Below are 41,022 nucleotides of genomic sequence, written 5' to 3' on the forward strand. Positions count from 1 at the left end.
CAGGCCCGCGGCCTCGGCCATCTCGCGCATGGCCTCGGTCTCATAGGCGTTCAGGCGGCAGCCCAAGGTGGAAAAGACCGGCGCGCTCATGCCAGCCACGCAGGCGTCAGGCGCCCCTCGAAGACGATGGCGGTCGGCCCCTCCATCCAGACGCCATCCTCGCGCCAGTCGATCAAAAGCTGTCCGCCGGGCACGTCCACCCGGACGCGCCGATCCGTCAGACCGCGCCGTGCCGCGGCCACAACCGCCGCGCAGGAGCACGAGCCCGAGGCCAGCGTCGGCCCCGTCCCGCGTTCCCAGATGCGCAGCCGGATCGCGTCGCGTGACAGGACCTGCACGACCTCCACATTGGTGCGTTCGGGATAAAGCGGGTGATGCTCATGCTCCGGCCCGAAACGGTCCAGATCGACGGCATCGGCGTCATCCACGAAGAAGGTCACATGCGGATTGCCCATGCCGGTCGCTACCGGATCACCCGCGATGGGCAGATGATCTATGTCCACGTCCCGCGCCAAGGGGATCGCGCGCCAGTCCAGGACCGGCGGCCCCATGTTCACACGGGTCAGCCCGCCGCCCGCGTCCTCGGCAAGCAGCATGCCGTGATCGGTCCGCAGGCGCAGCGACGCTGCCCCGGTCTGGTCCATCAGCCAGCGCGCGATGCAGCGCGTCGCATTGCCGCAGGCGGACGACAGCGACCCGTCCGCGTTCCAGAACACCAGACGCGCATCCGCATCACCGCAATTTTCGACCCCGGCCAGCTGGTCGAAGCCCACGCCGCGATGGCGGTCCGCGATGCGCGCGACAAGGCCCGCGTCCGGCCGGGCCAACCCGCCGCGCAGATCCAGTACCACGAAGTCGTTGCCCAGCCCGTGCATCTTGAGGAAGGGCAGCCCGGTCGAATGAGAATGCGTCATGGCCGCGATATAGGCCGCACGGACGGATTCCGCCAGATGGGTTGATTTTTCTGCTTGACGCCACCGGCCACCCCCCCTAGGAACCGCCTCGTGATGGGCCCATAGCTCAGTTGGTAGAGCAACTGACTTTTAATCAGTGGGTCACAGGTTCGAATCCTGTTGGGCTCACCACTGTATCCTCCGATCTGCAGATCACCGGCCGCCCGCGGCGATCGCCGTGGCGGATGCCGGGGATTTCACTCGCGCGCGACATCCGGGGCACTGGTCCTCGCGGCGCGCAGCGACTACATCTTGGGCATGCGCAAGATCACCCTTCCCGAACGCCCCGACCTGGCCGCCAAGGCCGCCGATGTCGGCTTCACCTTCGCCCATATGCATGGCGAGCCCTATTGGGACGAAACCACCGCCTATCAGTTCACGCTGGCCCAGATCGAAGACGACCTGGAAGGCCCCGCGACCGAACTGCACGCGATGGTGCGTCAGGCGGTCGACCGCATCGTGGCCGACCCCGCGCTGATGACGCGCCTGGGCATCCCGCAGGCGCATCACGCGCTGATCGCCGACAGCTGGGCGCGGTCCGAGCCCGCGATCTATGGGCGGATGGATCTGGTCTATGACGGCACCGGTCCGGCCAAGCTGCTGGAATACAACGCCGACACGCCGACCTCGCTGTATGAATCGGCGGCATTCCAGTGGCAGTGGCTGGAGGATCAGTTGGCGGCGGGACACCTGCCCACGGGGGCCGACCAGTTCAACGGCATCCACGAGGCGCTGGTCGAGCGGTTCCGCGAGTTGTTCGCGCCGAACACCGACATCCACTTCACCGCCGTCGCGAACAACGCCGAGGATTACGCCACGGTCGAATCGATGGCCTGGGCCGCGCGCGAGGCCGGGATGGGTGCGCATTACAGCGACCTGGACAAGCTGGCCGTCAGCAAGAAGGGCCAGTTCCTGGACGCCGAGGATCGGGTGATCGGCACGCTGTTCAAGCTGTATCCGTGGGAGGACCTGCTGGCCGACGACTATGCCAGCCATATCGCGGGGTCGGGCTGCATGTTGCTTGAGCCCGCGTGGAAGGCCGTCGTGTCGAACAAGGGCCTGCTGCCCGTCCTGTGGGAGATGTTCGAGGGTCACCCGAACCTGCTGCCCGCCTTCTTCGCCGACGACGTGGCCCCCGCCCTGGTCGAGAACGGCCAGCCCGACCCGTCCGTGGCCCAGGCCTTCGGGCGCGTGGCCGACCAGTTCCGCGCCGCCCACGTGGTCAAGCCGATCTTCTCGCGCGAAGGCGCGGGCGTCGTCATCGTCGAGAACGGCGCGGTCACCGAGGCGTCGGACAACCACGATTACGACGGGCATGCGCGGATCGTGCAGGCCTATCACCCCTTGCCCGAATTCGAGGGTTTCCGCCCGGTCATCGGCGCCTGGATCGTGGGCGACGCCTGCGCCGGCATCGGCATCCGAGAGGATCGCGCCCGCATTACCCAGGACCTGTCGCGCTTCAAGCCGCATTTCATCGCGGGCTGACCCGCCAAGGAGGATTTCCATGAGGACACGTTCACGGACCGTCGCCCTGACCATTCTGGGGGCGGCCGCCTTCACCGTCGCGGGCTGCCGGGACGAACAGGTCGAGGCGCAGGCCTTTCCGGACCTTGCCAGCTGCCAGGCGGCGGCGGTGAATGGCGGCCTGGTGACTGCCGATCAGTGCAGCCAGGCCTTTGCCGAGGCCGAGGCCCTGCATGTCGAGGCCGCGCCCCGCTATGACAGCCTGGCCGTCTGCGAGGAGCAGCACGGTGCCGGCAATTGCGGGTCGGAGGATCAGCAGGTGTCGCAGGGCGGGTCGGGCAGCATCTTCATGCCGCTGCTGGCGGGCTATCTGATCGGCAGCATGCTGGGTCGCGCGGGCGGCGGGATGGCGGCCTCGCAGCCGATGTACCGCAATGCGCAGGGCGGCTTTACCAACGCCGCCGGCACCACCAATTTCGGCAGCAATGCCGGGCGTGCGTCGATGTCGTCGCAGAACTTCACGCGGCCCGCCACGACCGCGGGACAGGCGCCGATGACGCGGGCCACGGCCGCGTCGCGCGGCGGGTTCGGCGGGTCCAGCGCGGGGCGCAGCATCGGCGGCTGAGGCCGGGCCGGCGCGTCCGTGACAGGCGGACGACCGGCATCCGGTGCGGCACGGGTCAGCCCAGGTCCGCCGGATCGCCATGGGCGGGACGACAGGATCCTACCCATCCATGCCGGAACCAAATCGCCGCGCGGGCATTTGCATTGTCGAGCCCAACAATGCCGTCCGCGCGACAGGAGATCCGCATGAAAGCCCTTACCCCCCTTGCAGCGCTGCTGATCGGCCTCGGCGGCGCCGCCGGTGCCCAGGACATCACCGTGTCCTCCAAGATCGACACCGAGGGTGGCCTTCTGGGCAACATGATCCTGCTGGCGCTGCAGGATGCGGGCCTGCCCGTGCAGGATCGCTTGCAGCTGGGCGGCACGCCGATCATGCGCGACGCGATCACCTCGGGGCAGATCGACATCTATCCGGAATACACCGCCAACGGCGCGTTCTTCTTCAACGAGGCCGACAGCGATGTCTGGAAGGATGCCGAAGCGGGCTACAAGCGCGTGGCCGAACTGGACCTGGAACAGAACGACATCGTGTGGCTGCAACCCTCGCCCGCGAACAACACCTGGGCCATCGCCCTGCGCCAGGACGTCGCGACCGAAAACGACCTGCAGACCATGACCCAGATGGGCGAATGGATCGCGGGGGGCGGCGATGTCAAGCTGGCGGCATCGACCGAATTCGTGACTTCGGCCGCGGCGCTTCCGGCGTTCCAGGAGACCTATGGCTTCACCATGAGCCCCGATCAGCTGGTGCAGCTGTCGGGCGGCGACACGGCCGCGACCATCGCAGCGGCGGCGCAGCAGACCTCGGGCGTGAACGCGGCGATGGTCTATGGCACCGATGGCGGCATCGCACCCGCCGGTTTGGTCGTGATGGAGGACGACAAGGGCGTGCAGCCCGTCTATCAGCCCGCTCCGATCATCCGCGCCGAGGTTCTTGAGGCGCATCCGGAGATCCCCGACATCCTGGCGCCGATCTTCTCGTCGCTGGAACTTGAGACCCTGCAGGAGCTGAACGGCCGCATCCAGATCGGCGGTGAACCCGCCGCCACCGTCGCGCGCGACCACCTGACCCAAGCGGGCTTTCTGGACTGATGCGCGCGCGGCTGGACCGGCCCGGCCTGCTGTTCGCGGTGATCGGTCTGGCCGGGTTGGCCCTGCCGCTGGTGCAGTTCAAACCGAACCGCATCGTGCTGGGCGAGGGGTTGTCCCTGACCGCCGCCCTGCCACAGGGACTGATCCTGACCGCGGCCTTGGCCGCGGTGCTGGTTGCAGGCTGCCTGCGCTGGCCGCCCGCGCTGCGCCTTGGGGCTGGTGCGGTGGCGTTGCTGGCGGTGCTGCTGGCCTTGGGCGCGGCGGCGACGCATCTGACTCCGCCCGACAACACCTTGGCCCGCGTCGCGCCATCGGTCGGGTTCTGGCTGATGGCACTGGCGTTCGCCCTGATGCTGGCCGATGCGCTGGCGCGGATGAACCCGGCGCTGTGGCTGCGCTGGCTGATCCTGGTAGGGGCGGTCGTCGCCATCGGCGCGATCCTGGGATCGGGCGCGCTGGACGGGGTGTCCGTCATGCGCGAATACGCCGCGCGTCAGGACATCTTTCTACGCGAGGCGCGGGCGCATCTGACGCTGGCCTTTGGGTCACTGGCGCTGGCGCTGCTGATCGGGCTGCCGCTTGGGGTCGCGCTCTATCAGGCGCGGCGGCTGAGGGGACCGGTTCTGTCGGTGCTGAATATCCTGCAGACGATCCCGTCGCTGGCGCTGTTCGGCGTGATGATCCCCGTCTTCGGCTGGATCGCGGCCAATGTGCCCGGCGCGGCGCAGGCGGGGGTGGCGGGCATCGGCCTGTTCCCGGCGCTGGTCGCGCTGTTTCTCTATTCGCTGCTGCCGGTCGTGTCGAACACGCTGACCGGGCTGACCGGCGTGAACCCCGCCACGCGCGAGGCCGCGATCGGCCTGGGCCTGACGCGGACGCAGCTGCTGGCGCAAGTGCTGATCCCGCTGGCGCTGCCGGTGCTGCTGGCGGCGGTGCGCATCGTGCTGGTCCAGAATATCGGGCTGGCGGTCATTGCCGGGCTGATCGGCGGCGGCGGCTTTGGTACCTTCGTCTTTCAGGGCCTGAACCAGACCGCGATGGATCTGGTCCTGCTGGGCGCCCTGCCCACCATCGCGCTGGCGCTGACCGCTGGCATCGCTCTTGATCTGCTGGTGCGTTCCAGCCGGAGGTCCGCATGATCGACATCCAGAACCTGACCCGAATCTATGACGGCCGCGCCGCGGTCGACGATGTCAGCCTGACGGTCGAACCCGGCCAGATCGCGGCGTTGGTCGGCACCTCGGGGTCGGGCAAGACGACGCTGTTGCGCATGATCAACCGCCTTGTCGAACCCAGCAGCGGTCGCGTGCTGATCGACGGGCAGGACACGCGCGAGGTCGCGCCCCATCTGCTGCGGCGCCGCATCGGCTATGCGATCCAGGGCCACGGGCTGTTCCCGCATCGCACCGTGGGCCAGAACATCGCCACCGTCCCGCGCCTTCTGGGCTGGGACCAGACCGCGATCCGCGACCGGGTGGACGAACTGCTGACGCTGTTCCAGATGGCGCCCGACCAGTTCCGCGACCGCATGCCCCATGAGCTGTCCGGCGGCCAGCAGCAGCGCGTGGGCGTGGCCCGTGCGCTGGCGGCGAAGCCTGACCTGCTGCTGATGGACGAGCCCTTTGGCGCGTTGGACCCGGTGATCCGCGCCAAGGCGCAGGCCGACCTGCGCGACATCCAGCGCCGGCTTGGGACCACGCTGATCCTGGTCACCCACGACATGGAGGAGGCGGTGACCCTGGGCGACCGCATCGCCGTCATGGACAAGGGCCGACTGGTCCAATACGCCCCCCCATCCGAGATCCTGACCGCCCCCGCCACGCCCTTCGTGCGCGACCTGATCGGGCTGGATCAGCGACCCTTCCACCTGCTGTCGCTGACCCCGGCCCATGCCTTGGCGCGCGAGGGCCATGCCGACGGCCCCGCCCTGCCGCGCGAGGCGACCCTGCGCGATGCGCTGGCCGAATGCCTGTGGAGCGGGCGCGACGCCCTGCCGGTCGAGGGCGGCGGCGTCATCACCCTGGCCGCCCTGCGCGCCCAGGCCGCCCCGCAGGCGCGGGCGGCGGAATGATCGGACGCGCCCTGCTGGCCATGGCCGCGGTTCTGCTGCTGGCCTTCCTGATCGCGCCGGGCTGGTTCGCGCCGGTCTTTCAACCCTTCACCCGCAACAATGCGCCCGCGATCTATACCCAGACCCCGCTCTGGTCGCTGACCCTGTCCCATCTGGCGCTGGTCGGGCTGGCGGTCGTCGCATCGACCGTGGTGGCGCTGGTGCTGGCGGTGCTGGTGACGCGGCCCGCGGGGCGCGAGTTCCTGCCACTGGCGCGCACGATCACCAGCGTGGGCCAGACCTTTCCGCCCGTGGCGGTGCTGGCACTGGCCGTGCCGATCATGGGGTTCGGCGCCGGGCCGACCCTGGTGGCACTGTTCCTCTACGGCCTTCTGCCGGTGTTCGAGAACACCCTGGCAGGCCTGACCACCCAGCCTGCCAACGTGGCCGAGGCCGCGCGCGGCATGGGCCTGACCCATCGCCAGCGGCTGTGGCAGGTGGACCTGCCGTTGGCCCTGCCGGTGATCCTGGGGGGGATGCGGCTGACGGCGGTGATCTCGCTTGGCACGGCCACGATCGGCTCGACCGTCGCGGCCCGCACCCTGGGCGAGGTGATCATCGCGGGCCTGCTGTCTTCGAACACGGCCTTCGTCCTGCAGGGCGGGCTGGTCGTCGGCATCATCGCGGTGCTGATCCACGAAGGCTTTCAGGCACTGGAACGGATCGCCGCCCGCCGCACCGGCCTGGACCGCTAGCGCCCCCGCAACGCCGCCGACAGCGCGCCCGTCACCGGCAACGCGTCGTCGAACCGGATCCCCGCCTCGATATGGCGCAGGTGCATATCCAGCAGGGACAGGGCCCGCCGCTCGTCCCGCGCGGCGATGGCCGCGACGATGTTCGCATGCTCATCCTCGGCGCACAGCGTGGCGTGGCCCTGGGCGTACAGGCCGATGATCAGCGACGACCGCATCGTCAGCTCGTCCAGATAGCGGGTCAGCACCGGGTTGCGCCCGATCCGCGCCAACAGGATGTGAAACCCGCGCGACAGGCGGATGGCGGCGGGGCGGTTGTCCTGCCCGCGGGCCGCATCCTCGGCCGCCAGATGCGCCTGCAGGTCGGCCAGGTCCTGCGCGTCGGCCAGCCGGACGGCATTGCGGCAGATCGTCGTCTCGATCGCACGGCGCGCCTGGAAGACGTCGCGCGCATCCTGTGGGGTGGGCGTCGCGACATAGGCGCCGCGATTGGGCAGGTGATCCACGACCTGCCAGCCGGTCAGCATCGACAGCGCACGCCGCACATGGGCGCGGTTGCAGGCAAAGATATCCGACAGCGCCTGTTCGCCCAGCTTGGTCCCCGCGCGCAGCCGCTGATCGGCGATGGCGTCCAGGATGCTGTCCACGATCAGTGTTTCCAAGGGCTTGTCCATGGTTTCCAATTTGCACCTTCCTTGGGCCTTCGCAACATTGTTCCGCCTGGAAAGGCAGCAGAAAAATATGATTATAGATTGTTAACAATTCGTGATAACAATAGGGCGACTCAGGAACACGGAGACGCCAATGAAGCTGGTCGTGATCAACCCCAACTCCACCGCATCGATGACCGACAAGATCCTGGCATCGGCCCGCGCGGTGGCCGCCCCCGGCACCGATGTCGAGGGCCGCACCGCCCATGGCGCCCCCGCCAGCATCGAGGGCCATTTCGACGAGGTGATGTCCGCCGCCCATCTGCTGCGCGAGGTGCAGCAGGCCCAGGCCGAGGGCGCCGACGCCATCGTGGTCGCCTGTTTCGACGATCCCGCCATCGGCGCCTGCCGCGAGGTCGCGACCGGCCCCGTGCTGGGCATCTGCGAGGCGGGCATCAAGGCCGCCAGCATGATCGCCACGTCGTTCTCCATCGTCACCACCCTGCCCCGCTCCGTCCCGGTGATCGAGGAATTGGTGCGCAAGTACGGCCTTGACCACCAGTGCCGTCGCGTCCGGTCGGCGGAAATTCCGGTGCTGGCCCTGGAAGAGCCCGGATCGAATGCACGGCAGCTGGTTCGTGCCGAAATCCTGCGCGCCATCGAGGAGGACCGCTGCGAAGCCGTCGTTCTGGGATGCGCCGGCATGTCCGACCTAACCGAATGGCTGAGCCACGAGACGGGGATTCCCGTCATCGACGGCGTGACCGTTGCCACCAAGTTCGCCGAGGCGCTGGTCGGCGCCGGGCTGCTGACCTCCAAGATCGGGGCCTATGCGCACCCGATCCAAAAATAAGAAATCCGCCATCTCCATACAGGGAGTATCCCCATGACCCATACCGGAACGATCGCCGATCACGCCCCACATGCCCTGGACGACAAAAGACCGGGCGAGGAGAGCCTTGCCCCGCAGACCACCCGCATCATGGACCCTTGGTCCTACCTGTTCGCCTGGCTGGGCGGCTGCGTCAGCATCGGCACCTTCACCGTCGGATCGGGGCTGGTGGGCACGCTGAACCTGATCCAGACGGTCGTGGCCATCGCCATCGGCTGCACGGTCATCGGCCTTGCGCTGATGATCAACGGGCGCGCGGGCCACAAGTACGGCATCCCCTTCATGGTGCAGGCCCGGTCGTCCTTCGGCTTTGCCGGGACGCGGCTGCCCGCGCTGGTGCGATCGGTCCCGGCGATCGTCTGGTACGGCTTTCAAAGCTGGATCGGCGCCGGCGCCCTGAACCTGGTCTCCGAAACGATGTTCGGCTACTCCAACATCTGGGTGTTCTTCATAGGCTTCCAGTTCCTGCAGATCGCCCTGTCGGTGCTGGGTTTCCACGGCATCAAGTGGCTGGAGAACATCGGCGCCGTATTCATCATCGGCGCGCTGATCTACATGTTCTTCAGCGTGATCGGGCAGTATGGCGACCAGATCAGCACCAACCTGATCCAGGCCGAAGGCACCTGGGGCGCGCCGTTCTGGGGGGCCACGATGCTGTTCCTGGGCGTCTATTCCACGATGATGCTGAACGTGTCGGACTATTCGCGCGAATTGCAGCACCGCGTGGGATCGGTGCGGCAGGTGGTGATCTATGCCAACTCGATCCTGCCCGCGACGCTGTTCATGGGGATGATCGGCCTGATGGTGTCCTCGGCCACCGGAGAGGTCGACCCGATCAAGGTCTTCTCCAGCGCGGTGGACAACCCGATCCTGCTGGTGGTGACGCTGTTGTTCATCGCCTTTGCGCAGGTGACGACCAACATCCTGAACAACGTGGTGCCGCCCGCCTATGCGATGATGGACGTGTTCAAGCTGTCGTTCAAATCGGCCGCCGTCATCGTGGGCCTTCTAGCCTTCGCGACCTTCCCCTGGCTGCTGGTACGCGACGAATCCGCGGCGGGGCTGGGCCTGTTTATCCAGACCTACAGCGCCTTCCTGGGGCCGATCTTCGCGATCCTGGTGGTCGACTATTACGTGATCCGCCGCCAGACCCTGAACCTTGACCACCATTACGATGCCGACGGCCCCTATCGCGGCTGGAACCCGGCGGCGGTCATCGCGACCGTGGTGGGCGTGATCGTCGCGCTGATCTTTTCGGGCATCAGCTGGTATGCCAGTCTGATCCCGGCGGGGGTCACATATTGGCTGCTGATGCAGTACCTGCCATCGGCACAGCGCTTCCGCGCCTGACCAAGAAAAAGGCCCCCGGTGACGGGGGCCTTTCGCATCATGCAGGCACGACCGGCACCGCGTGCCAGATGTCGCGCATGTATCCCCGGATCGTCCGGTCGGACGAGAAGAACCCAGACCGCGCGATGTTCAGGGCCGCCATCCGGTCCCAGGCCGCATGATCGGCATAGGCCCGGTCCACCGCCCGCTGCGTCGCGAAATAGCTGTCGAAATCGGACGCGACCAGGAACGGGTCGTCGTTCCAGGTCCGGTCGAGCAGCGTGTAATAGCTGTCGGCCCGGCCGAACTGACCTTCGGCGATCAGCTGCAGGGCGATCTTCATGTCCTCGGACGCCTCGATCGCGGCGCGGGCATGGCCGGGGCGGGCCTTTTCCGCCGCGGCCTCCTCGGCGGTCAGGCCGAACAGGAAGAAGTTCTCGGGGCCCACATGCTCGCGGATCTCGACGTTGGCGCCGTCCAGCGTGCCGATGGTCAGCGCGCCGTTCATGGTGAACTTCATGTTGCCGGTGCCGGACGCCTCCTTGCCCGCGGTGCTGATCTGTTCGGACAGATCGGCGGCGGGGATCAGGTCCTCGGCCATCGAGACGTTGTAGTTCGGCGGATAGGCGATCTGCAGGTATTTTGCCGTGACCGGGTCGTTGTTGATCTTGGCGGCCACGTCGTTGATTAGGTGGATCACCGACTTCGCCAGCCAGTATCCCGGCGCCGCCTTTCCGCCGAAGATCTTGACGCGGGGCGTCCAGTCGCCGTTCGGGCTGTCATGGATGCGCTTCCACAGGGCGATCGCCTCCAGCACGTTCAGCAGCTGGCGCTTGTATTCGTGGATGCGCTTGATCTGGACGTCGAAGATCGCGTCCGGGTCGGCCTTGACGCCCAGCCCTGCCAGCAACCCGTCGGACAGGGCGACCTTGTTGGCGCGCTTGGCGCCCCGCAGATGTTCCAGGAAGGTCGCGTCGCCGGCATGGGTCTCAAGTCCCGCCAGCTGGTCCAGGTCCTTGGTCCAGCCGGTGCCGATGGTGTCGTCCAGAAGCCGCGTCAGCGCCGGGTTCGACATGCGCAGCCAGCGGCGCGGGGTCACGCCGTTGGTCTGGTTCACGATCCGATCTGGGTGCAGCTTGTGCAGGTCGGCAAAGACCGTGTCCTTGACCAGATCGGTGTGCAGCGCGGACACGCCGTTCACGCGGCCCGCCATGATGAAGGCCAGTTCTCCCATGTGGACCTGGTCGCCATGCACGATGCCGATATGGGCGGGGCGGTTGGTGGTCTTGCGGTGATCCTCGTCGATCATCTGGATGATCTGCATGTGCCGGGGCAGCACGCGGCCCATCAGCCAGGTGGACCACCGCTCCAACGCCTCGGGCAGCAGGGTGTGGTTGGTATAGTTCAGCGTCCGCCGCGCCAGGTCCTGCGCGCGGTCGAAGGCCAGGCCATGCACGTCCATCAGCAGGCGGATCAGCTCGGGCCCGGCGATGGCGGGGTGGGTGTCGTTCAGCTGGATCGCGACCTTGTCTGGCAGGATCTCCAGGTCGCCATGTTCGGCAAGGAACCGTGCCAGGATGTCCTGCAACGCGGCCGAGGTCAGGAAATATTCCTGCTTCAGCCGCAATTCCTTGCCCGATTCCGTGGTGTCATCGGGGTAAAGAACGCGCGACAGCGTGCGGGCAAGCGCCTCGGGTTCGGCTGCGGCCGTGTGATCGCCCGCGTTGAAGCGCTTGAGGTCCAGCAGCGTCGTCGGATGCGCCCCCCACAGCCGCAGCGTGTTGGCCCAGTCCCCGCCCCAGCCGATGACCGGCGTGTCATAGGCACGCGCCACGACGCTTTCGCCCGGATGCCAGACGGCATGGCCGTCGACCGTGTCGACATGACCCTTGAACCCGATCTCGTAGCTGTAGTTGATGCGCACGAATTCCCACGGATGCGGCTGGTTCAGCCAATCCTCGGGGGTCTCGACCTGCTGGCCGCCCTCGAAGCGCTGGCGGAACAGGCCATGCTCATAGCGGATGCCATAGCCGAAGGCCGGGCAGGACAGCGACGACAGCGATTCCATGAAACACGCCGCCAAACGCCCCAACCCGCCGTTGCCCAAGGCCGCGTCGGGTTCGTCGTCCAGGATCACCTGCTCGTCCAGACCCAGCAGGGTCAGCGCCTCGCCCATGGCGGGCTCCAGGTTCAGGTTGATGATCGCATCGCCCAGGATGCGGCCGATCAGGAATTCCATCGACAGGTAATAGACCCGCTTGGCGCCCTGGTCGCGGGCGGCACGGATGGCGCCGACCCAGGGGCCGACCATCAGGTCGCGCACCGTATAGCTGACGGCAAGGCGCCAATCGAAAACGGTTGCGAATTCCGGGCCGCGGCCCTGGGTGTGGGTCAGATGATGCAGGATCTGATCGCGCAGATCCTGTGCCGACAGGGATTGGGTCACATTCCGCCTCTTGCGCAGGGAAAAATCAGGACAACCAGACGCGGCCGTAGGGTGGCAATGCCAGCATGTCGTCATGCAGCGTCACCGTCGCGTCCGACAGAATGTCGCGCATGTCCGTCACGCCTTGAAAGCGCAACCAGTCGCCGCTGACCTGTTGCCAGCTTTCCGTGAAGTTGAAAAGACACAGAATGCCGCCCTGGGGCGCGCTGCGTGCGAATGCCAGCAGCGCGGCGTTGCCGCAGTCCAGAATTTCGGTCGGATGCCCGCCATGCAGGCGGTCGCAGGACCGGCGCGCGGCCAGGATGGCGCGGGTGCCGTGCAGGACGCGGCCCTCGGGCGTGGCGGGGTCGGCGCTTGCGCGGGCGGCGCGGTCCCAGTCCATGGCGGGGCGGTTGATCCAGCGGCTGTCATGGGCATGCTCGGGCACGTCCAGATAGCCGTGATCGTTCACCATCGCCAGTTCGTCCCCCATGTAGATCAGGGGGATGCCGCCGAAGGACGCGATCAGCGCATGGCCCAGCAGGATGCGGTCCACGGCCCGGTCGACCGCCAGCGGATCGCCCGCGGCCAGACCGGCCTCCAGCCCAGCCAACGCGGCAAAGCTGCCGGCAATGCGCTTGTCGCCGGTCTCGGGGTTCTGCTGGAACAGCACGCCGCGGGCGAAGCTGCCCGGATAGCTGCCGTCATAGAAATCCGACAGGAAGGCGCGATGCGCCGCCCCCGACAGGCCCAGGGCGCCCGCGTCCTCGTCCGTGATCGCCCATCCGATGTCGTCATGACAGCGGATATAGGTCGCATAGGTCGCGTTGGTCAGCACCGGCGGGAAATGCGTGCGCAGCACATGCGTCATCAGCCGCGTGTCGCGCGTGGCCAGGGCCGACCAGTACTGGACCATCAGGCTGTTGTGATAGCAGAGGTTCCCCTCGCGCCCGTCATGTTCGCCGCGCCCGAAATAGGTCAGCATCTCGGCCGGGCCGACGATGGCCTCCTCCAGGTGGATCACCGCGCTGGCCGCGATCCGGGTGCAGGCGCGCAAGGCGCGCAGGATCAGGTGGACTTCGGGCTGGGACTGGCAGGTGGTGCCCATGCGCTTCCACATGAAGGCCACCGCGTCCAGGCGCAGAACATCGACGCCCTTGTTGGCCAGGTTCAGCATGATCCGCACAATCTCCAGGAACACCCGCGGGTTGGCCCAGTTCAGGTCCCATTGATGGGCGTTGAACGTGGTCCAGACCCATTTGCCGAATTCGGGGTGATGGGTGAAGCTGCCCGGCGCGGTCTCGGGAAAGATCTCGATCAGCGACGCCTCATAGGCGCGGGGCAGCGTGTCGTCGTCGAACATCAGGTACATATCCTGATAGTCGGGATCACCCGCCGCCGCGCGCCGCGCCCATTCGTGTTCCTGCGCGGTGTGGTTCAGCACCAGATCGACACACAGCGACATGCCCCGTTCGCGCAAGCTGCCCGCCAGCCGCGTCAGGTCGGCCATGCGGCCGAAGGCCGGGTTGATCTGGCGATAGTCCATCACCGAATAGCCGCCGTCGCTGTCGCCCGGGCGCGGCATTAGGCAGGGCATCAGGTGGACATAGCTGATGCCCAGATCGCGCAGGTAATCCAGCCGGCCATGCACCCCGGACAGCGTCCCCGCAAAGCGGTCGATGTAGAAGACATAGCCCGCCATGCCAGACCGCTGGAACCAGTCGGGCTCCAGGTCGCGCATCAGGTCCAGGCGCTTCAGGTCGGCGGGGCGCGCGGCCCAGCCCTCGCGCAGCGCGGCCTCCAGCTCGGCGCAGAAGGCGTCGTAATCGGGGCGATCGCCGTACAGGCGTTCCAGCATGGGCCACAGGTCGGGCGCGCTGCGCGCGAGGCGCATATCGAAGATCGAGGGGGCTTGGGTCATGATACGCTCGGGGTGGTCAGCACGAAGGCCGCGACGCTGTCGGCGGCGATGGGTTCAACGTCCTGGGCAGGCAGGTCCGGGTCGTCGTCGCGCGCGCTGTCCAAGCGGCGGCGCCAGCGGCCGTCGGGCGCGTCGGGCAGGCGGACCTCCGCCTCGGGGCCGTTGTTGAAGACCAGGAACACCGCCCCCGGCAGGGCCGCATAGGCGGGCGTGCCCGATGCCATGCGCATCTCGGCCGCCAGCAGGCGGCGTTGGGGGTCGTTCCAGTCGTCGGGCGTCATCGGCGCGCCATCGGCCCGGCGCCAGAACAGGTCGGGCAACCCGTCCTGTTCGCGCGGCTGGCTGTGCAGGAACCGCTTCTGCCGCAGGATCGGATGCGCGCGCCGGAACGCGATGACGCGGCGCACGAAGTCCAGGAAGGCCGGGTCCGCGCCGTCCCAGTCAACCCAGCCCGTCGGGTTGTCCTGGGCATAGGCGTTGTTGTTGCCGCCCTGGCTGTTTCCCAACTCGTCGCCGGCCAGCAGCATGGGCGTGCCTTGGGACAGCATCAGCGTGGCGATCAGGTTGCGGCGGCGGCGGTCGCGCGCGGCGGTGATTGCGGGATCGTCGGTCGGGCCTTCGGCGCCCATGTTGTCGGACAGGTTGTGGTTGTGGCCGTCGCGGTTCTCCTCGCCGTTGGCCTCGTTGTGCTTGTCGTTGAAGCTGACCGTGTCCATCAGCGTGAAGCCGTCATGGGCGGCCACGAAATTCACCGAACTGGTCGCGGGGCGACCGTCATGGTCGAACCGCGCGGCCGATCCCGCCACCCGCTTGGCCAGCTTGCCGATCAGGCCCTGATCGCCCCGCCAGAACCCGCGGATCTGGTCGCGATAGCGGTCGTTCCATTCGGCAAAAGGCGCGGGATAGGCGCCCAGCTGATAGCCCCCCGACCCGATGTCCCAAGGTTCCGCGATCAGCTTGACGCGGTTCAGCACCGGATCCTGGCGGATGGCACGAAACAGCGGCGCGTCGCGGTCGAACACGCCGCGCGTGCGCCCCAGCACGGATGCCAGGTCGAAGCGGAACCCGTCCACATGCATCACCTCGACCCAGTAGCGCAGCGAATCCATGACCAGCCGCAGCGTGAAGGGGCTGTCCAGGTTCAGCACGTTGCCGGTGCCCGCATCGTTGACATAGAACCGCCGATCCTCGGCCAGGCGGTAATAGGACGCGTTGTCCAGCCCGCGGAACGACAGGGTCGGGCCCAATTCGTTCCCTTCGGCGGTGTGGTTGTAGACGACGTCCAGGATCACCTCGATCCCGGCCTTGTGGAACCGTGCGACCATCTGCTGGAATTCGGCGATGTCGCCCGTCTGCATGTAGCGCGGTTCCGGCGCGAAGAACCCATAGGACATGTAGCCCCAGAAATTCGTCAGCTTCCTGTCGGTCAGAAAGCGGTCGTCGGCAAAGGCATGGACGGGCAGCAGCTCGATCGCGGTGACGCCAAGCCGCGTCAGGTGATCCAGGACGGGTTCGGACGCCATCGCCAGATAGCTGCCGCGATGCCCGATATCGGTGCGCCCCGCGGTCAGTCCCTTGACATGCGCCTCATAGATCACCGTCTCCGACAGGGGACGGTGCAGGGCACGGTCGTCGCCCCAGGCGAAGCTGGGGTCCACGACCACCGACTTTGGCATGTGCTGCGCGCTGTCGCGGCGGTCGAAGGACAGGTCGGCATCGTGATGCCCGACCCGGTATCCCATCAACGCGTCATGCGCGGCGGGCCGTCCCGTCAGCCGCTTGGCATAGGGATCGATCAACAGCTTGCGCGCGTTGAAGCGATGCCCTTCGTGGGGGCGATAGGGGCCGTGCATCCGAAAGCCGTATTTCTGGCCGGGGCGCAGCCCCTCGACATGGCCGTGCCAGACATGGCCCTCGCGTTCGGGCAGATCGACCCGCGTCTCTCGGTTGCGTTCGTCGAACAGGCACAGCACGGCGCGTTCGGCATGCTGAGAGAACACCGCAAAGTTCACCCCCGCGCCGTCGAAGGTCGCACCCAGGGGCGTGGGGCGCCCTGCGGTCATCGCGATGGTCTGGGTCATGACGGATGGGTCAGCCTTGCATAGAGATCGGCATAGGCACGGGCCGACTGCCCCCACCCGACGGGATGGGCCATGGCGTTGGCCTGCATCCGGGACCAGGTGTCCCGGTCCGCGTAGAGGGTCGCCAGCCGCATCAGCGCCCCGCGCAGCGCCACCGCCGTGACGGGCGCGAACTGGATGCCCGTGGCCACCCCGCGCACCAGCCCCGCGGGCGAGGCGTTGATGACCGTGTCGGCCAGCCCGCCGGTCAGCGCGACGACCGGGATGGTGCCATAGCGCAGTCCGTACATCTGCGTCAGCCCGCAGGGTTCGAACCGCGACGGCACCAGGATCGCATCCCCCCCGGCGATCAACCGATGAGAGAACGCCTCGTCATAGCCGATGCGCACGGCCACGTTGGGGTCCGCCGCCGCCTGCCGGAACGCCTGTTCCAGGCCCGGATCGCCCGACCCCAGGACCGCCAGCTGACCGCCCGCCGCCATCAGCGCGGGCAGCGTCTCCAGCACCAGGTCCAAACCCTTCTGATGGGTCATCCGCGACACGATCACGCAAAGCGGCCCCTCCGCCTGCGGCAGGCCCAGCTCCGCCTGCAACGCGGCCTTGGCGGCGGCCTTGCCCGCCGGGTCGGCGAAAGGAACGATGGCCGGGTCGGTCGCGGGGTCCCAGGCCTGTTCGTCGATGCCGTTCAGGATGCCGGTCAGGGCGGCCTGCCGGTGGCGCATGACCCCGTCCAGGCCCATGCCGAAATCCGGCGTCATCAATTCGTCCGCATAGCTGGGCGACACGGTGGTCAGCGCGTCCGCGCCCATCAGCCCGGCCTTGAGCGCCGAGATGCCGCCCCAGAACTCGTATCCCTCGCTGTAGAACCGCGCGGGGTCCAGGCGCAGCGAATGCAGCCGCCCCGGATCGGTCGACCCGGTGAAGGCGATGTTGTGGATGGTCAGCACCGTCCGCACATCGGCCCCGCCCATGCGCGGCAGGTATTCGGTCATGAAACCCGCCTGCCAGTCGTGACCGTGCAGCACCTGGGGGCGCCAGCCGCCCGCGCCATGGGCCGCGACATGCGCGCCCACCCAGGACAGCGCGGCAAAGCGTTCCGGGTTGTCCGGCCAGTCGCGCCCGTCGGGGCCCAGATAGGGGTTGCCGGGACGGCCATACAGATGGGGTGCGTCGATCACCAGCAGGTCCAGCCCCGCGCCCCGCCCCTGCAGCAGGACCGCGGGCCCGCCGAACAGGTCGTCGAAGGCATGGACGGCCTCGGCTTCCTGCAGTGCGGCCATCACTGCGGGATAGCCGGGGACCAGGCTGCGCATGTGGACGCCCACGCCTGCCAGGGCGGCGGGCAGCGCGCCTGTGACGTCGGCAAGCCCCCCGGTCTTGACCAGAGGGGCGATCTCGGAGGCGACCGACAGCACCCGCATCACAGGGATGCCGCCCTTCGGTCCAGCATGTCCTGGGTGATCAGGGTCACGCCGCCCTCGCTGACGCGGAACCAGCGGGCATCGGCATCGGGGTCCTCTCCGACGATCAGGCCCTCGGGAATGACCACGCGGCTGTCGATGACGACGTTGCGCAGCCGGGCGTGGCGGTTCACCGTCACGTAGGGCAGCACCACCGCGTGATCCAGGACCGCATAGCTGTTCGTGTGCACCTCGGTGAACAGCAGCGAATTGCGCACCTCGGTCCCCGAGATGATGCAGCCCCCGGACACCATCGACGACACGGCAAGGCCGCGGCGGTCGGTCTCGTCATGGATGAACTTGGCGGGCGGCACGCTTTCGGAATAGGTCCAGATCGGCCAGTCGCGGTCCCACAGGTTCAGGTCCGGGGTAAAGTCGGTCAGCGCGATGTTGGCCTGCCAGAAGGCGTCGACCGTGCCCACGTCCTTCCAATAGGCCGGCGCATGCGCCTCGCGCACGCAGGACGTGTCGAACCGATGCGCCATCGCCTTGCCGTTCTTGACGATGTCGGGGATCAGGTCGGTGCCGAAATCATGGCTGGAATTGGGGTCCTGCGCATCGCGCAGCAGCAGGTCGCGCAGGAAGGCCCAGTTGAAGACATAGATGCCCATCGACGCCAGCGCCTTGTCCGGCTCGCCCGGCATGGCGGGCGGATCGGCGGGCTTCTCCAGGAAGGACACGATCCGGCCCGTGGCGTCCACGTCCATCACGCCAAAGGCCGTGGCCTCCATCCGGGGCACGGTCAGGCAGCCCACGGTGACGTCCGCACCGCTTTCGACATGCTCGCGCAGCATGATCTCGTAGTCCATCTTGTAGATGTGGTCGCCCGCAAGGATGACGATGTAGTCGACGTCGTAATCGTCCACGATGTCGATGTTCTGGGTGACCGCATCGGCCGTGCCGCGGTACCAATGGTCCTCGGACGTGCGCTGGCTGGCGGGCAGGATGTCCAGGAACTCGTTGCGTTCGGCCCGGAAGAAGTTCCAGCCGCGCTGGCAATGCCGGATCAGGCTGTGGGCCTTGTACTGCGTGGCGATGGCGATCTTGCGGATGCCGGAATTCATCGCGTTCGACAGGGCAAAGTCGATGATGCGGGTCTTGCCGCCGAAATAGACGGCGGGCTTGACGCGCCGGTCGGTCAGTTCCTTCAGGCGACTGCCCCGGCCCCCCGCCAGCACGAATGCCATCGCCCGGCGCGTCAGCCGTTGCGTTTCCACCATGGTCCTCTCCTCCCTCATGATTTCAGCCTGCCGCCACGAAGATCACCACGGACAGGGGCGGCAGGGTCACAGCCATCGAAGCCGGCTGACCGTCCTGCGGTTCCCCGTCCGCCACGACGCCGCCCAGATTGCCCATGCCGCTGCCGCCATAGGCGGTGGCATCGGTGTTCACCGCCTCGCGCCAGCGCCCCGCCTGCGGCACGCCGATGCGGAAACCGGGACGCGGCACCGGGGTGAAGTTGCAGACCACCACCACCGGCGAATCGCCCGCATCGCCGCGGCGCACCCAGACATAGGTCGACTGCGCGGGATCGGTCGCAATCCACTGGAACCCCTCGGGCTCGGCATCCTTGACGTGCAGCGCGGGGGTGTCGCGGTAAAGGCCGTTCAGGTCGCGCACCAGCGCCTGCACGCCCTGGTGCATCGGCTGGCTGGCCGCGTGCCAGTTCAGCTCTCCATTGTGGTTCCACTCCTCGGGCTGGCCGAACTCGCAGCCCATGAACAGCAGCTTTTTCCCCGGATGCCCCCACATGAAGCCGTAATAGGCGCGCAGGTTCGCGAACTGCTGCCATTCGTCGCCGGGCATCTTGTGCAGCAGGCTGCCCTTGCCGTGGACGACCTCGTCATGGCTGATCGGCAGGATGAAGTTCTCGCTGAAGGCGTACATCAGCCCAAAGCTCATCAGGTCGTGGTGATAGCGGCGGTGGACCGGATCGCGGCTCATGTAACGCAGGGTGTCGTTCATCCAGCCCATGTTCCACTTGAAGCCAAAGCCCAGCCCCCCCGCATCGACCGGGGCCGACACCTTGGGGAATGACGTGCTCTCCTCGGCCACGGTCATGATGCCGGGCTGTTCGCCGTAAGCCTCGATGTTCATGTTCTGAAGGAAGGCGATCGCCTCGTAGTTCTCGCGCCCGCCATCCTTGTTCGGAACCCATTCGCCGGCCTTGCGGGAATAGTCGCGATACAGCATCGACGCCACCGCATCCACGCGCAGCCCGTCGATATGGTATTCGTCCAGCCAATAGACCGCATTGGCGGTCAGGAAATTCTGCACCTCGGTCCGGCCATAATTGTAGATCAGCGTGTTCCAGTCCTGGTGGAACCCCTCGCGCGGGTCGGCATGTTCGTAAAGCTCGGTCCCGTCGAAGCGGGCTAGGCCATGCGCGTCGGTCGGGAAATGCCCCGGCACCCAGTCCAGCAGCACCCCCAGCCCCGCCTGGTGCGCCGCATCGACCAGGTCGCGGAACTCATGCGGCGGGCCGAACCGGATCGTCGGCGCATAAAGGCCCACCGGCTGATAGCCCCATGACCCGTCAAACGGAAATTCGCTGACCGGCATCAGCTCCAGATGGGTGAAGCCCATGTCCTTGGCATAAGCCACCAGATCCCGCGCCATCTCCTGATAGGAGAGCGGCCGCCCGCCATCGTCGTACTTGCGCCGCCAGCTGCCCGGATGGACCTCATAGATGCTGATGGGGGCGCGGCGATCCTGCGCCCGCGCGCGCCGCGCCATCCATTCGGCGTCCTTCCAGCCATAGCCGGTGATGTCGCGCACCACGCTGGCCTTCTCGGGCGGATGCTGGCTGCCGAAACCCACCGGGTCGGCCTTCAGCATGACCCCGCCATGGGCGTCCAGAACCTCGTACTTGTAGAGGGTGCCCTCGCCCAGGTCGGGCAGGAAGATCTCCCAGAACCCCTGGCCCACGCGGCGCATCGGATGACGCCGGCCGTCCCACCCGTTGAACTGGCCCACGACCGACACCCGCCGCGCATTGGGCGCCCAGACCGCAAAGCGGGTCCCTGCGACGCCCTGATGGGTGGTCACATGCGCGCCCAGCACCTGCCACAGCCGCTTGTGCGTGCCTTCGGCCAGCAGGTGCAGGTCCATCTCGCCCAGCACGGGCGCGAACCGATAGGGGTCGTCAAAGGTCCATTCGACGCCGCCGCCCGACCGGGCCTTCAGCTGATAGGGACCGGCCGGGATCGGGCCGGCGAACAGATCGCCCGCCACGCGCGGCAGATCCGTCTCTCCATCGGGCCCCACGGCCGACAGTGCAGCCAGGTCGGGGTGATAGACGGTCAGCCACTGACCGTCGCCGAACGGGCGCGGTCCCAGAATTGAAAACGGTTGCGAACATCGCCCCTGGGCCAGCAAGGCCTGATCTTCGGGGCTAACATGCGGAGGATTCTTGCTTTTGTCCATGCGGCCCACCTTAGCCCGATCACAGATTCGGGCAATCGTCTGGTTAACGCTAACACCTCCTTTTTGATCCCGCTATAGTCATCCGCGACGACAGGATTTTCCGGAAAGGTATCGATGATGGCGGAATGGTGGCGCGACGCGGTGATCTATCAGATCTATCCCCGCAGTTTTCAGGACAGTGACGGCGACGGCATCGGCGACCTGCCGGGCATCACGCGCCGGCTGGACCATGTGGCGGGCCTTGGTGTGGATGCGATCTGGCTGTCGCCCTTCTTCACCTCGCCGCAGAAGGACATGGGCTATGACGTGTCCGACTATACCGGCGTCGACCCGCTGTTCGGCAGCATGGCCGATTTCGACGCCATGGTCGCCCGCGCGCACGCCCTGGGCCTGAAGGTCATCATCGACCAGGTCATCAGCCATTCCAGCGACAAGCATCCCTGGTTCGAGGAGAGCCGCCGCGACCGCACCAACCCCAAGGCCGACTGGTATGTCTGGGCCGACCCCAAGCCCGACGGCACGCCGCCCACGAACTGGCCCTCCGTCTTCGGCGGCCCGGCATGGGAATGGGAGCCGCGCCGGCGCCAGTACTACCTGCACAACTTCCTGATCGAGCAGCCCGACCTGAACATGTGGAACCCCGCGGTCCAGGACGCCCTGCTGGACACGATGCGTTTCTGGCTGGATCGCGGCGTCGACGGGTTCCGGCTGGACACGGTCAACTACTACTTCCACGACGCCAAGCTGCGCGACAACCCGCCCAATCCCGACCACAAGGGCCCCGAGACCTACGGCTTTCAGCGCCACGTCCATTCCAAGAACCAGCCCGAGAACATCGCCTTCCTGGAACGCATGCGCGCGCTGACCGACGAATACGACGCCCGCATGATGGTCGGAGAGGTCGGCGACGGCGGCCAGACCGCCATCGACATCATGGGCGATTACACCCAGGGCGATGACCGCCTGCACATGTGCTACAGCTTCGAGATGCTCAGCCCCGACTTCACCGCGCGCCATTTCCGGCACACGATCGAGGGCGTGCACGATCATGCCCCGGACAGCCATTCCTGCTGGTCCTTCTCGAACCACGACGTGATCCGGCACGTGTCCCGTTGGGCCGACCATGCGCAATCCCCCGAGGCGCTGGCACGGCAGGCGGCGGCGATGCTGCTGTCCTTCCCCGGCACGATCTGCCTCTATCAGGGAGAGGAGCTGGGCCAGACCGAGACGACCCTGGTCTATGAGGAGCTGACCGACCCCCCCGCCCTGCGCTTCTGGCCCGAGGTCAAGGGCCGCGACGGCTGCCGCACGCCGATGGTCTGGGATCAGGGCGAACCGCATGCGGGGTTCTCGGACGCAGCGCCTTGGCTGCCGGTCAAGGACGACCAGGCGGTCCGCGCCGTAGCGCATCAGCAGAACAGCAACGACAGCGTGCTGGCCGCCTATCGCGGCACGATCGCCTTCCGCAAGGCGTCCGATGCGCTGCGCTTCGGCGAGACCGCCTTCCTGGACATGCCCGAACCGATCCTGGCCTTCCGCCGCGACCATGACGGGCAGGCGCTGACGGCGGTGTTCAACCTGTCGCGCACGCCCCTGTCGGTGGCGGTCGCGGGCGATACCGGCCTCAGCGGCCCGGTCAACGCCACGCTGGAGGGCGGCACGCTGCACCTGCCGGCGAACGGATTCGCCTGGCTGACGGGTGCGCCGGCGCTGACCGCCTAAGATACGGGTGGCTGGGGCCTCAGGGCTCCGGCCGCCGCCACACGAACAGGGCCAGCCCCAGATAGATCCCCGCGGCCCCGAACAGCATGGCCCAGGCGGGACTGCCCGACCACAGCTCCACCCCCGCCCAGATCAGTGGCAGCATCACGCAGATCACCCGCACCCACAGCGGGCGAAAGAACGGCGCATCGGGATCGACCAGCTTCATGGCACACCTTCAAGGGGCTTGGGGGGGCGGGGGGTCCGGGGGGCTGGCCCCCCGGCCGTCGCGGGACGCACCAGGCCGCGCTGCCATGGCGGGTCCTCGGCAAAGGCCGCCGCGATGTGATCGACAAAGGCGCGTGTCTTGCGGGGCAGCGGCCGGATCGGCGGCCAGACCACGCTGATCGGCAGCGGGTCCTGCGCCAGGTCCGGCAGCACCTGCACCAGCCGCCCGTCGCGCAGCGCGTCATGGACGATGAACAGCGGCAGCAGCGCAAGGCCCAACCCGCCGATGGCCAGATCGCGCATCGCCTCGCCGTTGTTGGCCGACACCCGGCTTTGCCGGGGCGGCGCGACCTGGGCGCCAAAGGGCCAGATCTCGGCCAGCCGCGCGTTCAGGTATCCGATGACCTCGTGCCCCGCCAGATCGCCGGGCGCCCCGACCGCGCCGTGCTGCGCCAGGTAATTGGGACTGGCCACCAGGGCGCGCGGATCCTCGCACAGGCGGCGCGCCATGAGGCTGCTGTCCTTCAGATGCCCGATGCGCAGCCCCAGATCGAACCCCGCCCGCCCCAGGTCCATGTGCCGGTCATCGTAATCCAGCACGATCTCCAGCCCCGGATGGGCACGCGCGAAACCCGCGATCACCGGGCCCAGGTGGCGGATGCCGAAACTCATCGGCGCCGCGATGGCCAGCCGCCCGCGCAGCGCGGCCTCGGGCGCGGCGGCGCTTTCGGTGGCGGCGACCAGTTCGGCCAGCGCCGGGCGCAACCGTTCGGCCAGGGACAGTGCGCTATCGGTGGGCGCGATGCGCCCGGCATGCCGGGTGAACAGCGCGACGCCCAACGCGGCCTCGAAATCGGTGATCCGCTTGCTGACCACGGATTTCGACAGGTCCGACCGCGCCGCGGCGCCCGAGATGCTGCCCGCATCCAGCACCGACAGAAATGTTCGGATATCCGTGATCGTCCAGGTCATGGCGAACCCTAGCACGTCGCCAGTCGTTCGCAAGAACCGAACGCGGCGTTGCCGCGCGCATGGGTGCCGCGAACGCCCCGCCTGCGCCATATTCCCTTCAAGCAAGGAAAGGAGCCTGCCATGCAGCTGACCGGAATCCATCACCTGACGGCGATCACCGCCAATGCGCGGGGCAACAACCAGTTCTATACCCAGACCCTTGGCCTGCGCCGGGTCAAGAAGACCGTGAACCAGGACGACACCTCGGCCTATCACCTGTTCTTCGCGGACGGGGCGGGCAGCCCCGGCACCGACATCACCTTCTTCGACTGGCCCGCCGCGCCCGAACGCCGCGGCACGAACGCGATCACCCGGACGGGGCTGCGCGTGGGCGCGGACAGCCTGGACTACTGGGCCGACCGCCTGTCGGGCCTGGCCGGCAAGATCACCACGCTGGACGGCCGCCCGACCCTGGATGTCGAGGACCCCGAGGGTCAGCGCCTGCGCCTGATCGCCGCCCCCACCCCGGCAGGCCAGCCCTGGGATCGCAGCGACGTGCCCGCCGAACACCAGATTCACGGGCTGGGGCCGATCACCATCTCGGTTCCCGAACTGGCCCCGACCCAGGCCGTGCTGACCCAGGTCATGAACATGCGCCTGGTGCGCGACTATGCCAGCCCCGATGGCCAGGGCCAGGTCCATGTCTTCGAGATGGGCGAGGGTGGTGCCGCGGCCGAACTGCATGTCGCGGTCCAGCCCGGCCTGCCGCAGGCGCGCCAGGGCGCGGGCGGGGTGCATCACGTGGCCTTCCGCGTGCCCGATACCGCTGCCCTGACCGCCTGGACCGACCGCGTGGCCCGGTTCCGCGTGCCCAGCAGCGGCGAGGTCGAGCGGTTCTATTTCCGGTCGTTGTATTTCCGCGAACCCGGCGGCAATCTGTTCGAACTGGCGACCGACGGGCCGGGCTTCGACGTGGACGAACCCTTCGAGACGATGGGCGAGGGCCTGTCCCTGCCCCCCTTCCTGGAGGGCAAGCGCCAGCAGATCGAGGCCGGGCTGAAACCCCTGGCCTGAACGCAAGGAGAGACGCGATGACAACGATCCTGGGACTTTCCGGCAGCCTGCGTCGGGCATCGCTGAATTCCGGCCTGCTTCGGGCGGCGGCGGATGCCGCCCCCGAGGGTGTGACGATCACCATCGGCGACATCGCGCAGGTGCCGCTCTATGACGGCGACCTGGAGGCCGCGTCGGGCATTCCCGCCGCGGTCACGACCCTGACCGACCAGCTGGCGGCCGCGGACGGGCTACTGCTGGTCAGCCCGGAATACAACAACGGCGTGCCGGGCGTGCTGAAGAACGTCATCGACTGGATGTCGCGCGGCCAGGGCATGGCCGTCTTCAAGGGCAAGCCCGTCGCCGTCATCGGCGCCTCTCCGGGCAATTTCGGAACCGCGCATGCGCAGTCGCACTGGCTGCCGGTACTGCGGATGCTGGCCACCCGCCCATGGTGGGAAGGACGGCTGATGGTGTCGCGCGCGGGCGATCTGTTCGACGACCAGGGCAACCTGACGGACGACAAGACCCGCGAAAGGTTGGCCGAATTCGTAGCGGGCTTTGCCGGCTCGATCGGCGGCGGCCGGTCATGACCGGCATCGCCCATGTCGCGCTGACCGTGCGCGACCTGCCCGGCATGGCGCGGTTCTATCAGACCGTGCTTGGGCTGGAGCCGATGGGCGGGGACGGGGCACAGCGCGATCTGGGCGCGGGCGGGCAGGTGCTGATCCGCCTGTCGGGCGATCCCGCCGCCATCCCGCGCGATCCGCGTGACGCGGGCCTGTTCCACACCGCCTTCCTGCTGCCCGACCGCGCGGCCCTGGGCCGCTGGCTGCGCCACGCCGCCGATACGGGCGTGCGGCTGACCGGCGCATCGGATCACGATGTCAGCGAGGCGCTGTATCTGGACGACCCCGAAGGCAACGGGATCGAGATCTATCGCGACCGGCCTGCCTTGGACTGGACCCGCGACGGCGACCGCGTGCGGATGGTCACCGAACGGCTGGACCTGAACGATCTTGCGGCCGCCGCGGACGGGCCCTGGCAGGGCGCGCCCGCCGGGACCCAAATCGGCCATGTCCACCTGCAGGTCGGGGCGATGGACGCGGCCGATGACTTCATGCAGGGCACGCTTGGCCTGACGCGCACCCATGATGCGTCGGGCGGGGGGTGGTACGGCTGGAACGGCTATCACCACCATCTGGCCGCGAATATCTGGAACAGCCGGGGCGCCGGTCCCCACCCCGGCGGCCGGACGGGGCTGGATCACGTCGCCTTGACCGGATTTCCGGAAAAATCCGCCGCCGTGGCGGACCCGTTCGGGAACCGGTTCGAATTTGTCTGAGTTATAGCGCCGTACACAGTCTGACCAGTGCGCCCCGCCTCCGGCCAAGACCGGAGGCGGGGCTTTTTCATGCCCCGGGGCTGGCCATCCAGGCGCTGGCCGCGGCCAGGTCCTCGGGGGCGATCTCGTGTCCCGCCGCGATCGTGCGGGCGTCCAGATCGGCCCCGCTTGCGGCCAGCCAGTCGTTCAGCGCCGGGGCGTAATGCCCATAGGGGTCGCGCGCCCCCTGCAGCGTCAGAACCCGGACCCCCGACAGGTCGGCCCGTGGCACCGGGTCCAGCACCAGCATCGGCCGGATCAGGATCGCCCGCGCGATCAGCCCCGGATGCAGCGCCATCACCGCCCCCGCAAAGTTTGCGCCGTTCGAATAGCCCAGCACCGTCAGCCGCGCGGGGTCGAGGCCATAGGCCGCCATCGCACCCTCCCAGAAGCCGGCAAAGGCCGCGGCTTCGGATCGGATGTCGTCCTGGTCAAAGCTGGCCATGGACAGGCGCCGGAAGAACCGGGCGACGCCCTCCTCGGTCGACCGGCCGCGCAGGCCCAGCAGGGTGGCGCGCGGCGCGATGCGATGCGCCAGCGGCATCAGGTCGGATTCCGATCCGCCGGTGCCGTGCAGCAGCAGGATCACCGACCCGTCTGCATCGTCAGGGGTGTGGATGCGGTGGATGAAGGGCAGATCGCGCATGGGGGTCCTTTCCTCGCCCGGGCGGGCGAATTGCGGCAGGCGCAGCCGCAGGTCGGTGTCGTCGGTCATGTGCGGCGGGACCTTCAGGGTCCGGCCAAGGTCGTCCTCGTCCACGGCCATGCCTGGACCGTCGGTCGCCAGTTCGATCAGGATGCCCGCAGGATCGCGGACATAGAGAGAGGTGAAGTACAGCCGATCATGGACCGTCACATCCGTCAGCGCGGCCCGGTGCGCGTCGATCGCCGCGACATCGGGCACGCGCAGGGCGACATGGTCGATCACCCCGGTTCCCGGAATGCCCGGCACGAACCCTGCCGTGTCGCGGATGTCGATCGCGTCGCGGTTTGATGCCAGGCGCGTCACGCCGCCTTCGATGCCCTGGGGGGCATAGCCGAAGCGCGCCAGGAACGCCGCCGTGGCCGGAGCGTCCTGCGACCACAGGGTCACGCCCTGCAGGCGGGCGGGGGCCGCGGGCCAGCCGGAATCGGGGATGTCCCCGCCCACCAGCTTGACGATGATCCCGTCCGGGTCGCGCAGGCGCAGGACCGGCGCACCGAATTCGCGGACCGGCCCCTCGACGCGCAAGCCGCGCTGCATGGCGCGGGTCAGCCAGTCGCCGATCCGCGCGCGGGGGATGGCCAAGGCGATCTCGGCCACCTGTCCGTGTCCCACGCGACCGGGCGCGCCGTCCTGCCAGACCAGGAAGCTGACCAGCGACCCGGGCGCGCCCGTGGCATCGCCATAGAACAGGTGCAGCTGTTCGGCATCCTCGAACCCCGCGGTCTGCTTGACCAGCGACAGGCCCAGGAAGCCCATCCAGAAATCGACATTGGCCTGCACGTCGCGCGTGATGGCCGTCACGTGATGAAGTCCCGTCATGGCGACCTCCTTTCAGGATTCAACATGCCCGTGGCGGTCGTTCGGCGCCACGGGGGTCGTACGCAACCCGGCGTTCGCACGAACCGAACGCCTGCACGCTTGCCCGATGGCCCGCAAACACCCACCCTTGGAAACAGCACAGGAGAGAACGCCATGAGCTGGAACCCCGCCCTGACCCCCGGATGCCCCGACGCCGTCGGCGCCGATGCCATCGAGACGCTGATCATCCCCCGCGCCCGCGACCTGGGCGGGTTCGAGGTGCGCCGCGCCCTGCCCGCCCCCAAACGCCAGATGGTGGGGCCGTTCATCTTCTTCGACCAGATGGGCCCGGCGGAATTCCTGACCGACCAAGGCATCGACGTGCGCCCGCATCCCCATATCGGGCTGGGCACGGTCACCTATCTGTATCGCGGCAGCTTTCAGCATCGGGACAGCACCGGCGCCGACCAGATCATCACGCCGGGCGCGCTGAACTGGATGGTGGCGGGGCGCGGCGTGACCCATTCCGAACGCAGCCCCGACGCCGTGCGCGCCGGGCCCAGCAGCCTGCTGGGGATCCAGACCTGGATCGCCCTGCCGGAGACGCATGAGGACATCGCCCCCAGCTTCGAACATCACGCGGCGGACGCCCTGCCCGAGATCCGCGACCAGGGGATCGAGGCGCGACTGATCCTGGGCCGCGCCTATGGCGAGACAGCGCCCGCGACGATGCATTCCGACACGTTCTATCTGGACGTGACGCTTGCCGCCCGCGCCCGCTTTCCCCTGCCCGTCGATCACGAGGATCGGGGGATCTACATCACCGAGGGCAGCGTCAGCATCGCCGGGCAGGAATTCCAGGCCGGCCAGATGATGGTGTTCCGCCCCGGCGACGCGATCACGGTGGCGGCGGGCGACCGGGGCGCACGGCTGATGGCGCTTGGCGGTGCCACGCTGAACGGGCCGCGCCACATCTGGTGGAACTTCGTCGCGTCGTCGCGCGAACGGATCGAGGCCGCGAAACAGGAATGGCGCGAGGCGCGTTGGGGGCAAGGACGGTTCGACCTGCCGCCGGGCGACCGCGACGAACACATCCCCTTGCCGTGACGGAGAGACACATGCCCAAGACCCCCCACGAGGTGCTGGAGTTCTGGTTTTCGGACCAGATGCGCCCCTATTGGTTCGCCAAGTCGGACGACATCGACCGCGACATCGCCGCCCGTTTCAGCGACACCTACGAGGCCGCGCATGCCGGGCGGCTGGACGACTGGATGGACGCGCCCGACAGCGCGCTGGCTCTGGTGATCGTGCTGGACCAGTTCCCGCGCAATATCTATCGCGGCGGGCCGCGCAGCTTCGAATCGAACGACCTGGCGCTGCGCCACGCGCGGACCGCGCTGGACATGGGCCATGACGTGGGCCAGGCCCCCGACCGGCGGCAGTTCTTCTATCTGCCGTTCATGCACAGCGAGGATCTGGCCGACCAGACCCGGTCGGTGGCGCTGTACGAAGACCTGGGCAACGACCATTCGCTGCATTTCGCGCGCGAGCATCGCGACATCGTCGAACGCTTCGGCCGCTTTCCGCATCGCAACGCAATCCTGGACCGCGACAGCACCCCCGAGGAGGCGGAGTTCCTGAAGACGCATAGCGGCTTCTGATCTTGCCGATGCGGCGCCGGCGTCCTAGCCTGCGCCGCATGGACAGCCTGCCTTGCTTTTACGCACCCGATACCGCCGCCCACGATCCCCGGTTCTGGATGCTGCGCGGGGTGCTGATGGCGAACAAGGAAACCGCCGAACGTGCGGACCGCCTGCTGGCAGGCATCGCCGCCGCGGGGTTGACCGCGACCGATCCGCCGGTGGCCGACCGCGCCCCGATGCACGCGGTCCACACGGCGCGCTATCTGCACTTTCTGGAAACCGCATGGGACGAATGGCAGACGGCCCCCGGCGCGGGGGCCGAGGTCGTGGCCAACCTGCATCCGCAGAAGGCCGACCAGACCTATCCGTCAGGGATCACCGGGCGGGCGGGCTGGCACATGGCCGATACCGGCTGTCCGCTTGGGCAGCACACCTATGCGGCGGCGCTGCGCGGGGTGGACACCGCGCTGGCGGCCAGCCGCGCGGTGCTGGACGGGGCGGGCGCGGCCTATGCGCTGTGCCGTCCGCCGGGGCACCATGCCGATGCAGACACCGCGGCGGGGCACTGTTTTTTGAACAATTCCGCGATCGCCGCGCAGGCCCTGCGTGCGGCGCATGACCGGGTCGCCATCCTGGACATCGATGTCCATCACGGCAACGGCACGCAGCAGATCTTTTTTGACCGTGCCGACGTGCTGACCGTGTCCGTTCATGCCGATCCGGACGCGTTCTATCCCTTCTATCTGGGCCATGCGCATGAGGTGGGGCCGGCCGGCACAAACCTGAACCTGCCGCTGCCCCTGGGATCGGACGATGCCGTCTGGCTGGACGCCATCGACCGCGCGCTGGACCGCATCGCGGGTTTCGCGCCGGGCGCGCTTGTCCTGGCCCTGGGGCTGGACGCGCACGAGAACGACCCGTTTCGCGGGCTGCGCGTCACCACCCCGGGTTTCGCCCGCGCCGCCGCCCGCATCCGCGCCGCGGGCCTGCCCACCGTCATCGTCCAGGAGGGCGGCTATCTGTCCGAGGATCTGACGCACAACCTTGCCAGCTTTCTGCGGGGCTGGATCGGCACCGCCTGAGCGTTCTATAGCGGTCCGGGAACGGGGGACCCTCATGCGCATCTGCATCATCAACACGGGCGGCACGATCAGCAGCACGGGCCAGCCGCTGGCCCCCATGGCGGCGGACCGCTTTGCCCGCGCCGCGCAGGATCTGCTGGGGCCGGCGCTGGCGGCGGCCCTGCCGGGGGACGCGCTGCATTTCGACACGGGACTGCGGTTTTCGGATGACGGGCCCGGAACGCTGGACAGCACCGACCTGCGCCCGTCCGACTGGTGCCGGATCGCGCGGCGGGTGCTGGACCTGTATGCCGACCACGACGCCTTCGTGATCCTGCACGGCACCGACACGATGGATTACACCGGCGCGGCGCTGCCCCTGCTGCTGAACGTGTTCGACGATCTGGGGCTGGCCCGCGCGGCGCTGTCCAAGCCGGTGATCCTGACGGGCGCACAGCTGCCGCTGTTCACCGACACCCCCGCCGGGCTGGTCCTGAACGCGGGCAGCGATGCGCTGGCCAACCTGACCGGCGCACTGTCCTGCGCCCGCCTGCGCCTGCCCGAGGTCGCGATCTTCTTCGACGGACGCCTGCTGCGCGGGTGCCGCGCACTGAAGGTGTCGACGACACGCTTCGCGGCTTTCGACAGCCCGCATCTGGCGCCCCTGGCGGAACGCGGCATCGGCATCCGCCGGGGCACGGTCGCGCCCCTGCCCGGCCCCGCCGCGCCCGACCTTGCGCTGGACTCGCCCGCGGCCCATGCGCAGGCGATGGCCCAGCTGGACGCGGTGCAGGCCGGCATCGACGATCAGCGCGTGGTGCAGATCACGGCCGTGCCCGCCGATCACCGCGCCGCCGCCCCGATGCTGGCGCAGCAGGTGCGCGCGGCACTGGACCAGGGCGCGACCGGCCTGCTGCTGGAGGGGTTCGGCCCCGGCAACGTCCCCGCAGGAGATGGCGCGATGGCGCAGGTGCTGGCGGATGCGGACGTGCCCGTGCTGATCGCCAGCCGGGTGATCGGCGGGCAGGTCGGCGCGTTCGATTATGCCGCCGGGGCCTGGATTGCGGCGACAGGCGCCGTCACGGGGGGCGACATGACGCCCGTCGCGGCGCTGGCCAAGATGGTGGTCCTGACCGCGGCCGCGCCCCATCACGGGTGGGACCGCGCCACGCTGGCCGCCCTGCTGGCGCGCGGGCTGACCGGGGACTGTGCGCACACCGACCGGATGGACGGCCCGCTGTGGCCCGGACAGGTGCTGACCTGCGGTCCCGTGCGGCTGGAGAACGACCCCGATGCCGGGCCGCGGCTGATGCGGGGCGGCGCGGTCCTGTGGCAAGCGCCGGGGCCCGGCGTGCTGCGGATGCAGGGCGACCGGCTGGCGCTGATCGGTCACGACGGGGCGGTGCTGTGGTCCGGCCCCCCCGCCCCCGGCGCGGTGGCGATCCTGTCGGACGATCCTCCGGCGCTGCGCATGCTCGACCCCGCCCATCGCGCTGCCCCCGTCACCGCGCTTGCGGGCTGACACCCGCCCGCGCTAGCAAGCCCCAGCAAGGAGACCCCGATGCCGCTGATCCATGTCCTGAACGGTCCGAACCTGAACCTGCTGGGCCAGCGCCAGCCCGAGGTCTATGGCCACGAGACGCTGGCCGATCTCGAGGCGCTGTGCCGCAAGGCCGCCGCCCCGCATGACATCCGCTTCCTGCAGTCGAACTGGGAAGGTCAGATCGTCGACTGGATCCACGAAGCCCGGCTGGAAGCCGCGGCCATCGTCATCAACCCGGCGGCACTGACCCATACCTCGGTCGCGGTGCTGGATGCGCTGAACGCCTTCGACGGCCCGGTGATCGAGGTCCATATCAGCCAGGTCCACAAGCGCGAGGCGTTCCGCCACCATTCGTTCGTGTCAAAGCGCGCCGACGGGGTGATCGCGGGGCTGGGGCTGAACGGCTATGCCGCAGCCCTGCGCCACGTGGCGGGCCTGATCGGCTGAGACGAAAAGACCGCCGGACCTGGCCGCAGGGAGGAGGGGGGCGGCAGGACCGGCGGCTTTCCGAAGTGTCCGTGGCCGGACCGGGAGGAGGACGCCACGAAGCATCTGCTTCATAGGTCCACCATGCGCCGGACCTGCGCCCCTGTCACCGCAGGCCGCGCCGCTCGGTCAACCGGAACGTGCGCTGCCACGGGACCGGGCGCAATTTGAGGGTATTGCCCGATCCTTGGGCACACCCCGCGCGAATCACCGCGCCGTCAGCGCCTCCAGATAGGTGCGCGACCACCAGGCGACATCGTGGTCCACCACGCCTTCCAGCAGGGCGGCATGGCGGTCGCGGCGTTCGGCTTGCGACATCCGCATCGCCTGGGCCATCGCGACGGCCAGATCATGCGGGTCGTGGGGGTTGATGATCAGCGCCTCGGCCATGGTCTCTGCGGCCCCGGCAAAGCGCGACAGGATCAGCACGCCCGGATCGTCGGGGTTCTGGGCGGCGACGTATTCCTTGGCGACCAGGTTCATCCCGTCGGCCAGCGGCGTGACCAACCCGATGCGCGCCTGCCGGTACAGCCCCGCCAGCACGGGACGCGGGAACGGCCGATGGATGAACCGGATCGGCGTCCAGTTCAACGTCGCGAACTGGCCGTTGATGCGTCCGGCCAAGTGTTCGGTCTCCTCACGGATGTCCTGATAGGCCTCAACCTCGCCGCGCGTCGGGGGCGCGATCTGCAGGAACGAGATCTTCTCGTGCAGGTCGGGGATCTTTTCCAGCAGCAGCTGATAGGCCCGGAACCGCTGCGGGATGCCCTTGGAATAATCCAGCCGGTCGACGCCGATCATCATCTTGGCCCCGGTCAGCAGGCGCATGCGGTCGCTGTCGGGGGCGTCTGCCGCCTCGGTGATGAAGGCCGCGGCGTCGATGCCGATCGGAAAGACCTGCGTGCGGACCATGCGTCCCGACAGCCGGAAGCGGTCCGGCGCGACCTGATCGCCGTCCGCCAGCTGGCGCGCGCTTTCGGCAAAGGCGCCAAGGTCGCGTTCGGCCTGGAACCCCAGCAGATCGTAATGGGACAGCCAATCGAACAGCTGCGCGGGGTTGGGCAGGGCCGCGCAATCGGCCGGACCCGGAAACGGAATGTGCAGGAAATGGCCGATCGGGTTTTCCACCCCCAGGGCGCGCAGTTCGGCGGCCAGCGGGAACAGGTGATAATCCTGCACCCAGATCCGGTCATCGGGGCGCAGGACCGGCAGCAGCATCCGCGCGATGCGCTGGTTCACCCGTGCATATCCATCCAGGTATTCGGGCCTGATGCGCATCAGGTTGGGGCGCCCATGACACAGCGGCCACAGGATGGAGTTGGAATAGCCCAGATAGTATTCGTCATGCTCTTGCGGGGTCAGGTCAAAGGACAGCCGCTGGAACGCCGCGCCCGGATGGTCCTGCAGGTCGGGCGCGGGATCGTCCGTCACCTCGCCCGAGAAACCCACCCACACCCCGCCGGAACTGCGCAGCGCATCCTCCAGCGCCACCACCAGCCCCCCCGAGGGGTCGTCCCCCAGCGGCAGGCGGTTCGAGACGACGATCAGGCGCGGTTCGGTGGACATGGGCATTCCTCAGTTCAGCGATGCGTCAAGCCAGGCGGCCAGCGCGGCAGGGTCGGACAATCGGTGATGCGCGGCGGTGGGACCGTCGCCGATCTTGATGGCAAAGCCGCCGCGGGCCTGCGCCTCGGCCATGGCGGGTTCGTCGGTGGTATCGTCGCCCGCAAAGACCGGCACGCGCCCGGCGAAGGGCTCAAGCGTCATCAGATGCGCCAGCGCGCTGTCCTTGCCGACGCCACCGGGGCGCAGCTCGACCGCCATCTTGGCGGGCTGCAGCACCAGATGCGGGTTCCGGTCGGCCAGATCCTGCATCACCCCCTCGACAAAGGTGCGCAGATCGGGGGCGTCCCGATAATGCAGTGCGACGCCGTGGGGCTTTTCCTCAACCAGCAGGGCGGGATGGGGCGCGGCGGCGGCATGGGCCGCGGCATGAAGGGGGCCCGCGTCGAAATCGACCCGGTGCAGGGTCTGGATGCGGCCGGGGCACAGCGACAGTTCGGCGCCGTGGCTGCCCGCCACGATGCCCTCGAACCCGTCCACATGTCCGCGCAGGTCGGCCACGTCGCGCCCCGAGATCAGCGCCACCGCACCCCCCTGCCGCCGGTACAGCGCCGCCAGCCGGTCGCGCAGCGCCTGCGTGACAACGACCGCATCGGGCCGGGGGGCGATGTCGACCAGGCAGCCGTCGAAATCCAGGAACAGGGCGGCATCGGGGGCAAGCGGGGGTGGGGTCACGTCAGGCGGGCTCCGGCGATTGGGATATACCAGAGGGAACCCGTGACTCCCCCCGAGGGTTCACCGCCGCGTGAGGTTTTTTGACCGCCAACCGGCGGGTGTCAGTATTCGACCCCGGCCTGCGCCTTGATCCCAGACCGGAACGGATGCTTGATCTGGGTCATCTCGGTCACCAGGTCGGCGGCCTCGATCAGCGCGTCGGGGGCGCCGCGCCCGGTCAGCACCACATGGGTCATGGCGGGCTTTTCCGCCTGCAGAAAGGCCACCACATCGGCCGCGTCCAGATAACCATAGCGCAGCGCGATGTTGATCTCGTCCAACAGGACCATGCGGATGGCCGGGTCACGGATCAGGTCCTGCGCACGTGCCCATCCGGCCTGCGCCATGGCGATGTCGCGGGACTTGTCCTGCGTCTCCCAGGTAAAGCCCTCGCCCATGGCGTGGAACTGGCAGATGTCGGTGAAATGCGTGGTCAGCAGCGTGCGTTCGCCCGTGTCCCACGCGCCCTTGATGAACTGCACAACGGCGCAGGGCATCCCGTGCGCGATGGAGCGCATGATCATGCCGAACCCCGATGACGACTTGCCCTTGCCCGGCCCGGTATGGACGATGATCAGGCCCTTTTCGCCGGTCTTGGTCTCCATCATGCGGTCGCGGGCGGCCTTTTTCCTGGCCATCTTGGCGGCGTGGCGGTCCTGGTCCTCGGCGGAAATCGGGTCGGTCTGCGTCATCGGGTCGCTCCTTGCGGTTGACAAACGGCGGGTGCGGGGGTTTGGGTGAGGGCGTGTTGGTTCCTGTCTATGACAGGCGAAGAGGGAATGCGACAAGGCCCCGGGTCACCAGACCCGCGACCCCAAGCGCAGCCGCCCCCGCGACCGTGACCGGAGAGGTCGCCCGATCCACTGGCCCCGATTGGGGCTGGGAAGGTGGGACGACCGTCGGGGCATCCGCCCCTGAATCCGCAAGCCGGGAGACCTGCCAGCACCTGACGATGACGGGCGAACGGGGTGTTTCGCGACCGGCAGGTGATGGCCGGATGCCCCGTGCCGCCTCCTCTCGGACGCCCCTTGCCGCAACAAGGAAGGGGCCGCGATGCGCGCCGTTCTGCATGTCTGCACCACCTGTCGCGGCACCGTGCCCGACCCGGTTCCCGATGCCGCAGGGACCGATGCCGCAAGGACGGATGCCCTTGGCCCGGACGCGCCGCGCCTTGGCGCCCGGCTGCACGACCTTCTGTCCCGCACCGCCCCAGACGGTGTCGAGATCCGCCCCGTCGAATGCCTTTCCGCCTGTTCGCAGGGCTGTTCCGTCGCGCTGTCCGCGCCGGGCAAGTGGTCCTATGTCTATGGCCGCCTGACGCTGGACGACGCCGCCGACATCCTGTCGGGCGCGCGCGCCTATGCCGGGACCGCCGACGGCATCGTGCCGTGGCGCGAACGCCCCGCCGTCTTCCGCAAGCAGAGCCTTGCCCGCATCCCCCCGCATACCCTGTCGCAGGAGTGACCATGATCGACCTTATCAAGACCCCCGTCACCGTGATCACCGGCTTTCTGGGGTCGGGCAAGACGACCCTGGTGCGCCATCTGATGGCCAACCCCCAGGGGCTGCGCCTTGCGGTGATCGTGAACGAATTCGGCACGATGGGTGTCGATGGAGACATCCTCAAGGGTTGCGCCGACGCCGCCTGCCCGGCCGAGAATATCGTCGAGCTGTCGAACGGCTGCATCTGCTGCACCGTCGCCGACGACTTCATCCCCACGCTGGAGGCGCTGATGGCGCTTCCCGCCCGCCCGGACCACATCCTGATCGAGACGTCCGGGCTGGCGCTGCCCAAGCCCCTGCTCAAGGCCTTCGACTGGCCCGCCATCCGCTCGCGCATCACCGTGGACGGCGTGATCGCCCTGGCCGACGCCGAGGCCGTGGCGGCCGGCCGCTTTGCCCCGGACGTGGCGGCGGTGGACGCGCAGCGCGCCGCCGACCCCGGCCTGGACCACGAGACGCCCCTGTCCGAGGTCTTCGAGGATCAGATCGCCTGCGCCGACGTGATCCTGCTGACCAAGGCCGATCTGGCCGGACCGGAAGGCGTCGCCGCCGCCCGCGCCGCGATCGAGGCCGAGTTGCCCCGCCCCCTGCCCATCCTGACCGTGACCGAGGGCGCGGTCGATCCGCGCCTGATCCTGGGTCTGGGCAAGGCCGCCGAGGACGACCTGGACGCCCGCCCCAGCCATCATGACGGCGCCGACGACCACGAGCATGAGGATTTCGACACCGTCGTCATCGACCTGCCCGAGATTACCGACCCGGCCGATCTGGCCGCCCGCATCGCCCGTCTGGCCGCCGAGCAGAACGTGCTGCGCGTCAAGGGCCATGTCGCCGTCGCGGGCAAGCCCATGCGCCTTCTGTTGCAGGCCGTGGGCGCGCGGGTGCGCCATCAGTACGACCGCCCCTGGGGCCAGACCCCGCGTCGGTCGCGCCTGGTGGTGATCGCGGAGCACGACGACGTGAACCCGGACGCGATCCGCGCCGTGCTGGAGGGTGTCCCCGCCTGATGCATGTCATCTTCCGCGAACAGGTCGGGCTTGAACAGTCCGACGCCCCCTATGATCCCGGGCAGACGCCCGGCGATCTGGTGGTCCTGTCCTTTTCGGACAGCGACCTGGGGGCCTTTGCGGAAGGCTGGCGGCGCGCGGCGGGGGGGCTTCCGCCCACGCGGCTGTGCAACCTGGTGGCACTGCGGCACCCGGTCTCGGTCGACACCTATGTCGAGAACACCCTGTCGGGCGCGCGCGGCATCCTGATCCGGTTGATCGGCGGCGAGGCCTATTGGCCCTATGGCCTGGCATCGGTCCAGGACCTGGCGCGCAGGCGTGGCATCGCGCTGGCCGTGCTGCCCGCGGACGGCCGCGACGATCCGCGGCTGGAGGAGATCTCGACCGTTCCCCCCTCGGTCCTGCGCGTGCTGCGGCGGCATTGCGACCAAGGCGGCGCGGTCGCGGCGCAGGCGGCGCTGGCGCAGATGGCCATCGCATCGGGCCTGCAGGCCGCGCCCGTGCCGGGGGTCAAGACCCTGCCCGCGATGGGGTTCTACGACCCCGACCGGGGCGTGGTCGATCCGCGGCCCGTACAGGCGCTGGTCACCTTCTATCGCAGCTGGCTGGCGGCGGCGGATGTGGCGCCCATCGACGCGCTGATCCGGGCGTTGCGGGCGCGGGGCATCGCGGCGATGGGCGTCTTTGCCCCGTCGCTCAAGGCGCCGGGCCTGGGCGACTGGCTGGCCGATGCCCTGCCGGGCGGGCCTGTGCTGGTCGTGAACGCGACCGGGTTTTCCGGGGGGAATGCGGGTCCGTTCGACGGCTGGTCCTGCCCGGTGTTCCAGGTGGCCCTGTCCACCAACCGCCGCCGCGACTGGCTGGCGGCCGAACGCGGGCTGTCGCCGTCGGACCTGGCGATGAATGTCGTCCTGCCCGAGGTCGACGGACGCATCTTCGCGGGCCTCATCAGCTTCAAGGCGGTCAGCCCGCGCGACCCGGACCTGCAGTATTCGCGCTTCGTGCACCGGCCCGATGCGCCGATGCTGGCCCGGGCCGTCGACCGCATCGCCGCCTGGCACGCCCTGGCGGAGGGGGCGGGGCGCGTGGCGATGGTGCTCTCCACCTATCCGGGCCGCGACTGGCAACAGGCCCATGCCGTGGGGCTGGACGCGCCGGCATCCGCGCAGGCGGTGGGGGCGATGCTGGGCACGGACCTGCCCGCGCTGCCGGACGGCACCCTGGCTTGGCCGCTGGACGATTACCGCGCGGCGCTGGCCCACCTGCCGCAGGCGCTGCAGGAGGACCTGCACGCGGCCTGGGGGCCACCCGAGACCGATCCCGATTGCCGGGACGGGGCGTTCCACCTGCGCGCCAGCCTGCATGGCCCGGTGATCCTGGCGTTGCAGCCCGAACGCAGCCACCGCGCCGGGCGCGAGGACAGCTATCACGACCTGACCCGCGCGCCGCGCCATGCCTACGTGGCCTTCTATCTGTGGCTGGCGCAGCAGGGCGCGCGGGCGCTGATCCATATGGGCGCGCATGGCACGCTGGAATGGCTGCCGGGCAAGGCGGTGGCGCTGTCGGGCGATTGCTGGCCTGCGGCGCTGCTGGGGGCGATGCCGGTGATCTATCCCTTCATCGTCAACGATCCGGGCGAAGCCGCGCAGGCGAAACGCCGGATCGGGGCCGTGACCCTGGGCCATATGCCGCCGCCCATGCGGGAGGCCGCCCTGCCCCCCGGCATGGCCGGGCTGGAGCGCAGCTTGGACGAATATTCCACCGCCGACGGGCTGGACCCCGCGCGCCGCGACCGCCTGATCGCCGCGATCCGGGACGAGGCGCGCGCCCTGGGGGTCGAGGCCGATCTGGGCATCCCCTGTGAGGCCAGCGCCGCCGAGGCGATCACCCGCATCGACCGCTTCGTCTGCGACATCAAGGAAAGCCAGTACGGAGAGGGGCTGCATGTCTGGGGCAGCGGCGCCTGCGGTCAGGCCGAACGCGACGGGCTGATGGCCGCGCTGGCCGGGCGATTCGTTGCGCCGGGGCCGTCGGGATCGCCCAATCGGGGGCGGTCGGACGTGATGCCCACGGGGCGCAACCTCTACAGCGTGGATCCGCGCGCCGTGCCCACCCCCTCGGCCCATGCGCAGGGGGTGAAGCTGGCAGAGGAGCTGCTGCGCCGCCACCTGCAGGATCACGGCGACTGGCCGCGCGGGCTGGTCGTGGATCTCTGGGGCAGCGCGACCATGCGCACCGCGGGCGAGGAATTCGCCATGGCCCTGCATCTGGCCGGGCTGAAGCCGGTCTGGGATGCCGGATCGGGCCGCGTCTCGGGGGTCGAGGTCCTGCCGCTGGCCCTGCTGGGCCGCCCCCGCATCGACGTGACGCTGCGCGTGTCGGGCCTGTTCCGTGACGTGTTCCCGGTGCTGGCGCAGCTGTTCCAGACCGGGGCCGCGACGCTGGCTGCGCGGGACGAAGCGGCGGATCAGAACCCCTATGCCGGGGGCGCACGGGTCTTCGGCCCGCAGCCCGGGCAATACGGGCTGGGCATGGGCACCGCGCCCACGGAATTCACCGATGCCGCGCGTCAGGCCGCGGGCGAGGCCTGGATCGCGGCCTCCAGCTGGGCCATCGGGGCGGATGGCGCCAGCCATGAGGCCCGCGACGCGCTGGAGGCGCGGCTGGCCGCGACCGACAGCTTTGTCCACGCGCAGGACCTGCCCGAGACGGATCTGCTGCTGGCCGCCGACTATGCCGCGCATGAAGGGGGCTTTGCCGCCGCCATGGCGCGGATCGGCGGCCGGGCCAGCCTGTACCATCTGGACGCCACGCAACCCGACCGCCCCCGCGCCCGGACCCTGACCGAGGAGATTGCCCGCACCACCCGCTCGCGTGCCGCCGATCCGGCCTGGGCCGATGCGATGACCACACATGGATACCGGGGCGCGGCCGAGATCGCGGCGACGCTGGACCACATGGCGGCCTTTGCCCATCTGGCGGGCGCGGTGCCCGCGCATCTGTTCGACCTTTATCATCAGGCGACCTTGGGCCGCCCCGAGATCGTCGCCTTCATGCAGGACGCGAACCCCGCCGCCCTGGCCGCGATGCGCGACCTGTTCCAGCGGCTGCACGATGCCGGTCTGTGGGTCACGCGGCGCAACTCCATCGCGGCGGGGCTGTCATGATCCGCGGCTGGTGCCCCGGCGCGCTGCAGCCGATGGAGTCCGGCGACGGGTGGGTGGTACGCATCCGCCCCCCCGGCGGGCGTCTGGACGCAGCCCAGGCCCAAGCCATCGCCGATGCCGCCCAGACCCATGGCAACGGCGTGATCGAGCTGACGGGCCGCGCCAACCTGCAGCTGCGCGGCGTGACGCCCGCGACCCATGCGCCCCTGATCGCGGCGCTGCGCCCGCATGGGCTGATCGACCCCGACATCGCTACGGAGACGCGCCGCAACATCCTGGTCACGCCCTTCGCGGATGCCGCCACCGATATGCTGGCCGCCGATCTGGCGGCGGCG

Annotated in this window: 34 protein-coding genes, 1 tRNA gene, 1 pseudogene and 1 riboswitch; of the genes and pseudogenes, 22 read left to right on the forward strand and 14 right to left on the reverse strand. The window is 68.8% G+C overall.

Going from position 1 to position 41,022, the window contains the following annotated elements; translation table 11 throughout:
- Positions 1-86 precede the first annotated feature (86 nt).
- Complete coding sequence (gene dapF / locus TW83_RS04330) at positions 87-914, reverse strand: diaminopimelate epimerase (RefSeq protein WP_045981550.1); 828 nt, start codon at positions 912-914, stop codon at positions 87-89.
- A 95-nt stretch (positions 915-1,009) separates the two neighbouring features.
- Between dapF and TW83_RS04335 the strand changes: the two genes are divergently transcribed.
- The 7 genes from TW83_RS04335 (at position 1,010) to TW83_RS04365 (ending at position 6,938) form a co-directional block, all read left to right on the forward strand.
- A tRNA-Lys gene (locus TW83_RS04335) sits at positions 1,010-1,085 on the forward strand.
- 126 nt (positions 1,086-1,211) lie between these two features.
- Positions 1,212-2,438: a glutathionylspermidine synthase family protein gene (locus tag TW83_RS04340; RefSeq protein WP_045981551.1), complete on the forward strand. Its 1,227-nt coding sequence runs from the start codon at positions 1,212-1,214 to the stop codon at positions 2,436-2,438.
- Positions 2,439-2,457: 19 nt separating this feature from the next.
- Complete coding sequence (locus TW83_RS04345; protein WP_045981552.1) at positions 2,458-3,042, forward strand: DUF1190 domain-containing protein; 585 nt, start codon at positions 2,458-2,460, stop codon at positions 3,040-3,042.
- Positions 3,043-3,227: 185 nt separating this feature from the next.
- Positions 3,228-4,133, forward strand: coding sequence for an ABC transporter substrate-binding protein (locus TW83_RS04350; protein WP_045981553.1), 906 nt, complete (start codon positions 3,228-3,230; stop codon positions 4,131-4,133).
- The gene (locus TW83_RS04355; protein WP_045981554.1) at positions 4,133-5,272 is read left to right on the forward strand and encodes an ABC transporter permease; all 1,140 of its coding nucleotides are present in this window, start codon (positions 4,133-4,135) and stop codon (positions 5,270-5,272) included. Before TW83_RS04350 ends, TW83_RS04355 begins: the two co-directional genes overlap by 1 nt.
- Entirely contained in the window at positions 5,269-6,204 is a 936-nt protein-coding gene (locus TW83_RS04360; protein WP_045981555.1) for an ABC transporter ATP-binding protein, read from the forward strand. The genes TW83_RS04355 and TW83_RS04360 overlap by 4 nt, the downstream gene beginning before the upstream one ends.
- A complete protein-coding gene (locus tag TW83_RS04365; protein ID WP_045981556.1) occupies positions 6,201-6,938 on the forward strand; it encodes an ABC transporter permease in 738 nt (245 codons plus the stop codon). The genes TW83_RS04360 and TW83_RS04365 overlap by 4 nt, the downstream gene beginning before the upstream one ends.
- Here TW83_RS04365 and TW83_RS04370 read toward each other — a convergent pair.
- Positions 6,935-7,609: a GntR family transcriptional regulator gene (locus TW83_RS04370; protein ID WP_045981557.1), complete on the reverse strand. Its 675-nt coding sequence runs from the start codon at positions 7,607-7,609 to the stop codon at positions 6,935-6,937. The two genes, TW83_RS04365 and TW83_RS04370, sit on opposite strands and share 4 nt — an antisense overlap.
- Positions 7,610-7,739: 130 nt before the next feature.
- Between TW83_RS04370 and TW83_RS04375 the strand changes: the two genes are divergently transcribed.
- Complete coding sequence (locus tag TW83_RS04375) at positions 7,740-8,438, forward strand: aspartate/glutamate racemase family protein (RefSeq protein ID WP_045981558.1); 699 nt, start codon at positions 7,740-7,742, stop codon at positions 8,436-8,438.
- Between the two features lie 33 nt (positions 8,439-8,471).
- Entirely contained in the window at positions 8,472-9,827 is a 1,356-nt protein-coding gene (locus tag TW83_RS04380; protein WP_045981559.1) for an NCS1 family transporter, read from the forward strand.
- A gap of 37 nt (positions 9,828-9,864) precedes the next feature.
- Here the strand turns inward: TW83_RS04380 and TW83_RS04385 are convergent, their stop codons facing one another.
- The 6 genes from TW83_RS04385 to glgB are packed head-to-tail and all read right to left on the reverse strand — an operon-like array spanning position 9,865 to position 21,119.
- Positions 9,865-12,252, reverse strand: coding sequence for a glycogen/starch/alpha-glucan phosphorylase (locus tag TW83_RS04385; RefSeq protein ID WP_045981560.1), 2,388 nt, complete (start codon positions 12,250-12,252; stop codon positions 9,865-9,867).
- Positions 12,253-12,277: 25 nt separating this feature from the next.
- A complete protein-coding gene (locus TW83_RS04390) occupies positions 12,278-14,152 on the reverse strand; it encodes an alpha-amylase family glycosyl hydrolase (RefSeq protein ID WP_045981561.1) in 1,875 nt (624 codons plus the stop codon).
- A complete protein-coding gene (gene glgX / locus TW83_RS04395) occupies positions 14,149-16,233 on the reverse strand; it encodes a glycogen debranching protein GlgX (RefSeq protein WP_045981562.1) in 2,085 nt (694 codons plus the stop codon). Before glgX ends, TW83_RS04390 begins: the two co-directional genes overlap by 4 nt.
- Complete coding sequence (gene glgA / locus TW83_RS04400; RefSeq protein ID WP_045981563.1) at positions 16,230-17,657, reverse strand: glycogen synthase GlgA; 1,428 nt, start codon at positions 17,655-17,657, stop codon at positions 16,230-16,232. The genes glgX and glgA overlap by 4 nt, the downstream gene beginning before the upstream one ends.
- Positions 17,654-18,913 carry a glucose-1-phosphate adenylyltransferase gene (gene glgC / locus TW83_RS04405; protein ID WP_045981564.1) on the reverse strand — a complete coding sequence of 420 codons (1,260 nt, stop codon included), beginning with the start codon at positions 18,911-18,913 and terminating at the stop codon, positions 17,654-17,656. The genes glgA and glgC overlap by 4 nt, the downstream gene beginning before the upstream one ends.
- Positions 18,914-18,935: 22 nt before the next feature.
- On the reverse strand, positions 18,936-21,119 hold the full coding sequence (glgB, locus tag TW83_RS04410; RefSeq protein WP_045981565.1) for a 1,4-alpha-glucan branching protein GlgB: 2,184 nt from the start codon (positions 21,117-21,119) through the stop codon (positions 18,936-18,938).
- Positions 21,120-21,236: 117 nt separating this feature from the next.
- Here glgB and TW83_RS04415 point away from each other — a divergent pair, with 117 nt between their 5' ends.
- The gene (locus TW83_RS04415) at positions 21,237-22,841 is read left to right on the forward strand and encodes an alpha-glucosidase (RefSeq protein WP_045981581.1); all 1,605 of its coding nucleotides are present in this window, start codon (positions 21,237-21,239) and stop codon (positions 22,839-22,841) included.
- A gap of 19 nt (positions 22,842-22,860) precedes the next feature.
- Here TW83_RS04415 and TW83_RS04420 read toward each other — a convergent pair whose 3' ends face one another.
- Positions 22,861-23,049 carry a hypothetical protein gene (locus TW83_RS04420; RefSeq protein ID WP_045981566.1) on the reverse strand — a complete coding sequence of 63 codons (189 nt, stop codon included), beginning with the start codon at positions 23,047-23,049 and terminating at the stop codon, positions 22,861-22,863.
- Positions 23,046-24,020, reverse strand: coding sequence for a LysR family transcriptional regulator (locus TW83_RS04425; protein ID WP_071209465.1), 975 nt, complete (start codon positions 24,018-24,020; stop codon positions 23,046-23,048). Before TW83_RS04425 ends, TW83_RS04420 begins: the two co-directional genes overlap by 4 nt.
- A 120-nt stretch (positions 24,021-24,140) precedes the next feature.
- Between TW83_RS04425 and TW83_RS04430 the strand changes: the two genes are divergently transcribed.
- Genes TW83_RS04430 through TW83_RS04440 form a run of 3 tightly spaced genes read left to right on the forward strand, consistent with a single transcriptional unit; the run spans position 24,141 to position 26,397 of the window.
- Positions 24,141-25,073: a ring-cleaving dioxygenase gene (locus TW83_RS04430; RefSeq protein ID WP_045981567.1), complete on the forward strand. Its 933-nt coding sequence runs from the start codon at positions 24,141-24,143 to the stop codon at positions 25,071-25,073.
- Positions 25,074-25,090: 17 nt separating this feature from the next.
- Positions 25,091-25,645, forward strand: a complete 555-nt coding sequence (locus tag TW83_RS04435; protein WP_045981568.1) for an NAD(P)H-dependent oxidoreductase — start codon at positions 25,091-25,093, stop codon at positions 25,643-25,645.
- Entirely contained in the window at positions 25,642-26,397 is a 756-nt protein-coding gene (locus tag TW83_RS04440; protein WP_045981569.1) for a VOC family protein, read from the forward strand. Before TW83_RS04435 ends, TW83_RS04440 begins: the two co-directional genes overlap by 4 nt.
- Positions 26,398-26,464: 67 nt before the next feature.
- Here TW83_RS04440 and TW83_RS04445 read toward each other — a convergent pair whose 3' ends face one another.
- A complete protein-coding gene (locus tag TW83_RS04445) occupies positions 26,465-27,961 on the reverse strand; it encodes a VOC family protein (RefSeq protein ID WP_045981570.1) in 1,497 nt (498 codons plus the stop codon).
- A gap of 153 nt (positions 27,962-28,114) precedes the next feature.
- Between TW83_RS04445 and TW83_RS04450 the strand changes: the two genes are divergently transcribed.
- From TW83_RS04450 to aroQ, 5 genes are read left to right on the forward strand one after another with little or no spacing between them, the layout of a single operon-like run.
- On the forward strand, positions 28,115-29,047 hold the full coding sequence (locus TW83_RS04450) for a pirin family protein (protein ID WP_045981571.1): 933 nt from the start codon (positions 28,115-28,117) through the stop codon (positions 29,045-29,047).
- Between the two features lie 11 nt (positions 29,048-29,058).
- Positions 29,059-29,601 carry a DUF924 family protein gene (locus TW83_RS04455; RefSeq protein WP_045981572.1) on the forward strand — a complete coding sequence of 181 codons (543 nt, stop codon included), beginning with the start codon at positions 29,059-29,061 and terminating at the stop codon, positions 29,599-29,601.
- 38 nt (positions 29,602-29,639) lie between these two features.
- Positions 29,640-30,665, forward strand: coding sequence for a histone deacetylase family protein (locus TW83_RS04460; RefSeq protein WP_045981583.1), 1,026 nt, complete (start codon positions 29,640-29,642; stop codon positions 30,663-30,665).
- A 34-nt stretch (positions 30,666-30,699) separates the two neighbouring features.
- On the forward strand, positions 30,700-32,166 hold the full coding sequence (locus TW83_RS04465) for an asparaginase domain-containing protein (protein WP_045981573.1): 1,467 nt from the start codon (positions 30,700-30,702) through the stop codon (positions 32,164-32,166).
- A gap of 39 nt (positions 32,167-32,205) precedes the next feature.
- Entirely contained in the window at positions 32,206-32,634 is a 429-nt protein-coding gene (aroQ, locus tag TW83_RS04470) for a type II 3-dehydroquinate dehydratase (RefSeq protein WP_042250123.1), read from the forward strand.
- Between the two features lie 246 nt (positions 32,635-32,880).
- On the opposite strand, the gene TW83_RS04475 is transcribed toward aroQ, so the two are convergent.
- The 3 genes from TW83_RS04475 to cobO all read right to left on the reverse strand — a co-directional run bounded on the left by TW83_RS04475 (position 32,881) and on the right by cobO (position 35,702).
- Positions 32,881-34,239, reverse strand: coding sequence for a trehalose-6-phosphate synthase (locus TW83_RS04475; protein WP_045981574.1), 1,359 nt, complete (start codon positions 34,237-34,239; stop codon positions 32,881-32,883).
- A 9-nt stretch (positions 34,240-34,248) separates the two neighbouring features.
- Positions 34,249-34,971, reverse strand: coding sequence for a trehalose-phosphatase (otsB, locus tag TW83_RS04480; RefSeq protein WP_045981575.1), 723 nt, complete (start codon positions 34,969-34,971; stop codon positions 34,249-34,251).
- A 101-nt stretch (positions 34,972-35,072) separates the two neighbouring features.
- Positions 35,073-35,702: a cob(I)yrinic acid a,c-diamide adenosyltransferase gene (gene cobO, locus TW83_RS04485; RefSeq protein ID WP_045981576.1), complete on the reverse strand. Its 630-nt coding sequence runs from the start codon at positions 35,700-35,702 to the stop codon at positions 35,073-35,075.
- A 40-nt stretch (positions 35,703-35,742) separates the two neighbouring features.
- A riboswitch (cobalamin riboswitch) is annotated at positions 35,743-35,969 on the forward strand.
- A 94-nt stretch (positions 35,970-36,063) separates the two neighbouring features.
- Between cobO and TW83_RS04490 the strand changes: the two genes are divergently transcribed.
- From TW83_RS04490 to TW83_RS04505, 4 genes and pseudogenes are all read left to right on the forward strand, one after another.
- The gene (locus tag TW83_RS04490; RefSeq protein ID WP_045981577.1) at positions 36,064-36,474 is read left to right on the forward strand and encodes a DUF1636 domain-containing protein; all 411 of its coding nucleotides are present in this window, start codon (positions 36,064-36,066) and stop codon (positions 36,472-36,474) included.
- Between the two features lie 2 nt (positions 36,475-36,476).
- Positions 36,477-37,520, forward strand: a complete 1,044-nt coding sequence (gene cobW / locus TW83_RS04495; protein ID WP_045981578.1) for a cobalamin biosynthesis protein CobW — start codon at positions 36,477-36,479, stop codon at positions 37,518-37,520.
- On the forward strand, positions 37,520-40,687 hold the full coding sequence (cobN, locus tag TW83_RS04500) for a cobaltochelatase subunit CobN (RefSeq protein ID WP_045981579.1): 3,168 nt from the start codon (positions 37,520-37,522) through the stop codon (positions 40,685-40,687). The genes cobW and cobN overlap by 1 nt, the downstream gene beginning before the upstream one ends.
- Positions 40,684-41,022, forward strand: a pseudogene (locus TW83_RS04505) (precorrin-3B synthase); the annotation flags it as partial. The gene cobN and the pseudogene TW83_RS04505, both read left to right, overlap by 4 nt.

The sequence above is a fragment of the Paracoccus sp. S4493 genome, assembly GCF_000967735.1.
GTDB lineage: Bacteria > Pseudomonadota > Alphaproteobacteria > Rhodobacterales > Rhodobacteraceae > Paracoccus > Paracoccus marcusii.

Excerpts from the sequence above, each read along its gene's own strand:
- dapF (WP_045981550.1), bottom strand. The coding sequence starts at position 914 with ATGACGCATTCTCATTCGACCGGGCTGCCCTTCCTCAAGATGCACGGG.
- TW83_RS04340 (WP_045981551.1), top strand. The coding sequence starts at position 1,212 with ATGCGCAAGATCACCCTTCCCGAACGCCCCGACCTGGCCGCCAAGGCC.
- TW83_RS04345 (WP_045981552.1), top strand. The coding sequence starts at position 2,458 with ATGAGGACACGTTCACGGACCGTCGCCCTGACCATTCTGGGGGCGGCC.
- TW83_RS04350 (WP_045981553.1), top strand. The coding sequence starts at position 3,228 with ATGAAAGCCCTTACCCCCCTTGCAGCGCTGCTGATCGGCCTCGGCGGC.
- TW83_RS04355 (WP_045981554.1), top strand. The coding sequence starts at position 4,133 with ATGCGCGCGCGGCTGGACCGGCCCGGCCTGCTGTTCGCGGTGATCGGT.
- TW83_RS04360 (WP_045981555.1), top strand. The coding sequence starts at position 5,269 with ATGATCGACATCCAGAACCTGACCCGAATCTATGACGGCCGCGCCGCG.
- TW83_RS04365 (WP_045981556.1), top strand. The coding sequence starts at position 6,201 with ATGATCGGACGCGCCCTGCTGGCCATGGCCGCGGTTCTGCTGCTGGCC.
- TW83_RS04370 (WP_045981557.1), bottom strand. The coding sequence starts at position 7,609 with ATGGACAAGCCCTTGGAAACACTGATCGTGGACAGCATCCTGGACGCC.
- TW83_RS04375 (WP_045981558.1), top strand. The coding sequence starts at position 7,740 with ATGAAGCTGGTCGTGATCAACCCCAACTCCACCGCATCGATGACCGAC.
- TW83_RS04380 (WP_045981559.1), top strand. The coding sequence starts at position 8,472 with ATGACCCATACCGGAACGATCGCCGATCACGCCCCACATGCCCTGGAC.
- TW83_RS04390 (WP_045981561.1), bottom strand. The coding sequence starts at position 14,152 with ATGACCCAAGCCCCCTCGATCTTCGATATGCGCCTCGCGCGCAGCGCG.
- glgX (WP_045981562.1), bottom strand. The coding sequence starts at position 16,233 with ATGACCCAGACCATCGCGATGACCGCAGGGCGCCCCACGCCCCTGGGT.
- glgC (WP_045981564.1), bottom strand. The coding sequence starts at position 18,913 with ATGGTGGAAACGCAACGGCTGACGCGCCGGGCGATGGCATTCGTGCTG.
- glgB (WP_045981565.1), bottom strand. The coding sequence starts at position 21,119 with ATGGACAAAAGCAAGAATCCTCCGCATGTTAGCCCCGAAGATCAGGCC.
- TW83_RS04415 (WP_045981581.1), top strand. The coding sequence starts at position 21,237 with ATGGCGGAATGGTGGCGCGACGCGGTGATCTATCAGATCTATCCCCGC.
- TW83_RS04420 (WP_045981566.1), bottom strand. The coding sequence starts at position 23,049 with ATGAAGCTGGTCGATCCCGATGCGCCGTTCTTTCGCCCGCTGTGGGTG.
- TW83_RS04425 (WP_071209465.1), bottom strand. The coding sequence starts at position 24,020 with ATGACCTGGACGATCACGGATATCCGAACATTTCTGTCGGTGCTGGAT.
- TW83_RS04430 (WP_045981567.1), top strand. The coding sequence starts at position 24,141 with ATGCAGCTGACCGGAATCCATCACCTGACGGCGATCACCGCCAATGCG.
- TW83_RS04435 (WP_045981568.1), top strand. The coding sequence starts at position 25,091 with ATGACAACGATCCTGGGACTTTCCGGCAGCCTGCGTCGGGCATCGCTG.
- TW83_RS04440 (WP_045981569.1), top strand. The coding sequence starts at position 25,642 with ATGACCGGCATCGCCCATGTCGCGCTGACCGTGCGCGACCTGCCCGGC.
- TW83_RS04445 (WP_045981570.1), bottom strand. The coding sequence starts at position 27,961 with ATGACGGGACTTCATCACGTGACGGCCATCACGCGCGACGTGCAGGCC.
- TW83_RS04450 (WP_045981571.1), top strand. The coding sequence starts at position 28,115 with ATGAGCTGGAACCCCGCCCTGACCCCCGGATGCCCCGACGCCGTCGGC.
- TW83_RS04455 (WP_045981572.1), top strand. The coding sequence starts at position 29,059 with ATGCCCAAGACCCCCCACGAGGTGCTGGAGTTCTGGTTTTCGGACCAG.
- TW83_RS04460 (WP_045981583.1), top strand. The coding sequence starts at position 29,640 with ATGGACAGCCTGCCTTGCTTTTACGCACCCGATACCGCCGCCCACGAT.
- TW83_RS04465 (WP_045981573.1), top strand. The coding sequence starts at position 30,700 with ATGCGCATCTGCATCATCAACACGGGCGGCACGATCAGCAGCACGGGC.
- aroQ (WP_042250123.1), top strand. The coding sequence starts at position 32,206 with ATGCCGCTGATCCATGTCCTGAACGGTCCGAACCTGAACCTGCTGGGC.
- TW83_RS04475 (WP_045981574.1), bottom strand. The coding sequence starts at position 34,239 with ATGTCCACCGAACCGCGCCTGATCGTCGTCTCGAACCGCCTGCCGCTG.
- cobO (WP_045981576.1), bottom strand. The coding sequence starts at position 35,702 with ATGACGCAGACCGACCCGATTTCCGCCGAGGACCAGGACCGCCACGCC.
- TW83_RS04490 (WP_045981577.1), top strand. The coding sequence starts at position 36,064 with ATGCGCGCCGTTCTGCATGTCTGCACCACCTGTCGCGGCACCGTGCCC.
- cobW (WP_045981578.1), top strand. The coding sequence starts at position 36,477 with ATGATCGACCTTATCAAGACCCCCGTCACCGTGATCACCGGCTTTCTG.
- cobN (WP_045981579.1), top strand. The coding sequence starts at position 37,520 with ATGCATGTCATCTTCCGCGAACAGGTCGGGCTTGAACAGTCCGACGCC.